Origin of the sequence: Nocardioides conyzicola (assembly GCF_039543825.1) — a bacterium.
In the GTDB taxonomy this organism is placed as follows: domain Bacteria; phylum Actinomycetota; class Actinomycetes; order Propionibacteriales; family Nocardioidaceae; genus Nocardioides; species Nocardioides conyzicola.
In genome coordinates, this window is record NZ_BAABKM010000002.1 from 170,290 (window position 1) to 225,558 (window position 55,269).

The window sequence follows — 55,269 nt, forward strand, 5'->3', positions numbered from 1 at the left end:
GAACTCGTCCTGCTCCTCGCGGGTCAGCTTCACGCCCTCGGCGTTGATCTGCTCGGTCAGCCCGCCCATCGCCTGCTGGGTGGCCTGGTCGTAGAGAGCGTCGTACGCCATCGAGTCGACCAGGGCGACGTCGCCGAACTTGAAGCCCTCCCGCGACTTCGGCAGGAGGTGCGGGGCGTTGGTCATCGACTCCATGCCGCCGGCGACGACGATCTCGCACTCACCGGCGCGAATCAGCTGGTCGGCCATCGCGATCGAGTTGAGGCCCGACAGGCAGACCTTGTTGATGGTGATCGAGGGCATCGTCCACGGCAGCCCACCGGCGATGCCGGCGGCACGGGCGGGGTTCTGGCCCGCCCCGGCGAGGATGACCTGGCCCATGATCAGGTAGTCGACCTGCTCCGGCTGCACGCCGGCCTTCTCCAGGGCGCCCCGGATGGCGACGCCACCGAGCTCGGCCGCCGAGAGGCTCTTCAGGCCGCCGAGGAGGCGGCCGATCGGGGTGCGCGCACCCGCGACGATGACGGACGGACCGGACATGACAAGCCTCCAGGGTTCGTGGGTGGAACGCTGCCGACCTTACCCACGGGTCACCGGGGCGGCGAGGGTGGAAAACGTCACACGTGCTCGCCGCGGGGCCCTCGACGTACGACCATGACGACCATGAGCTCTGCCCACGGTCTCGATGCCGCCGCCCACCTGTTCACCGCGATCGACCACGTCGGCATCGCCGTGCCCGACCTCGACGCGGCGATCGCCTTCTACGAGCAGACGTACGGCATGCGGCTGGCCCACCAGGAGGTCAACGAGGAGCAGGGCGTGCGCGAGGCGATGATGGCCGTCGGCGACTCCGGCTCGTGCATCCAGCTGCTCGCGCCACTCAACGAGCAGTCGACGATCGCCAAGTTCCTCGACAGCAAGGGACCGGGCATCCAGCAGATGGCCTACCGCGTCACCGACGTCGAGGCGGTGAGCGCGATCCTGCGCGAGCGCGGCCTGCGGCTGCTGTACGAAGAGCCGCGGCGAGGCACGTCCGACTCCCGCATCAACTTCATCCACCCCAAGGACGCCGGGGGCGTGCTCGTGGAGCTCGTCGAGCCTGCCGCGGCCGCCCACTGACGGCGCCGACGTGAGGCAAGGGTCACAGGGGGTGTGCACACCTGTTACCGGTGGGTAATGTCCCGCCCAACCCAGACCGACACCTGAGCTACCCAGGAGCCGACGTGCAGCACATCCTCGACGCGATCATGGCGGGCGACGCGACCGCCGCTGACTTCGCCGCTCTCGAGCTTCCCGAGTCCTACCGCGCCGTGACGGTGCACAAGGACGAGGCCGAGATGTTCGACGGCCTCGACGCCAAGGACAAGGACCCCCGCAAGTCCCTGCACGTCGAGGACGTGGCGCTGCCCGAGCTCGGCCCGGGCGAGGCGTACGTCGCGGTGATGGCCTCGGCGATCAACTACAACACCGTGTGGACCTCGATCTTCGAGCCGGTCTCGACGTTCGGCTTCCTCGAGCGCTACGGGCGGCTCTCGCCGCTCGGCAAGCGGCACGACCTGCCCTACCACGTGGTCGGCTCCGACCTGTCCGGCGTCGTGCTCGCGACCGGCGCCGGCGTCACCAAGTGGGCGCCCGGCACCGAGGTCGTCGCGCACTGCCTCTCGGTCGAGCTGGAGTCGCCCGACGGGCACAACGACACGATGCTCGACCCCGAGCAGCGGATCTGGGGCTTCGAGACCAACTTCGGCGGCCTGGCCCACATCGCGCTGGTCAAGGCCAACCAGCTGATGCCCAAGCCCGCCCACCTCACCTGGGAGGAGGCCGCCTCCCCCGGGCTGGTCAACTGCACGGCGTACCGCCAGCTGGTCTCCAAGAACGGCGGCGACATGAAGCAGGGCGACAACGTCCTGATCTGGGGTGCCTCGGGCGGCCTGGGCGGCTTCGCGACGCAGTACGCCCTCAACGGCGGCGCCAACCCGGTCTGCGTGGTCTCCAACGAGGAGAAGGCCCAGATCGCCCGCTCCATGGGCGCCGAGATGATCATCAACCGCTCCGAGGCCGGGCTGAAGTTCTGGAAGGACGAGCACACCCAGGACCCCAAGGAGTGGCGCCGGTTCGGCGGGATGATCCGCGACCTCACCGGCGGCGAGGACATCGACATCGTCTTCGAGCACCCCGGCCGCGAGACCTTCGGCGCCAGCGTCTACGTGACCCGCAAGGGCGGCACGATCACCACCTGCGCGTCCACGAGCGGCTACATGCACGAGTACGACAACCGCTACCTGTGGATGAACCTCAAGAAGATCATCTCCTCGCACTTCGCCAACTACCGCGAGTCCTGGGAGGCCAACCGCCTCATCGCCAAGGGCAAGATCCACCCGACGCTCTCGCGGACCTACTCCCTCGACGAGGTCGGCCAGGCCGCCCTCGACGTGCACCACAACAAGCACCAGGGCAAGGTCGGCGTGCTCTGCCTCGCCCCCGAGGAGGGCCTCGGCGTCCGCGACCACGAGATGCGCGCCGAGCACCTGACGGCGATCAACCGCTTCCGGGGGGTCTGACCTCGGCCGAACGGCCATATCCCACCCCGGTCCGAGAAAATGTCTCGGGCCGGGGTGGGTTGTTTCCCATCGATCCGCAACACTGGGTCGCAAGGTGGGGGCCCGCACACCCCCAGCACGCACCGACAGCAAGGAGCAGCGCCGCGATGAGCGACCAGGGACTGTCCATCTTCGACGACAACGAGCCGGAAGAGGACGAGACCCACGCCGCCAACGACGCCACTCAGGTGATGCCCGCCGTGCCGCCGCGCCCGGCCGAGGCGGCACCGAGCGCACCGCCCGCACCCCCCGCCCCCGCACCCGCGGCGGCCCCCGCACCCGTGATCCCGCCCCGCGCGGCCCCCGCCGCCCAGGCGGCTGCTCCGGGCTCCCTCCCGGTCGTCCGTCGCGGCGGCTACGACCGCGACGCCGTGGACGCGAAGATCCGCCAGCTCGCCAGCGAGAAGTCCGGCCTGAGCAAGAGCCTGACCGAGTCCGAGAGCCGGGCGCTCGAGCTCGAGAAGCAGGTCGCCGCCCTGCAGGCCGACCTGGCCGAGCACCAGACCCCGTCGTACGCCGGGCTCGGTGGTCGCGCCTCCGCGATGCTGCGACTCGCCGAGGAGGAGGCGGGCGAGGTCCGCGAGACCGCCACCCGCGACGCCGCCGAGATCCGCGCCCAGGCGACCCGGGACGCCAAGGCGATCCGGGCCGACGCCTCCCGCGAGGCCGAGGACATGCGGCTGGTCCAGCTCAAGGAGCTCGACGAGAACCGCAGCCGCCTGATGGCCGACGCCGAGCAGGAGCGCTCGCTGGCCCGCAGCGAGGCGGCCGACCTGGTCGCCGCCGCCAAGCGCGAGGCCGACCAGCTCCGGCTCGCCGGCGAGCAGGAGACCAACGAGCTCCGCACCACCGCGAAGCGCGAGGCCGAGCAGCTCCGGGCCAGCGCCGACCGCGAGGTCCAGGAGGCGCGGCGCACCCTGGCCGTCGAGAAGGAGCGGCTCGCCCGCGAGGCGACCGACCACCACGCCAGCGCGACCGCCGAGACCCAGCGCCTCGTCCAGGAGGCCGAGGAGCGCGCCGCCGCCGCCGAGGACCGCGCCCGCGCCGCCACGGCCCAGGCGACCGAGCACCGGGGCCAGGCCGCGACCGAGGCCGAGGCCCTGCTGAGCCGGGCGCGCCGCGAGGCCGAGCAGGTCGTCACCAGCGCCCGCACCCAGGCCGAGTCGATCCACGCCTCGGGCGCCGCGGAGGCCGAGCGCGAGCTCGCCGCGATCCGCGCCGAGGTCGACCGGATGGCCAAGCGCCGCGACGCGATCACGGCCCAGCTGGCGTCGCTGCGCGACGTCGTCGCCGGTTTCGGCGAGGACGAGTAGTGGCCGACGCCCCGGAGTCCGCAGCACCCGAGACGAAGCAGGACACCGAGCAGGACCAGGGCTCCGAGGGCATCCACGAGGACGACGACTACCTCGGCGAGCCCGGGCCGCCGCTCGACCACCATGCGCCCTTCTTCGTCGGATTCGTCGGCGGACTGGGCGTCCTGGTCGCGTTCTGGTTCGCGACCCAGATCCAGGCCATCGGGTCCACCCTGATGCTGATCGTGGTGTCGCTCTTCCTGGCGGCGGGCCTCGATCCCGCGGTCCGCTTCTTCGAGCGGCGCGGCATGCGCCGGTCGTACGCCGTGCTCACGGTGATCGTCGTCGTGCTCGCGGCACTGGCGCTCTTCCTGGTCGCGATCGTGCCCGTGATCGCCGACCAGGTCCGCTCCCTCACCGACAACGTCCCGACCTGGCTCGACCAGCTGCAGCGCAACCGGCAGGTCCAACGGCTCGACGACGAGTACGACATCATCGCGAAGATCCAGGACTACGTCACCGCCGGCGACTTCGCCGGAGCACTCTTCGGTGGCGCGGTCGGCGTCGGGCTCGCCGTCCTCGGAGCGCTCTTCAACGGCTTCATCGTCGTCGTGCTGACGCTCTACTTCCTCGCCTCGCTGCGGACCACGACGTCCGCGCTCTACCGCCTGGCGCCGGCCTCACGCCGCGACCGGGTCTCCCGGCTCGGCGACCGCATCGTCCGCAGCGTCGGCGGCTACGTCTCCGGCGCGTTCATCGTCGCGATGTGCGCCGGCGTCTCGTCGCTGATCTTCCTCTTCGTCGTCGGCCTCGGGCAGTACGCCGTCGCGCTGGCCTTCGTGGTCGCGCTGCTCGACGTGATCCCGATGATCGGCGCCACGATCGGCGCCGTCATCGTCACCGCGATCGCGTTCGCCGAGGACTGGAAGATCGGGATCGCCTGCGCGATCTTCTACATCGTCTACCAGCAGGTCGAGAACTACGTGATCTACCCCCGCGTGATGTCGAAGTCCGTCGACGTCCCCGGCGCGGTCACCGTGATCGCCGCCCTGACCGGTGCCGCGCTCTTCGGCGTCGTCGGCGCCCTGCTCGCGATCCCCACCGCCGCCTCGATCCTGATGCTGACCCGCGAGGTCTGGGTCAGACGCCAGGACACGCGTTAGCCACGCTCAGCCGAGCATGCCGATGTAGGTGCGCAGGATGCTGCGCAGCGCCGGCGCGTGCCACGCGGCCCTCAGCTCCGGCGTGAGGACCGCGTCGCTGCCGTCGTCGGCGTACACGAGGTCGCACGGCACGTCGACCGTCCACCCCTGCGAGACCGGCTCGGTGCCCGCCGGGTCGTCGAACGTCCCCGTCAGCACCACCAGCTCGCCGTGGTCGGCACACCCACCGGACACCCCGACGTCCTCGCTCGCGGTGAGTGCCCGACGCCAGTCGGCGTAGGCGCCCGCGCCGAGGTCGGCGGCGTAGACGAGGTCGAGCGGACCGCCCCGGTCCGGCGCGGCGTACGCACAGAGGTCGAAGGTACGGACCTCCCCCACGCCCTCCACGAGCGTCCCGCGCGGGTCCGGGCCACCGGACGGCACCGTCGGTGGGCACAGGTCCTGCCGTGCCACCGACGACAGGATCCGCTCGCGCAGCGCCGCGTCGACGGCACCGACGGTGACCGTGGTCCCGGCCGCCTCGACGGTCTCCTGGGTGTAGCCGTTGCCCACGTCGGCGGTCCCGGGCGGCAGGTCGGCGCCGAGCCAGACGTACGGCGCCTGCGGGTCGAGCGACCGGACACCGCCCATGCAGGCGTCCGACAGCATGATCGGGCGCCCGACGTACGGCGCGGTCGACACCGGGTTGACCAGGTTCTTCCCGCGCGTGGTGCGCATCGCGCCGGGGCCGCCGCAGAGGTACGTCGTGAGGTCGCCCCTCATGACGGTCGTCGGCGCCGTCCCCCAGCCCCAGTCGGCCGGGACCTGGACGGAGACGTCGTGCCAGTACTCGACGCGCCACCCGGCCGGCACCACCGGGGCCGACGACGGCGGACCGGCCACCGGCGGCTCCTCCGAGCCCGGCGCATCGCCTCGGTCGACGACCACGGCCGTGGCCGCGACCGCGGCGACGGCCGCGGCGGCTCCGGCTGCGACCCAGCGGCCGCGGTGCCGGCGTGCGGCCGCACGGGCGCGGGCGGCCACCGGCACGCTCGTGTCCACCTCGGCCGCGTGGGCGTCGAGACTCGCCCGCACCCGGCCCTCCAGCTCGTCGTCCTCAGTCATCGCCGTCCTCCTGCAGCTCGGCCCGCATCGCCGCGAGCGCCCGGTGGACGTGGGAGCGCACGGTCGCCTGGGTGACGCCGAGGATCGCGGCGATCTCGGCGTACTCGAGGTCCTCGTAGTAGCGCAGCACCACCGCGGCCCGCTGCTGCGGCGGCAAGGTGCCGCAGACCCGCCAGACCGCGTCGCCGGTGGCGACCCGGTCGGCCACGTCGGAGACCGACGTGTCGCGCACCTCCGCGACCGACAGCTCGCGCCGGCCACCCCGGCGCCAGGCCGAGATGTGCGCGTTGACGACCATCCGGCGCACGTAGGCGTCGGGATCGGTCGTCCGCCGGACCCGCGACCACCGCTCGCACGCGCGGGTGAGCGCCGCCTGCACGGCGTCCTCGGCGGCGTGCTGCGAGCCGGTGACCAGGTAGGCGAACCGGAGCAGCGCGGCCACCCGGGTCTCGACCCAGTCGTCGAAGGAGAGGTCGCCCACGGCGACATGCTCCTCCGCCACGCCCACGTCCATGCCAGACACACGCCTGGGACGGCCCGGTTGTTGCAGTGGTTCCTAGGGCAGCTCGACGGGTGTCTCGGCCGTCCTCGCCTCGCCGAGCTTCACGCAGACGACACCGGCGAGGATCAGCAGGCCGCCGACCAGCTGGATCGCGCGCGGGAGCTCGTCGAGGAGCACCCAGGCGAACAGCACGCCGGCGACCACCTCGAGGAGCGCGACGAAGGACGCCAGGCGCGAGCCCAGCCGGCGGCCGGCGGCGATGCCGCTGGTGTAGGCGACGGCCGCGGTGACGACTCCGAGGACGACCAGGGGCACCCACCAGGCGACCGTCGTCCCTGCGTAGGTCACGGCGTCGTCGCTGGCCCGCATCGGCAGCAACCGGACGAGGCCGAGCACGCCGAGGACCAACGCACCCACGACGAGCCCGGCGGCGGCCAGCACGAGCGGGGGCAGCCCGTTGTCCTCGTCGGCGGAGATGACGAAGTACGTCGCGGCGCCGACCATCGCCGCCAGCGCCCACAGCACGCCGGGCACACTCAGCTCGGCTCCCGAGACCAGGTCCAGCACGAGCACCAGCCCCAGCGCCGCCAGCCCGGCACCGGCGATCGTCACGGGGCTGGGCCGCTGACCGTGACGGAGCCAGAGCCAGACGACGACCGCGGCCGGGGCGGTGTACTCGATCAGCAGCGCCGGACCGACCTGCATGTGGGAGACGGCGGAGAAGTAGCAGAACTGGGCGCCGGCGACGGCGAGCGCGCCGTACACGAGGACCAGGACCGCGTTGCGGCGCAGCAGGCTCCACCGGCCGCGCAGGGAGACCCACCCGAACGGGGTCACGACCAGCGCAGCCAGGCCGACCCGGATGAGCACGATCGCGCCGGCGCTCCAGCCCGCGTCGAGCAGCTCACGGGCCAGCGCGCCGGACGCGCCGAAGGTGGTCGCCGACAGGACGGCGAACGCGAGCCCGCTCACCAGCCGCGAGCCACTCGCGACCGGAGTCACCTCGTCATGTGCCATCGTCGTCATGACTCATGACACTAGGCGGCGGGCGTGTAACCTGTCAACGTGGTATTCGCTCATGACACCGAGGTGTCGCTCCAGGCTGCCGCCCTCCTCGCCAACTCCGGCCTGGAGCCGGACACGATGAGCACGGTCGCCGAGCTGGACGCGTTCTACGCCGAGTTCGGCTACACCGGCCGCCGCGACGGCGACCGCGCCGAGCTGGACCGGGTCCGGGCCGTCCGGCCGGCGCTCTACGAGCTGCTCACCGCCGACCGCGACGCCGCGGTCGAGCTGGTCAACGCGATGCTCGCCGAGGCCGCCGCCGTCCCCCGCTTGGTGCGCCACGACGTGTGGGACTGGCACCTGCACGCCGTCGAGCCGGAGCGCGACCTCCCCGTCCGGATCGTCGTGGAGACCGCGATGGCGATGATCGACGTGATCCGGTCCGACGAGATGTCCCGACTCGGCGTCTGCGCGGACGAGACCTGCCGCGGGGTCGTCCTCGACCTGTCCCGCAACCGCTCCCGGCGCTTCTGCTCGACGGCCTGCGGCAACCGCAACGCCGTCGCGGCCTACCGGGCCCGGCAGGCCAAGGACTGACCGACCGGGCTCACTGGTCCAGGAAGCGGCGGAGCACCTCGGTGAAGACCGCCGGCTGCTCCGAGTGCACCCAGTGCCCGGCGCCCTTGATGGTGACGCGCCGGTTGCGCGGGAAGTAGCGGTCCATGGCTGCGACGAACTCGTCGCGCACGTAGCCGGAGTCCTGACCGGCGACCCACAGCGTCTTGCCGTCGTACGGCGCGGCGCCGGCCAGCTCCGCCTCGGGCCAGCCGCCCAGCTCGTCGATGTCGCGACCGAGCACGGCGAGGTTGGGCTGCCAGGCCCAGGTGTCCCCGTCGCGGCGGAGGTTCTGCAGAAGGAAGCTGCGGATCGTCGCGTCGGGCACGGCCTCGACCAGGGCGGCGTCGGCGTCCGAGCGACGCTCCAGCGAGCCCAGGTCGACCGCCTGCATCGCCTCGATGTAGCCGGAGAACTCGCTGCGCGACCGGTACGCCGCGGGCGAGACGTCGACCACGCACAGCCGCTCGACCAGCTCGGGGTGGCGCAGCGCCAGCACCATCGCGGCCTTGCCGCCCATCGAGTGACCGACCAGGGCCACCGGGTCGTCGGCACTGAAGAGCTCGGCCACCTGGTCGGCGACGTCGACGTAGTCGAAGTGGTCGCGCCACGGCGACCGGCCGTGGTGGGGCATGTCGACGAGCAGCACCCGGTGGTCGGTCGCGACCGCCTTGGCGATCGTCGTCCAGTTCTTCCCCTGCCCGAAGAGGCCGTGGCAGAAGGCCACCAGCGGCCCGCTCTCCCCCAGCGAGGTCGTGTGCAGGGCCATGCGGCGAGGTTAGTTCAGCACCAGCGGCGTACGCCGCGCGGGCTCAGGTCGCGGTCGCGGAGCACCACGGCCAGGCGGTCGCCGAAGTGCCCACAGGTCCAGCGGAAGTCGGCGCGCCGGTACTCGATCGCCAGCACGCGGTCGCCGAAGTAGCGCGTGTAGCTCGCGCACTCGCGGTAGCGACCGCACTCCTCGGCGACCGCGAAGTCGTAGCCGACCGACGCGCCGTCGAAGCCGGCCAGGTTCTTCTGCCCGGCGGCCAGGCCGGCGCGGTGGGCGGTCCGCACGAGCAGCCCGGCGTACGCCACCGCCTGCCGTCGGGTGAGCAGGCCGTTGCTGCGCGTGTAGGAGTCGAGGTTGTCGAGCTCGACGGCGTCGTACCCGGCCCGGGCGCAACCCCGGGTCCAGCGCCCGACAATCGTCGCGAGGCGGTGCCGCTTCGCCGACGTGCGTACGTCGAGCAGCTGCTCGCCCCACGCCTCGTCGACCACCGGGCGGCCGTGGTCGCGCAGCACCAGGCCGGGGTGCCGGCGCCATACCGCGCGCTCCCCCGGCTGGGTCTGGAACCCGTTGACGTAGCAGACGTTGTAGCGCCCCGGCACCGGGCGCGCCTCGCGGTCCCGCACCACGATGCCCACGTGCTCGGGCACCGAGCGGTTGCCGCCGAGCTGGTAGTCGACGTCCGTCCCGACCGGCGGCGGCGTCACCGCGACCGCCGGTGGGGCCACCACGCAGCTCGCCGCCAGGACCACCAGGACCAGGAGCCGACGCATGCCCCGACTCTAGGTCAGGCCGACGCCGGCTCCGGCTCGTCGGCGGTCAGCGGCTGGGCGATGCTCTCCAGCGACCTGCCCTCCGCCTTCACGCCGAGGAACGCCTGGATCACGCCGCCCGCGATCATCAGCGCCGCGCCGACGAAGTAGCCGATCGCGATCTTGGTGATGTCGCCGCTGGCCGACGCGTGGTCGATGAGCCAGCCGAAGAAGAGCGGTCCACTGATGCCGCCGGCCGCCGTACCGATCGCGTAGAAGAAGGCGATGCAGAGCGCGCGCGTCTCCATCGGGAAGACCTCGCTGGCGGTGAGGTACGCCGCGCTGGCGCCAGCCGACGCGAAGAAGAAGATGATCGCGCCCATCAGGGTCAGGGTCACCGCGGTGACGCTGCCGAGGAAGAGGCCGGTCCCGGCGAGCAGGACGCCGGACAGGATGTAGGTGCCGGAGATCATCCGGACGCGGCCGATCGTGTCGAAGAGCCGGCCGAGCAGGAGGGCGCCGGCGAAGTTGCTGAGCGCGAAGATCGCGAGGTACCAGCCGGTCTGCTTCACCCCGAGGAACGTGGTGAGGGTGTCGCCGTACGTGAAGAAGAAGGCGTTGTAGAGGAACGCCTGGCCGACGAAGAGCGAGAAGCAGACGATCGTGCGCTTGGGGTAGAGCGTGAAGACCGTGCGCGCGATCTCGATGATCCCGATCGTCTTGCGCTGGCGGATGGTGATGGTCTCGTCGACCGGGTCCAGGCTCCGGCCGCTCTCCTCCTCGACCGTGCGCTCGATCTCCTTCACGATCCGCTCGCCCTCGTCCTCGCGGCCGTGGATGAAGAGCCAGCGCGGGCTCTCCGGCACGTGCCGTCGGACGATCAGGATGCCGACCGCCAGGATCGCGCCGAGGCCGAAGGCCAGGCGCCAGCCCCACGCGGCGTCGACGACCGTCGGGTCGAGCAGCGGGATCGTCAGCAGCGAGCCGGCCGCCGCGCCGATCCAGAAGGAGCCGTTGATCGCGACGTCCACCCGGCCGCGGTACTTCGCCGGGATCAGCTCGTCGATCGCGGAGTTGATGGCGGCGTACTCGCCGCCGATGCCGGTGCCGGTCAGGAAGCGTGCGCAGAAGTACCACAGCGGCGTCATCGAGAACGCCGTGAGCACCGTGGCCGCGATGTAGACGCCCAGCGTGATGAGGAAGAGCTTTTTGCGGCCGAAGCGGTCGGTGAGCTGCCCGAAGAACAGCGCGCCGAAGCAGGCGCCCGCGACGTACACGGCACCGGCGAGACCGATGTCGAAGCTGCTCAGCCCGAGGCCGGTGTCGGTCGGCTTCAGCGCCTCCGACATCGAGCCGACGATGGTGACCTCGAGGCCGTCGAGGATCCAGACGGTGCCGAGGCCGATGACGACCATCCAGTGCCAGCGGGCCCACGGCAACCGGTCGAGCCGGCCGGGGATGTTCGTCGTGATGCGACCTGTCTCTGCTCCCATGCGGGTCCCCGTACCCATGCCAGGATCGGCGTATGTCTGATGTCACACGCCTCGAGACCCAGCGGCTGATCGCCGCCCCCGCCGCCGACATCTTCGCCCTGCTCTGCGACCCGCAGGGGCACGTCGCGGTCGACTCCTCGGGCATGCTCCAGGACGCCAGCGGCGACCCCGTGACCGCGGCCGGCGACAGCTTCGTCGTCCACATGGATCGCGAGTCGCTCAACGACTTCCCCGAGATGGGCAAGTACGACGTCACCGTCACCATCCGCGACTTCGAGGCCGACCGCCTGATCTCGTGGACCATCCTCGGCCGCATCCGCCCGCAGATCGGCCACGTCTACGGCTACCGGCTCGAGCCCGCCGACGAGGGCACACTCGTCACGTCCTTCTACGACTGGTCCGACATACACGAGGACTGGAAGGCCGCCGGCATCTTCCCGGTGATCTCCGAGAACGCCCTGCGCGCCAGCCTCGGCATCCTCGACCGCACCGTCCGCCGGGGCTACCCGCGGCCCTGAGCCGTCAGCTCGGGCGCCGGAGGTCGGCGACGTCCGGGAGCTGCTGGAAGCCGGCCGACACGTACGCCGCGACACCCCCGACGTTGCTGCTCGGGGTGCACACCGTCGCGCTCGATGACCCCATCTCGCGCAGGGCAGCGGCAGCGGCCCGGGTGATCGCGGTGCCGTACCCGTGGCCGCGGTGCTCCCGGTGCACGCCGAGCGGCTCGATCAGGCCCGCCCGCCCCTCCCCAGCGGACCACACCGTCACCGTGGCGACGGCGACGCCGTCCGGGCCGTAGCCGACGAGGCACCGGGCCTGGCGGTACGGCGAGGCCGCGGCCATGGTCTGCCAGCGCTCCAGCGTGAAGGCCGAGCCGGGGAACATCGCCCGGTGCACCTCGACCCGGTCGCGGACGTTGTGGTCGTCGACGACCTCGACCCGGAGCCCGACGTCCTCCACCGGCGCGGTGAGGTCGCGCCGCAGCGGGGTCCACCGCTCGTCGTCCACCCAGCCGCTGCCGGTCAGGAGCTCGCGCAGGGCGGCACCGCGACGGGTCTCGACGATCCCGATGCCGGCCAGGTCGGCCAGCAGCCGGCGGGCGAACGCCTCGTCCCCGTCGACGCTCGGGGCCACGGCCAGCCGGATCAGCCCGGCGTCGTCGACCATCCCCACCGCGACGATCTCCTCGTCGCGACGCCACACCCGGAGGGCGTCGGCGAGCTCCTGTGTGCCGAGGCTCCAGTTCCAACCGAGGTCGCCCGGATGGAGCTGGACGGACCCCTCGTCGTCCTGCCAGGGCCCCATCGCCAGGACGACCTCGTCCAGCGAGTCGACGGTCCCTCTCTTCATGGTGATCGGCACCCGGTGATCCAACCCCAGGTCCTGAGGGCACCGCACCTGGTTTGCGGCGGCCTCGGTCGTCAGCGCGTTGGATCGACGATCGTCATCCCGGCGACCGTCGCCTGGTCGAAGCCCGGCAGCAGCTCCGCGGCCTCCTCGAGGCCGATGGTCCGCTCGACGAGCCGTTGCGGTCGCAGCGTCCCGGCCTCGATCAGCGCCAGCATCCCGGGATAGTCGGCCGCGGCCATCCCATGACTGCCGAGGACGTCGAGCTCCCACCCGATGACCCGCGACATCGGCACCCGCGGGTGCCCGTCGACCGGCGGCAGCAGCCCCACCTGCACGAGCCGGCCCCGTCGTCGCAGGCTCAGGATCGCGTCGGCGCAGGTCTGCTCGCTGCCCACGGCGTCGAGCGCGACGTGGCTGCCGCCGTCGACGAGGTCCCCGACCGCGGCCGGCACGTCGATCCCGTCGGCCAGGAGGGTGTGCTCCGCCCCGAGCTCGGCGGCCACGTCGAGCGCGGCCTGGTTGCGGTCCACCGCCACGACGCGGGCGCCGAGCGCCCGGGCGATCATCACCGCGCTGAGACCGACCCCGCCGGCACCGATCACGGTCACCCACTCGCCCTCGGTGACCCGGGCCCGGCCCACGAGTGCGCGGTACGCCGTGGCGAAGCGGCAGCCGAGGCCTGCCGCGGTCGCGAGGTCGACCTGGTCGGGGACCGCCACCAGGTTGGTGTCCGCAGCGTGCAGGGCGACGTACTCGGCGAACGATCCCCAGTGGGTGAAGCCCGGCTGCTGCTGGTCGGGGCAGACCTGGGCGTTCCCGCTCAGGCACCACTCACAACGACCGCAGCCACAGACGAACGGAACCGTGACCCGGTCCCCCACCTGCCACCGCGTCACGCCCGTGCCCACCTCGACGACGTGCCCGGCGAGCTCGTGACCCGGGACGTGCGGGAACAGGATGTCGTCGTCGTGGCCGGCCCAGCCATGCCAGTCGCTGCGGCACATCCCTGTGGCCACGACGCGTACGACGACACCCCCAGCCGGTGCCGAGGGCTCCGGGACGTCGCGGACCTCGGGTCGGACCCGGACGCCGTCGATCACCACTGCGCGCATCGGCACGTCAGCGCTGGCTGTAGTCCCGGAACCCGCGCTTGGTCTTGCGGCCCAGGTAGCCCGCGGTGACCAGGTGCTCGAGCAGCGGGGCTGGCGCGAAGCCCGGCTCGCGGAACTCCAGGTAGAGCTCGCGCTGGATCGCCAGCGACACGTCGTTGCCGACCACGTCGAGCAGCTCGAAGGGACCCATCGGGAGCGCACAGCCCTGCTTCATGGCCGTGTCGATGTCGTCGGCGGTGGCGTAGTGCGCCTCGAGCATCCGGACCGCGTCGTTGAGGTAGGGGAAGAGCAGCGCGTTGACGATGAAGCCGGCGCGGTCGTTGCACGAGACCCCGACCTTGCCGATCTTCGCGACCAGCGCGCGGGTCGTCTCGGTGACGGCGTCGTCGGTCGAGACGGTCGAGACCACCTCGACCAGCTTCATGATCGGGGCGGGGTTGAAGAAGTGCATGCCGATCACGTCCTGCGGGCGCGAGGTCGCCTGCGCACAGGCGATGATCGGCAGGCTCGACGTGGTGGTCGCGAGGATCGCGCCAGGCTTGCAGATGTCGTCGAGGTTCTCGAAGAGCGTCGTCTTGATCGCGAGGTCCTCGGCGATCGCCTCCACGACGATGTCGACGGATCGGAGGTCCTCGAGCGACGTGGACCCGGTCAGCCGACCGAGCACCTCCGCCTTGGCCTCCTCGGTCGAGCGGCCGCGCTGGATCTGCTTGTCGAAGCTCTTGGTGATCGCGGCGACGACGCCGTCCACCTTGTCGGCCGAGCGGCCGACGTACAGCACGTCGTATCCGCTCTTGGCGAAGACCTCGACGATGCCGGTCGCCATGGTGCCGGTGCCGACGACGCCGACCTGCTGGATGTCGTGGCGCAGCTCCGGCTTCTCGTCGGCGGACGGCGTCCGGTCGTCGGCGACGACGGTCGGGCTGTCGGGCGCCTCGTAGGTGTAGAAGCCGCGGCCGGTCTTGCGGCCCAGCCAGCCGGCGGTGACCATCTGCTTGAGGATCGGCGACGGCGCGTGCAGGCGGTCGCGGCCCTGGCGGTACATCGTCTCGAGGATCTCGTACGCCGTGTCCAGGCCGATCAGGTCCAGCAGCGCCAGCGGACCCATCGGGTAGCCGCAGCCGAAGCGCATGGCCGCGTCGATGTCCTCGCGGGTGGCGTAGCGGCCCTCGTACATCGAGACCGCGTGGTTGAGGTAGCCGAAGAGCAGGGTGTTGGCGATGAAGCCGGCCTTGTCACCGCAGACGACCGGGGTCTTGCCGAGGTCGGCCATCAGCGTCTTGACGTCCTCGAGCACCTGGTCCTCGGTGACGACGGTGCGCACGATCTCCACCAGCTGCTGCACCGGGGCCGGGTTGAAGAAGTGCACGCCGATGACCCGTCCGGGCGAGGAGTTGGCGGTCGAGATCTCGGTGACCGAGAGGCTCGAGGTGTTGGTGGCGAGGATCGTGTCCGGCCCGACGATCGCGTCGAGCTGCCGGAAGAGCGCCTTCTTGGTCTCCAGCGACTCGACGACGGCCTCGACGACCAGGTCGGCCGCGGCCAGGTCGTCCATCGACGTGCTGAACGTGATCCGCCCCAGCAGCTCGGCCTGCTCGGCCTCGGTCATCTTCTCGCGCTTCACGGCGCGGGTCGTCGAGTGCTCGAGGTACTGGCGGCCGCGGTCCAGCGCATCGGTGTCCTTCTCCACGCCGACGACGGCGTACCCGGTGCGGGCGAAGACCTCGGCGATGCCGGCACCCATGGTGCCGAGGCCGATGACGCCGATCGTGGTGAAGGTGCGGGACTCTGGAGCCGTGGCGGCAGGAGAGGTCATGCGGCGCATCGTGGCACGCCACCAGCGGGCTGGCTATGGCGTAGTTCACTCACCAGTAACTTAACGATCCAATCGCTGCACGAGCTTGAGCAGGTGACCCGCGGGGTCGCGGACCCACGCGAACCGGAGCCGTCCGTCGGGCGAGTCGACCGGGCCGTCCGCCTCGGTCCCTCCGGCCGCCCGCGCCGCGCCGTACGCCGCCTCGACGTCGTCGCACCAGAACACCAGCTCGGTCGAGCGCCGGTCGGGTGCCACGTCGAGGCCGTAGTCGTTGCCCGCCGCCGCCGACGCGAGCCCGATGGTGAACCCCGGTCCGACGACCTCGACCATGACCGGCGCGCCGGTGGCCGGCGTACGGAAGCGTTCGGCGCAGCCGAGCCGGCGGTAGAACGCGGCACAGTCCTCGACGTCGTCGCAGTACAGGTTGACCTGGGCGCCTGTGAACATGTCGCCACTGTAGATTCGTCGCCCGTGAGACTCGTCGTAGCAACGTGCCAGGTCGACTACGCGGGACGGCTGACCGCCCACCTCCCGTTGGCCACCCGGGTCCTGATGATCAAGGCCGACGGCTCGGTGCTCGTGCACTCCGACGGCGGGTCCTACAAGCCGCTCAACTGGATGTCGCCGCCGTGCACCCTGCGCGAGGGCGTCACCGAGGACGGCCAGGTCGAGTGGACCGTCACCAACCCCAAGACCGACGACACGCTGCGGATCCTGCTCACCGAGATCTTCAGCGACTCGAGCCACGTCCTCGGCATCGACCCCGGCCTGCAGAAGGACGGCGTCGAGAAGCATCTCCAGGAGCTGCTCGCCGAGCACCCGGCGACCCTCTCCCCCGGCCTGACGCTGGTCCGCCGTGAGTTCCCGACCGCGATCGGCCCGGTCGACCTGATGTGCCGCGACGAGGCCGGCGCCTCCGTCGCCGTCGAGATCAAGCGTCGCGGCGACATCGACGGCGTCGAGCAGCTCACCCGCTACCTCGAGCTGCTCAACCGCGACCCGCTGCTCACCGGCAACGGCGCCGTCCGCGGCATCTTCGCCGCCCAGGAGATCAAGCCGCAGGCCCGCGTGCTCGCCACCGACCGCGGTATCGCCTGCGCGGTCGTCGACTACGACGCCCTCCGGGGCCTGGACGACCCGAGCCACCGCCTCTTCTGACCCAGTCAGGCACAGTCAGATGGCCTATACCGCCTGACTCCTGCGGCGCGCACAGTAAAGACATGCGCACCTCCCTCACATCGGACGCCTGTCGTCCGATGCTTACGTCGGTCACTGCCGACGTCCTCGGAGGGCATTCGTGAGCAACCGCCCGGTCCGCCGCACCGCCGCACGCGTGGCGGGAGCCGTCGTGCTGCTCGCGGCTTCCGTCGCCACCTCGGGCTCGGCGGCGGGCGTCGACCCGCCGGCCACGACCGCCCGGGTGGGCTCCCCGACGTGGTCGTCGGGCAACGGCGTCCTGACCCTGGACTGGGGCGACCTCGACAAGACCCCGCAAGCGAGCCGGGGCGACGTCGTCGTGATGCAGTCCTGGGAGTTCCCCCGCATCCCGGCGCTGCGCCGGCAGCACCCCGGCGTCACGATCCTGATGTACAAGGACGTCTCAGCGGTGGTGAAGGAGGCCGAGTCCACCACCGGCCGCTTCCCCGCCGGCATGGGCTACGGCTGGGTGGCCAGGCATCACCCGTCGTGGCTGCTGCACGACAGCGTCGGCGCGATCATCGAGTGGTCGGACTGGCGCGGCCTCTACCCGATCAACATCGCCAACAGCGCCTACCAGCGGACCTGGTCGAGGAACGTCCTCGCCGAGCTGCGGGAGCACCAGTGGGACGGGGTGATGATGGACGACGTCCTGACGATCCTCAGCCACGACACCGTCGGCGGCCGGGTCTCGACGCGGATCCCCGACGACGAGGCCCAGTACGCCGCCACCGCGTCGTTCCTGTCGCGCGTGGCGCCCCAGGTCCGCCGCGCCGGCTACCTGGCCGTCCCCAACCTCTCGGTCGAGTGGGACAACTGGAGGACGACGCTGGCGGACTGGACGCCGTACGTCTCCGGCTGGGTGAACGAGCACTTCACCAACTGGCCCGGCAGCTCGGACCGCTTCGTCGGGGCGGACTGGCGGTGGAAGTTCCACGCCGCCCGCTGGCTGGCCGCCCGCGACATCCCCCTCATCGCGGTCAGCTACGGCTCCGCCACCGATCGGGTCGGCCAGACCTACCACCGAGCCACCTGGCTGCTGTCGTGGAACGGGCGCACCGGCGCGAGCGTCTACGTGCCCGACGAGCCCTCGTCCAGCCACTGGCTGCCGGCCGCCACCCGGAGCATCGGGCGACCCGTCGGCCCAGCGGTGCGGGCGGCCGACGGCACCTGGACCCGCCGGTTCAGCCACGGGATCGTCGCGGTGAACCCGACCGCGTCGGCCCGACCGGTCGCGCTCCGCGGCACCTACACGCGCGCAGAGCGCCGCGTGCGCGCCGTACGGCTGGCTCCGACGACCGCCGTGATCCTGGATAACCGGTAGCCCGCACCGGGCGCACCGGCCACGATGACCGGGTGCCTCACAACTACTTCGACACCGACGTCGCTGCGACGTACGACGAGGGCTCGCCCGAGATGTTCGCACCGGAGGTGCTGGGGCCGACGGTCGACCTGCTCGCCGAGCTCGCCGACGGCAGGCCGGCGCTCGAGCTGGCCGTCGGGACCGGCCGGGTGGCGCTTCCGCTGAGCGAGCGCGTGCCCGTCCACGGCATCGAGCTGTCCGCGGCGATGGTCGCGCAGCTGCGGGCCAAGCCGGGCGCCGACCGGGTCGAGGTGACGATCGGCGACATGACCAGCACCCGGGTCGAGGGTCGGTTCGGACTGGCCTACCTGGTGTTCAACACGATCGGCAACGTGACCACGCAGGACGACCAGGTGCGCTGCTTCGAGACCGCCGCCGCCCACCTCGAGCCGGGCGGGCTGTTCGTGGTGGAGAACGGCATCCCGGTCCTGCGCCGGCTGCCGGACGGCGAGCGGTTCAGCGTCTTCCACCACACCGACGAGCACGTCGGGGTCGACGAGTACGACACGGCCACCCAGCTGATGTGGTCGCACCACTACTCCTCCGACGACGGAGGCGCGACGTACCGCCGCACCAGCGTGCCGTTCCGCTACGTGTGGCCGGCCGAGCTCGACCTGATGGCCCGGATCGCCGGGATGCGGCTGCGCGAGCGCTGGGCCGACTGGGACCGATCACCGTTCACCTCGACGTCCCCCAAGCACGTGTCGGTCTGGGAGAAGATCAGCGGGTGAGGATCTTCCACATCGCGACCCTGGCCGACTGGACCGACGCCCAGGCGTCCGGCGCCTACACGACGTCCACCGTCGGCGTCACCCTCGAGGAGGAGGGCTTCCTCCACGCCAGCCGCGCCGACCAGTGGGAGGGGGTGCGCGCCCGCTACTACGCCGACATCGACGAGCCGCTGGTGCTGCTCGAGATCGACACCGACCTGCTCGACGTGCCCGTCGTCGAGGAGCTGCCAGCGCCGGGAGCGACCGAGACCTTCCCGCACGTGTACGGCGCGCTCGACCCGGCCGCCGTCGTGACGGTCACGCGCCTGTAGCGTCCGCCCGCTCGTGCGGCAGCGCGACCCGCACCACGGTGCCGACGCCGAGCTCGCTCTGCAGGTCGATCCAGCCGCCGTGGGCCTCGACGATCGCCCGCGCGATCGGCAGGCCGAGGCCGGCGCCCTGCACCTGCTCGGCGACCGCGCGCGGCGAGCGGTAGAGCCGCTCGAAGAGGCGCTCCTTCTCCTCGGGCGTCACCCCGATGCCTGTGTCCCGGACCTCGATCACCCCCATCGCCCCGTGGTCGGCGATGCCGACGTCGACCCGGCCGCCGGCGCGGGTGAACTTCACGGCGTTCGAGACCACGTTCTCGAGCACCTGGACCACGCGGCCGTAGTCGCCCACCACCGGCGGCGCCTCGCCGCCGACGAAGGTGAGGGCCACCCCCCGCTCCCGGGCACGCAGCCGCTGGTCCTCGACGACGCGGTCGCACACCTGACGCAGGTCGATCGACTCCCGGACCATCCGCAGCCGGTCGTCCTCGAGGAAGGCCATGGTGAGCAGGTCGTTGACCAGCTGCAGCTCCCGGGACGCGTTGCGCTCGATGACCGCGAGCAGCTTGCGCGCCCGCCGGCTCAGGTCCAGCTCGTCGAGGTCGGACATCAGCTCGGCGTACCCGATGATCGACGTCAGCGGGGTCCGGAGCTCGTGCGAGACCGTGGCGATCACGTCGTCGCGCAGTCGCTGGGACTCGGCCTCGATCCGCATGCGCTCGCTGACGTCGCGCAGCGCCACCGAGACCAGCACCCCCTCGTCGGTCTGGAGCGGGGACATCGACACCTCGACCGGCACGCTGCGACCGTCCTGGTGGCGGACGTCGGCGCCGGCGTTGGCCTGCATCGGGCGCGGCTCGGGGGCCTGGAGGTACTCGGCGAACCACGACCCGTCGGAGTCCCGGCGCTCCTCGGTCGCGAGCAGCGTGATCGACTGCCCGACCAGGTCGCGCGGCTGGTAGCCGAAGACCTCGGTGACCTGGTTGTTCACCAGGACGATCGTGCTGGACGAGTCGATGATGACCATCGGGTCCGGTGCCGCGTCGAGGAGAGCGCGGAAGCGCTCCTCGTCCTTGATCCGGGCGGTAATGTCCCGCACCGTCGCGGACACGAACTTGTGGCCGTCGACGTCGATCGGGGCCAGCGAGATCTCGGCGGGAAACTCCGTGCCGTCGTGGCGCACGGCGGCCAGCCGGAGCAGCCCCATCGGGCGGGGGTTCGCGGAGGCCCCGTAGCCCTTGCGCCGCTTCGGGTGGCTGCCGCGGACCCCCAGCGGCACCAGCACGTCGACCGACTCGCCCACCAGAGCGTCCGGCTCGCAGCCGAAGACGGTGCGGCACTGGGCGTTGGCCAGCACGATGAGGCCCGCGTCGTCCACGATGACCACGGCATCCGGCGCGGCCTCGAAGACTCCGCGGAAAAGCTCTCCCGCGTGCAGTTCCACGCGCTGACACTAGCGGGTAGATGACGCTTCAACGTTCAACGAGCGACACGACCTCGTCGGCGACGCCCCAGCTGAGCGTCACCCCGGCACCGCCGTGGCCGTAGCAGTGGACCACGTCGCCGACGCGCTCGAGCCGGACCGCGGGCCGCACCGGCCGCAGCCCGACCTTGTGCTGCAGCACCCGCGCACGGCGCAGCTCCGGCACCAGCCGCGCCGCGCGGGCGAGGATCCGGGTCGCCGTCTCCGGCGACGGCGTCCGGCTCCAGTCGCCCTCGATGTCGGTGCCGCCCACGACGACGTCGCGCTCGCGCGGCACGACGTACGTCGGCCCGAGCGAGTCCAGCCACCAGCGCTCCAGCCCGAACTGCTCCACGACCACGACCTGTCCCCGCACCGGCACGACGGTCCGGTCGGCGCCGAGGAGCCGAGCCCCGAGCCCCGAGCAGTTCACGACGAGGCCGGCGGTCGGGAGCCCCGACAGGTTGAGCCGGGTGATCGTCCCCCCGAGCTGCTCGACCCGGCCGGCGAGCCAGCCCAGGTAGACGCTCATGTCGACGACGGGCGTGGTGAACGACCAGCCGGCCGCCCAGCCGTCCGGCACGTCGTCCGTGTTCGCCAGGGTCGGTACGGCGGAGCGCCACCACGGGTCCGGCTGACGCGTGGCCAGCACCTCGGTGCCGGGCAGCAGCCGCACGCCACCCTCGGGGTCCGTGTCGGCCAGCGCGTCGAAGACGGCGTACGACGTCCGCGCCCATGCCGTCACGCGCTCCTGCGGGAGGGCCCGGTAGGGGTACCAGATCGCGGCCGCGACGGCGGAGGTCGTCTCCCGCGGCAGGTCCCGGGCGACGACGTCCACGCGGACGCCGGCCTCGAGCAGGCGGACCGCGCAGGTCAGGCCGATGACGCCGGCCCCGACCACGATCACCCGCTCGGCGGCACCCATGGGTGAAGTGTGGCCCACGGCGCGGTGCGGACAACGTCACATTCCGTCGCCCCGCGCTATTGACGTAGGTTCAACAGCGTGAGGCTGACCATTCTCGGAGTCCTGACCGCACTGTCCGCCACGCTGCTCGTCCCCGCCGTGGGATCACCGGCGACCGCCGCTCGCCCGCAGGTCGTGTCCCGATCCGTCGTCTTCGACGTCGAGAACACCAACGCGACCGCGGCGGTCTGCCTGCCCGACAACCGGTCCTACCGGCTGCGCGGACGGCTCGTCGGACCTCGTCGGGCGATCGAGGGCCGCAGCGGGGCGATCCGGGTCAACGTGCTGGTCCACGACGCGGGCACCGGCGGCTGGTTCTGGCGCCTGCCCGGGCACCCCGGCTACGACTACGCCCGCCGCCTGGCCCAGCACGGCGAGACCTCGCTGGTCCTCGACCGGCTCGGGTACGGCGCCAACGCCAGCGACGCGAGCAGCTGCCTGGGGGCGCAGGCCGACATGCTCCACCAGGTCGTCCAGCACCTGCGGTCGGGGCGCTACGACTTCGTCGACCGACACCTCGGTGGCACGCCGCCCGCGGCCCGCGTCGTCACCCACGGGCACGGCGTCGGCGCCGCGATCGCCCAGGTCGAGGCGGCCACCTTCGACGACGTCGCCGGCCTGGTCCTCATGTCCTGGACCGACCGGCCCGGGACCGGCGTCGCCCGGGACGCGCTCGGGGACCAGACGGCGGCCTGCCTGACCGGCGTCGCCTCGGCCCCGGCTGCCTCCGCGGCGGCCTTCCGCCACCAGCTCTTCGCCGCGGCGCCGGCCCGCGTCCAGCGGAGGGCGGCCGCACTCCGCGCCGCGGTGCCCTGCGGGGAGGTCACCAGCCGCGCCCCGATGGTGCTGGCCTCGGGCCTCGGCGCCGGGCAGGTGGACGCACCGGTGCTGCTGCTCTACGGCAGCAAGGACGCGCTCACCCGGCCGGCCGCGCGCAGCACCCAGGCCTCGGCGTACCCCACGAAGGTCACGACCCGCACCTTCGCCGGTGCCGGCAACGCGCTCCCGCTGGAGCGGCCGGCCCAGGTGGGCGCGACCGTGCGGCGCTGGCTGCGGTAGGTCAGGCCCCGGCCTGGCGGGGGGCGGTCGGGTCCACGCCCTCGCCGCCCTGCTCACGGGCGACGTACTCCTCGATGTCCTCGACGTCGTCGAGGTTGCGCTTCACCACGGCCAGCAGGTCACTCATCGTGGCGACCTCCTCGACCTGCTCCTTGATGAACCACTGCATGAACTGCTCGGAGGCGAAGTCGAACTCCTCGCGCGCGATCCGCAGCAACCCGTTGATCTGGTCGGTGACCCGCTTCTCCTGCTCCAGCGCGAGCTCGACCGGGCCGACGACGTCGGCGAAGTCGTTGACCGGCGCGTCGACGGCTGGGATCGTCACGGCGCTGTCGGTGTCGAGGAGGTACTGGATCATCATCGCGGCGTGCGCGCGCTCCTCGAGCGCCTGGCCGTAGAAGAACGCCGCCATCTGCGGCATCGTCAGCGCGTCGAAGTAGACGGCGCAGGCGAGGTACTGGTTGTGAGCGGCGAGCTCGTTGCCCACCTGGACGTTGAGCTGGTCGACGAAGCGGGGTGCAGCCACGGGAGGACTCTATCGGTCGAGGGCGGGTGGCGGCGCTCAGGCAGCCTTGGCGAGCTTCTTCTTGGTGACCTTCTTGCCGTCGACGGTCACGAGCTTGCGCTTCTTGACCGTGTACCCCTCGGGCAGGGTGCCTTCCTTCAGCATCCGCAGCGGACAGCGTCCGCACTTGGACTTCGACACGCAGCACTCCGTCTTCGGGAGCTTGCGGACCTTGGACTTCTTCGGCACGACGGGAACGGTAGCACGAAGATAAGGGCAGGCTTACCTCAACGTGATGCGTCTCTATTCAATGTGTGTATAGTGCAGCCGCATGAGCGCCGCACTCCCCCTCCTGGCCCTGCTCGAGCAGGAGCCCGCCCACGGCTACACCCTCAAGCAGCGGTACGACGACCGCTTCGCCCGCTCCCGTCCGCTCGCGTTCGGCCAGGTGTACGCCGCCCTCTCCCGCTTCGAGAGGAAGGGCTGGGCCGAGGTCACCGAGGTCGAGGTCGTCGACGGCCCGGAGCGCAAGCGCTACCGGATCACCCCGGACGGCGTCGAGCAGGTGACCGCCTGGGTCTACGCGCCCCAACAACCACCGGAGTTCGCGATGAGCAACCTCTACACCCGGGTGAGCGTGGCCCTCACCTCCGGGCGGTCCGCCGACGACGTGCTCGACCAGCAGCGCGTCCAGCACCTGGCCCGGATGCGCGAGCTCACCTCCCAGCGCAAGCACGCCGACGTGGCCGAGCAGCTCGCCATCACCTACGAGCTGGCCCACCTCGACGCCGACCTGCGGTGGATCGAGGAGGCCGGGACCCGGCTGGAGGAGCTCCGATGAGGCTCGGACCGGCCGTCCTGGAGGCCCGCTCCCTCACGGTGAGCTACGGCGAGACGAGGGCCGTCGACGCGGTCGACCTGGCCCTCCGGCCCGGGTCGCGCACCGCGATCATGGGGCCCTCGGGGTCCGGCAAGTCGACGCTGGTCCACGCGCTGGCCGGGGTCGTCCGACCGGACGCGGGCGAGGTCTGGTTCGAGGACGAGCGACTCGACCAGCTGAGCGAGGCCGAGCGGAGCCGGCGGCGACTGTCCCGGATGGGCATGGTCTTCCAGTTCGGCGACCTCGTGCCCGAGCTGACCGTGGTCGAGAACGTGATGCTGCCGCTGCAGGTGCTCGGCGAGAAGGCGCGACCGGCCCGGGCCCGGGCCCTCGAGATGCTCGACGCCCTGGGCGTGGCCGACCTCGCGGACCGGCGTACGGGCACCGTGTCCGGAGGCCAGGTCCAGCGCGCCGCGGTCGCGCGATCACTCGTGCACGGACCCTCGGTGGTGCTGGCCGACGAGCCCACGGGGGCGCTCGACAGCCTCACCGCCGAGCAGGTCCTGGACACGATGGTCGCGGTCACCTCCGCGGCGGGGGCGGCGCTGGTCGTGGTGACGCACGACCACGTCGTCGCCTCGCACCTCGACGACCTGGTCGTGGTCCGCGACGGCCGGGTCGCCGAGGCAGCGGTCGCGTGACCTCGCTCCTGCTCGGGCTGCGGCTGTCGGTCACGCCGGCGGCGCGGCTGCGGACGGCCCTGCTCGCGCTCGCCGCCGCGACCGGCTCGACGATCCTGCTCGTCACGTTCGCCGCCGGCCACCACCAGCTGGTCACGGCCACGTCGTACCAGGCCGAGATGCCGCGGCTCGTGCTGGTGATCGTCACCGTGGTCGCGCTGCCCTGCACCGTGCTCGTGGCGACGGTCGCCCGGCTCTCGGCGTCGGTGCGCGACCGGCGGCTGGCCAACCTGCGGCTGATCGGGCTCAGCCCCAACCAGACTCGCCTGGTCGGCACCGGCGAGGCCGGTGGGGCCGCGGTCGTCGGCACCCTCCTCGGCTGGGGCCTCTTCTGGCTGGTCCGGCCGCTGCTGCTCGGGCACTCCCCCGCCGGCGCGGCCTGGGGCGACTTCTTCGCGCCCACGGTCCGCGACCAGGTGCTGGTCGTCGTCGGGGTCCCCGCGGTCGCGATCCTGGCGAGCGTGCTCCCGGCCCGGTCCTCGGTCGGCGACGCGCTGGCCCGCAGCCGGCGCGCCGACCGGCGTCCGCCCGGCTGGTGGCGCCTGCTGCCCCTCGCCGTCGGTGGCGCGCTGTGCCTCGTCGTCGTCGCGTCCGGCCCCCACGACGACGACATCTCCGACGGCCTGACCGCCGCGCTCTTCGGGGGGATCGTGCTGACCGCCGTCGGCATGCTGCTGGTGCTGCCGGTGCTGGTGCGCCTGCTGACACGACTGACGTCCGGCCGCGCCCTGGGCCCGGCCCAGCGCATCGCCGTACGACGCCTCGAGGCGCAGCCGGCCGGCGTCGCCCGGATCATCGGGGCGCTGCTGATCGGGCTGTTCCTCGCCACCGGCGCCCGCTTCGTGCTGGTCGCCTTCGAGAGCACCGACGAGTACGCCCAGGCCGCGCGCAACCACGACGTCGAGCAGCGGGTCGAGGTCGTCACCAACGAACGGCACGTCGACACCGTCCTCGCCGGGCTGATGCGGACCGACGGGGTGAGCGGCGCTGTCGACCTGCCGATGCTCCACAACAACCGGCTGGGCATGGAGGCGGTGGTCGCCACCTGCGCCCAGCTCGCCGCCGCCGCTCCGGAGATCACGGGCTGTCGCGACGGCGAGCCGATGTGGCTGCACGACCACTCCGGGATAGACGAGACCGGCACGGTCGCCTGGCGCACCGGCGACGTGCACGGGCGCCGCGTGGCCACGACCGACCTCGCGCTCGTGTCGACCAGCGTCGAGCAGCCGTCGTACGACGCACTGTCGCCGGTGTACGCCGACGTCATCATCCCGCCGACGATGGTCGCCCCGCTCCCGCCGGACGCCTGGCACAGCGTGCTGGTGGTCGGCCCACCCGGCCCGGACCTGGCCAGCCGGCTGGCGGACCTCGGCTACGCCCCCAGCTACTTCGGGACCGAGGACTACGAGTTCGTCGCGACCATGCGCTCGGTGATCTGGATCGTCGCGGGGGTCGTGCTGGGCGTCGGCCTGCTCGCACTCACCGTGTCCGCGATCGACCGGGCCGTGCAGCGCCGCAAGGAGGTCGTCGCCCTGCAGCTGGTGGGTCTCGGTCGTGGCGTGATCCGGCGGGCGCAGGCCCTGGAGACCGCCGTACCGGTCACCGTCGGCGCCGTCCTCGCGGTGGGTCTCGGGTCGCTGGCCGGCGCGACGTACCTGAGCGTCGACGACTCGACCACCATCCCCTGGGCGCAGAGCCTGGTGCTGGCTGCGGTCGCCGTCGTCGGAGGCCTCGGGGTCGCGGCGGTCACCATGGTCGCCGCCGCTCCACGGCTGCGCGCCGAGGAGATCCGTGCGGAGTGACCGCGGCGGACGGACCCCTGTGTTTGTGGGCCCGACCGTCGGGCATCACCCTCACGTGACCACCACTCCGACGCCGGCACCCGTCCCGACCACCGCACCGTCCTCGGCGTCGAGCGCGGTTGCCGGTGTCCTCTTCGGTCTCGCCGTCGTCCTGGGCGTCGTGGCCGTCGTCTACCTGGCGCTGGTGCTGAGCGACGTGCCCAACTCCACCGTCGTCTGCGGCAACTCCGACAGCAGCATGGGCGAGTGCCTGCTCGCCAGCCAGATCAGCCGCACCGAGAGGATCGAGGCCTGGTCGATGGGCCTGAGCCTGATGGCCGGAGCGGCCGCCTCCGTGGCCGCGGGCGTCGTGTCGCTGGTGGTCCTGCGCCGCCGCTGAACGGGCTCAGTCGAGCCCGTTGGCCTCGCGGATCACGTCGACGATCCCGCCCATGATCTCGGTGAGCCCGTAGTCCTTGGGCGTGTAGACGGCGGCGACGCCGAGCTCCCGCAGCCGCCGGCCGTCGGAGTCCGGGATGATCCCGCCGACGATCACGGGGACGTCGCCGACCCCGGCTGCGCGCAGCCCGTCGAGGACGTCGGGCACCAGCTGCATGTGCGAGCCGGACAGGATCGAGAGGCCGATGCAGTGCACGTCCTCGGCGACCGCCGCCGAGACGATCTGCTCGGGCGTCAGCCGGATGCCCTGGTAGATCACCTCGAACCCCGCGTCCCGGGCACGTACGGCGACCTGCTCGGCGCCGTTGGAGTGACCGTCCAGACCGGGCTTGCCCACCAGCAGCCGCAGCCGGCCACCGAGCTCGTCGCCGGTCTCCTGCACGCGGCGGCGTACGGCGGTCAGCTCCTCGCCCGCGGACCCGCCCATCGACAGCGACCCAACGGCGCCGGCGACACCGGTCGGCCCGCGGTACTCGCCGAAGACCTCGCGCAGCGCTCCGGCCCACTCGCCGGTCGTCGCCCCGGCGCGCGCGGCGGCCAGGGTCGGGCCCATGAGGTTGGTGTCGGTCTTGGCGGCCGCGGCGAGCGCGGCGAGCGCCTCGGCGACCGCGGCGTCGCCGCGCTGGGCCTTCCACGCCTCGACGCTGGCGAGCGCGGTCTTCTCGGCCTCGGGGTCGGCGGCCATGATCGCGCCGTCCAGGTCGGCGGTCAGCGGCGACGGCGCGGTGGTCTCGTACTTGTTGACGCCCACGATCACCTCCTCGCCGGACTCGATCCGCGAGCGACGTACGGCGTGCGAGGAGACGAGCTCCTGCTTCATGTACTCGACCGCCGCGATCGCCCCGCCCATCGCCTGGACCCGGTCGATCTCGGCCCGAGCGCCCTCGACGAGCTCGGCGACCTTGGCCTCGATGACGTGGGAGCCCTCGAAGATGTCGTCGTACTCGAGCAGGTCGGACTCGAAGGCCAGCACCTGCTGGAGCCGCAGGGACCACTGCTGGTCCCAGGGCCGGGGCAGGCCGAGGGCCTCGTTCCAGGCCGGGAGCTGCACGGCGCGGGCGCGGGCGTCCTTGGACAGCGTGACGCCGAGCATCTCGAGGACGATGCGCTGGACGTTGTTCTCCGGCTGGGCCTCGGTGAGGCCGAGCGAGTTGACCTGGACGCCGTACCGGAACCGGCGCATCTTCGGGTCCTGGACGCCGTACCTCTCCCGAGTGATCTCGTCCCAGAGCCGGACGAAGGCGCGCATCTTGCACGTCTCCTCGATGAACCTGACCCCGGCGTTGACGAAGAAGGAGATCCGCCCGACGACCTTCTCGAAGTCGTCGGCGGAGACCTGGCCGGAGTCCTTGACGGCATCGAGCACGGCGATCGCGGTGCTCAGCGCGAAGGCGAGCTCCTGCGTCGGGGTCGCGCCGGCCTCCTGCAGGTGGTAGCTGCAGATGTTGATCGGGTTCCACTTCGGGATCTGGTGGACCGTGTAGGAGATGACGTCGGCGATCAGCCGCATCGAGTGCTCGGGCGGGAACGCGTAGGTCCCGCGGGAGAGGTACTCCTTAATGATGTCGTTCTGAGTGGTGCCGGCCAGCAGGGCGGCGACCTCCTCCGGCGAGCGGTCCGGGTTCTGCTCCTCCGCCACCACCTGGTACATCGCCAGCAGCCACATGGCGGTGGCGTTGATGGTCATCGAGGTGTTCATCTCGGCGAGCGGGATGTCCTCGAAGAGGCGGCGCATCTCACCGAGGTGCGGGACGGGTACGCCGACCTTGCCGACCTCGCCGCGCGCGAGCGGCGAGTCCGGGTCGTAGCCGGTCTGGGTCGGCAGGTCGAAGGCGACCGAGAGGCCGGTCTGGCCCTTGGCGAGGTTGGTCCGGTACAGCTCGTTGGACGCCGCGGCCGTCGAGTGCCCGGAGTAGGTGCGCATCAGCCACGGCCGGTCTTTGGCGTGGCTCGCTGCGGGGTGGGACTGGGCGTCGCTCATGGACCGAGAGTAGGACGACGGCTACCGATTGGTAACCGCTCGCGCGTGTGGCTTATCCGACATGCCCGCCTGGTCAGGCGGACGCGGCGACGCGCTCCACCTCGACCACGCGGATCAGCCGGGTGAGGTGCAGCATCCGGCGTACGGACGGACCGCAGCCGCGCAGCGTGAGGTGGTGCCCGGCGCGGGCCGCCTGCCGGGTGGCGACCGCGAGCACCTTGAGTGCGGTCATGTCGATGGTGGTCACCTCGGTGAGGTCGATGACGACGTCCTCGTCGTGGCCCTGCAGGTGCTCGTAGATGGCGTTGCGGACCTCCCACGTGCTGCGCACGTCGAAGTCACCGCTGAGGAGGATGGTCGGACCGTCGGTCAGGATCTCCATCGGTGTGCCCCGTTCTCGGGACCCCCGTCCCGATCAGCCAGTGCTTGGCCTGTCACTCACTATGACGCGCACAACACCCATTTGGTTGCCTCTCATCCCGAACTTTCCCGTCGTGTCGCGTCCGTTGCTGCCGCGGCGGCCGTGCCCACGGCGATCAGGGCCATGCCGGCGACCCCCTCGGGAGCGAAGATGTGGCCGACGTGGACGAGCCAGGCGCCCGGCAGGAGGACCAGCGCCACCGCCCCGACGGCGCCGTTGCGACGGACCTGGTCGACGACGACCAGGGCGCAGGTGAGGAGCAGCGCCCAGGACCCGATCTCGCCGAGCGGCGTGCCGATCCGGAAGAGCAGGCGCACCGGCTCGGGCCGCGGGACGCCGGGGCCGAGCTCGTGCGTGACGTAGCCAGCGGCGACCCCGCTGATCACGTCGAGCGCCGTGTAGAACGTCGCGTAGACGTACGCCGCCAGCCGGACCGCCCACGCCAGCGGATCGGTGCGGGTCCGGACGAGCGCGGCGAGCGCGACTCCGACCAGGGGGAACGCCAGCAGCCCCGGAAGGTGCAGCGTGAACCAGCGGTACGACGTGTCGTAGGACAGGTGGTGCGGGTGGAAGAGGCCGGCCACCGCCAGCGCGAGGGCGGGCAGGGCGAGCAGGAGCGGTTGTGCGAAACGTCGCATGCCCGTCGAGGCTACGTCGTGCCGCCCGCCGCTACCGTGGGCCCCATGGTCAACCTCACCCGGATCTACACGCGCACCGGCGACGCCGGGGAGACCCGTCTCGGCGACATGAGCGTCACCACGAAGACCGACCCCCGGCTCGCGGCGTACGCCGACGTCGACGAGGCCAACGCCCACCTCGGGCTCGCGCTCGCCCAGGGGGCGCTCGAGCCGGACGTCGTCACGCTGCTGACCCGGGTGCAGAACGACCTCTTCGACGTCGGCGCCGACTTCTGCACGCCCGTGGTGGCCGAGCCGGAGTACCCGCCGCTGCGCATCGAGCAGGAGTACGTTGACCGGCTCGAGGCGTGGTGCGACCAGTACAACGAGGACCTGCCCAAGCTGCGGTCCTTCATCCTCAACGGCGGCACCGAGGGCGCCGCCCTGCTCCACGTCGCGCGCACCGTCGTACGCCGGGCGGAGCGGTCGGCCTGGGCGGCGTACGAGGTCCACGGTGGGTCGATGAACGTGCTGGCGATCATGTACCTCAACCGGCTCTCCGACCTGCTCTTCATCCTCGCCCGGCACGCCAACCGCGAGGCCGGCGACGTGCTGTGGGTGCCGGGGGGCGAGCGGGACTAGGCAGCGACCTCTTCGACCGCCGGCTTCGGCGGTCGGGCCGCGAACACCGTGAGGGCGGCGGGGATCATCAGCCCGGCGATCACGAGCAGCGTCTCCAGCGTGCCGATGTGGTCGGCGAGCAGGCCGAGCAGCGGCGGGCCGGCCAGGAAGGCGGTGTAGCCGATGGTGGAGACCACGCTGACCCGGCGCGCGGCCCGCAGCGGGTCGTCGGCCGCGGCGCTCATGCCGACGGGGAAGCCGAGCGACGCGCCCAGGCCCCAGACCACGATGCCCAGCCCGACCAGGACCACGTTGCCGCCGAAGACGACGAGCACGATCCCGACGAAGGCGGCCGCGGCGGAGCCCCACAGCACCGGCGCCCGGCCGTAGCGGTCCAGGAAGACGGGGCCGGTCAGCCGCCCGACGAACATCGAGCTGACGAAGACGGTGAAGCCGGCGACGCCGACCCAGTGGCGGACGTCGTACCCGTCGATGAGCGCCAGCGAGAGCCAGTCGTTGGCGGCGCCCTCGGAGAGCGCGAACGCCAGCACCATCACGCCGATGGCGAGGGTGCGCGGCTCGCGCCAGGGCGAGCCGGCGACGGCCTGCCGGTCCTCGTGGGTGATCGTCGGAGGCAGGTACGCCGCCGCGGAGCGCCAGGCGAGCAGCGCGGCGAGGACGGCGAACCCCGGGACGTGGAGCACCAGCGGCGCGTGCAGCGCCGCCATCGGGATGCCGATCGCCGCACCGGTGAAGGAGCCGATGCTCCAGCCGGCGTGGAAGCGCGGCATCATCGTGCGCCCGAAGCGGCGCTCGACCTCGGCCGCCTCGACGTTCATCGAGACGTCCCAGACCGCGATGCCGACGCCGTCGACGAAGAAGCCGACCACCGTGAGCGCGACCAGGTCGGTCGCGACACCGGTCATCGCGACCAGCAGCCCGGACGCGACCAGGATCGCGCCGAGCCGGGTCACGGAGGTGGCGCCGATCCGGTCGATCAGCCGTCCGCTCAGCGGCAGCGCGATGACCGAGCCGACGGAGATCGCGAGCAGCAGCAGGCCGAGCGAGCCGTTGTCGAGCTCCAGCCCGCTGCGGATGTCAGGCAGCCGCGAGACCATCGTGGCGAAGCAGAACCCGTTGAGCGCGAAGCTGAAGGCGACCGCGTTGCGGGTGCGGAGGAGGGACGACACCGGACCAGAATTCCGGATCGGACGGGCATCTCCAAACCCTCTTCTTGACCGGTCCAGAACGTGGACAGGGAGCCGTCAGAAGTCGTGCGTACGGCGCACCTCGCGCAGCCAGTCGGCGAAGAGCGGGATGCCCCACTCGTCGGCCAGCGCGAGGGCGTCGTCGGCGTGCCGGCCGGCCAGCTCGCGCTCCCCCACGGCGGCCGCGGCGAGCGCCAGGTACGCGTCGATCGGCCCCAGCGCGAGGTCCGACCCGGCGCAGCACGACGTCCCGGCGTACGGCGCGAGGAGGTCGTAGGCGCCGGCGGCCACGTCGCGCTCGCCGAGGTAGAGCGCGAGCTCCGCGCCGTGGCACCACGACAGCAGCGAGATGTCGTTGACCCGGTCGAGGGGCGCCCCGTGGTCGGCGAAGTAGGCACGCGCGCGGTCGTGCTCGCCCGCCCGCCACAGGTAGACGGCGAGGCTCGCCGAGAACGGGAACGGCGTCTGGTCGAACTGCTCCAGCACCGGGACCATCTCCAGCGAACGCCCCTGCCAGAGCCGCATCGACAGCAGCGAGCTCAGCACCGACTCGTCGGCGTTGGTGTGCGAGATCTGGCCGGCGAGCTGACGGGTGTGCTCGACCAGCCGGTCGCACTCGTCGAACCTCCCGGCCATCGCGTGCCACGGGACGACGATCCCGTTGAGGACCGTCTCGCCGAAGACGATCCGCAGCCGCTCCGCCTCGGCGCGGGCGAGGTCGACCGCGTCGAACAGCTCCGTGGTCCGCCCCAGCTCGCTGAGCACCGCGGCGCGCAGGCACGCCGAGACCACGAAGCTGCGCTCGCGTCCGGTCGCGCGGGCGAGCTCGAGCGACTCGCCGACGAGCGCGAGCCGCTCGGTGGCGGTCTGCGGCAGCCACAGGGACACGAAGACGGTCTGGCAGGCGTCCAGCAGCAGGTCCGGGTCGTCGAGCCGTCGGGCCATGGCCAGGCCCTCATCGCACAGGGCGCGCCTCTCCTCGTACGTCGCGGCGTCCTGGATCTCGTTGGCGAGCGCGAGCATCGACCGGCAGCGCAGCTCGCTGTCGGCCGCCGGCAGGCGGTCCAGGCTGCCGCGCAGCGCACCGACGACGGTCTCGTTGGTCGCCCCCGGCGGTCCCGACCGCCACAGCACGCCCGTGGTCGTCGCGATCGCGGCCCGGGCGACCGCCTCCGGGTCGCGCAGCTGCTTGCCGACCGCGATCGCCTCCTCGACCGCGCCGACGAGCTCGGGCAGCCGCGCCGCCCAGCGGTACTCCTCGATCAGCGCCATCAGCACGGCGTACCGCTCGGCCGGACCGGTGGCCGCGTCGCCGTCGAGCGACGTCAGGGCGTCGCGCAGCAGCTCGGCCGCCTGGTCGTAGGCGTAGTAGCGGCGAGCCAGGCGAGCCGCCTCCACGCAGGCGCGCCAAGCGCGGTCGGCGTACGACGGACCCGCCTCGCGCCAGTGCCGCGCCACCTCCGTCTCGCGGCCGGGGGCGCCCTGGAGCGCCTCGGCCGCCCGGGCGTGGGCCCGCGCGCGACGGCTGACCCTCATCCCCGCGCGCAGGGTGTCGCGGACCAGCGCGTGGGAGAAGAAGTAGTGGTCGATGCCGTCCTCGCGGACCAGGCCGGCGGCCTGGGCGGGCTCGACCACGTCGAGCAGGTCGTCCTCGTCGATGCCGGTCACCGCCGCGAGGGTCGGGGTGTCGAAGCTGCGGCCCAGCACGGCCGCCGCCCGCAGCGCGCCGACGGTCTGCTCGGGCAGTCGGAGCAGGCGGCGGTTGAGCACGTCGGCGACGGCGGTCGGGACGCCGTCGTCCGGGACGCCGGGCGCGGCCCGCTCCCCTGCCAGCCGGGCGAACTCCACGAGGAAGAAGGGGTTGCCGTCCGTGCGGGTGACCAGCTCGTCGGCCTGCCGGTCGCTGAGCTCTCGCCGGGTGACGCCCTCGAAGACGGCCGCCGCCTCGGTGGCGGGGAGGCCGGTCAGCTCGATGCGCAGCGCGTGCATCCGGGCGAGACCCTCCGCGAGGTCGGCGAGCGCACCGGTGGGCTCGGGGTGCGGCCGCCAGGTGCCGAGCACCAGCAGACGGGCGGCGTCCACCGACTCCACCAGCCGCCGCAGCACCCGCAGCGTCGAGGTGTCGGCCCAGTGCAGGTCGTCGAGGACCACCAGCAGCGGCTCCGCCTGCGCCGCGTCCCGGATGCCGGCGACGATGCGCTCCCACGCCCGGAACTGGGCACCGTCGTCGGCCGGACCGACGTCGGCCGCGTCGTCGGCGAGCACGCTCATGCCGATCCCCTCCAGCACCGTCTTCCACGGCCAGAGCGGTGGCGCCCCGTCGTCCTGGGAGCACCGGCCGACCAGGGCCCGGACCCCGCGGCGCCGGGCCTCGGCGACGAGCTCCGCGGCCAGACGGGACTTGCCGATGCCGGGGTCGCCCGTGAGCACGGCGTACGACGGGAGGCCCGACTGCGCCCGGTCGACCAGGGCCACCAGCGCGGCCAGGTCGGCGTCGCGACCGACCATCGGCCAGGGTGCGACCGGCTCCTCGACGACCGGCGCGGTCGGCTCGGTGGCGGGGACCGGGGGCGTCGGCACGGGAGCGGCGTCCTCGACCGGGGCGACCCACTCGAGGTCGCGGTCCTGCCGGAGGACGGCGGTCTGCAGGCCGCGCAGCTCGGCCGACGGCTCGAGCCCCAGCTCCTCGTCCAGGATGGTGCGGACCCGGGCGAGCACCTCGAGCGCCTGCGCCTGGCGACCGCTCCGGGTCAGGGCGACCGCCCACAGAGCCCACAGGCGCTCGCGCAGCGGGTGGGCGGCGGTCAGGGCCTCCAGCTCGGCCGCGATGGTCGCGTGCCGGCCGAGGGCCAGCTCGACGACGGCCCGGTCCTCGAGCGCCACCAGGCGCAGCTCGTCGAGACGGGCCCGCTCGGCCACGGCCGCGTCGGCGTCACCGAGCTCGGTGTACGGGACCCCGCGCCACGTGCCGAGCGCCCCGTCCAGCCGGTCGGTGAGGTCGCGGAGCGTCGCGGCCGGGAGGGGCGTCGGACCCCAGGGCGGGTGCGGCTGCAGGGCGCGGTGCACCTCGGCGACCTCCCGCTCGAACCGGGTGGCATCGATCGCCTCGTCGGGCACGCGCAGCGCGTAGCCGGGCGCCACGGTGACCAGGACGGTCGCGGGTGCCCGACGCTGCCGGTCCGGCTCCAACACCCGGCGCAGCTGGGAGACGTAGGCCTGCAGCGTGGCGGTCACCCCGGGGGGCGCCTGGTCCTCCCAGAGCAGGTCCACGATGCTGTCGACCGAGACCGGCCACCCGCGCGAGAGCGCGAGCGCGGCGACGAGGGCGCGCTGCTTCGGCGTCCCGAGGTCGACGGGGGCGCCGGCGAGGGACACCTCGACGGGGCCGAGCACGGACACCTCCACGGCGGCAGCGTATTGCGCGGCCACCGGCCGGCGCTCCCAGTCGGCTCAAAGTCGACTCCAAGTCACCGGCGCCATGGTCGTCCCACCGATCGAAGCACCCACACAGGAGTCATCACCATGACCGTCGAGCTCAACGCCGACCAGCGCACCGCCACCCCCCAGCCCGCCGCCCACGCTCTCCGTGGCCTGATCGGCGGCCGGGTCCACCTGCCCGGTGACGCCGGGTACGACGCCGCCCGTCTGCCCTGGAACGTCGCCGTCGACCAGCGCCCCGCCGCCGTCGCCGTACCGCGGTCCGCGGCGGAGGTCGCCACCGTCGTCCGGATCGCCGGCGAGGCCGGCCTCCGGGTCGCGCCGCAGAGCACCGGCCACAACGCCGGCCCGCTCGCGGCCCAGGGCCTCGACGACGTCGTCATCATCCGCACCTCCGAGATGAGCACCGCGATCGCCGACCCGGTCCGCGGCATCGTCCGGGTCGAGGGCGGCGCCATCTGGGAGCCCGCGGTGGACGCCGCGGCCGCCCACGGCCAGGCCGTCCTGCACGGCTCCTCCCCCGACGTCGGGATCGCCGGCTACAGCCTCGGCGGTGGCATCGGGTGGTACGCCCGCCAGCACGGCCTCGCCTGCAACAGCATCACCGCGGTGGAGATCGTGCTCGCCGACGGCGAGCTGGTGCGCGCCGACGCCCACACCAACGCCGAGCTCTTCTGGGCCGTGCGCGGTGGCGGCGGCAGCTTCGGCGTCGTGACCGCCATCGAGCTCAAGATGTACGACATCGCGACGGCGTACGCCGGCATGCTGATGTGGCGGCTCGCCGACATCGAGCCGGTCCTGCGCGAGTGGGCCGCCTGGGCGCCGACCGCGCCCGACGAGGTCACCACGTCGTTCCGCGCGATGCGGCTGCCCCCGATGCCCGAGCTGCCGGACTTCCTCCGCGGCCAGGAGCTGGTCGTCATCGACGGTGCCGTCCTCGGCTCCGACGAGCGCGGCGAGGAGCTGCTCGCCGGCCTGCGCGCCCTGAACCCGTTCATGGACACGTTCGCTCGGGTGCCGGCGAAGTCGCTGGTCCGCCTGCACATGGACCCCGAGGGCGGCGCACCCTTCGCGTCCGACTCGGCGATGCTCGGGGCGTTCCCGGACGCCGCCGTCGACGCCTTCCTGGCCGAGGCCGGCCCGGACGCCCAGACCTCGCTGCTGATGGCCGAGCTCCGCCAGCTCGGCGGCGCCCTCGGGCGCTCGGCCGAGGGCAGCGGCGTGCTGTCCCGCCTCGACGCGGAGTTCGTCAGCTTCGCCGGTGGCATCGCGGCCACCCCGGAGATGGGCGCCCAGGCGCACGCCGACGCGGTCCGCTTCACCGAGGCGCTGGCGCCGTTCGCCAACGGCCGGGAGTACCTCAACTTCGCCGAGAACCCCGTGGACACCCGCGCGGCGTACGGCGCCGACGTGTGGACCCAGCTGACCGGCATCCGCAGCGCCGTCGACCCGCACGGCGTCTTCGCCGCCAACCACCCGGTGCCGCGCCTCTTCGAGAACGGAGCCCCCACCAGCTGACCCAAGCCGAGTCGGCGCCAGATTGCACTCGAGTCGGCGTCAGATTGCAGCAAACGCTGCAATCTGGCGCCGACTCGGCGTTATTGACGGGGGCCGCGGGTCCAGTCGGTGCCGGGCGGGCCGGACTCGAGCCAGGACTGGAAGCCCATCAGCGAGGCGGGCGACATGGCCAGCTCGATCAGGCCGTCCGGGGTGGAGCAGGACAGCACCACGTGCTCGGGGTAGAGGGACATCTGCTCCGAGCCCTCGGGCGCCCGGCTGTCGAGGTAGGTGACCTCGGAGCGTTGCAGGACCCGCTTGGGTCCGGGCCACAGCGAGAAGTAGCGGAACCACTGCAGGGACTCACCGGAGTAGCGACCGAGCCCGAGAAGCCAACCGCGCCCGGCATGTTCCTGCCGGACGCGGTAGCTGAGCTCGAACGTGCCGCCGTTGCGGGACAGCAGGCGCCGGCGGACGATCAGGCCGATGCCGTAGAACAGGACCAGGACGAGCAGCGCACCAGCGGCGTCGAGAAGCCACTGCCACACCGGCATCCATGACCTCCTGATCGCTCCGTCACCGTGGAATGCTCACCCTAGCGGCACCCCGTGACGGACCGAACGCGGGTCAGGAAGCCTTCTCGGCCGCCCGGATCCGGACCTCGGCGCGCTTCGCGCGCTCCTCGCCCTCGTCACCCTCGGACTGGGCCGACTCCAGCTCGGCCCGCGCCGCCGCCACATCGATCTCGTGGGACAGCGCGGCGAACTGGCTCAGGATCGAGACCCGGTTGTTGGCGACCGAGAGGAACCCGCCGTCGACGGCGGCGTACATCCGCTCACCGTCGACGGGGACGATCTCGACGACCCCGTCGACCAGCAGGGAGAGCACCGGCATGTGGTTGCGCAGCACACCGATGTCACCCTCCGCGGTCTTGGCGACGACCATCGTGGCCTGACCGGACCACACGGTCCGGTCGGCCGCGACGAGCTCGACCTGCAGCTGGTCGTTGTCCGCCATCAGAGGTTCTTCTGGATCTCGGCCCACTTCTTCTCGACGTCGTCCAGACCGCCGCACATGAAGAAGGCCTGCTCGGCGACGTGGTCGTAGTCGCCGTCCGCGATCTTGTTGAACGCCTCGATGGTGTCGCCGATCGGCACCGTCGAGCCCTCGAGGCCGGTGAACTGCTTGGCCACGTAGGTGTTCTGCGACAGGAACCGCTGGATCCGGCGAGCCCGAGACACGATGATCCGGTCCTCTTCGGAGAGCTCGTCGACACCGAGGATCGCGATGATGTCCTGGAGCTCCTTGTTGCGCTGCAGGATCTGCTTGACGCGGATCGCGCAGTCGTAGTGAGCCTGCCCGATGTACTGGGCGTCCAGGATCCGCGAGGTCGACGTCAGCGGGTCGACCGCCGGGTAGATGCCCTGCGACGCGATGTCGCGGGACAGCTCGGTGGTCGCGTCGAGGTGCGCGAACGTCGCCGCCGGTGCCGGGTCGGTGTAGTCGTCGGCCGGCACGTAGATCGCCTGCAGCGAGGTGATCGAGTGACCACGCGTCGAGGTGATCCGCTCCTGGAGCGTGCCCATCTCGTCGGCGAGGTTGGGCTGGTAGCCCACGGCGGACGGCATCCGGCCGAGCAGGGTGGACACCTCGGAGCCGGCCTGGGTGAACCGGAAGATGTTGTCGATGAAGAGCAGCACGTCCTGGTTCTGCACGTCGCGGAAGTACTCCGCCATCGTGAGCGCCGACAGCGCGACCCGCAGGCGGGTGCCCGGCGGCTCGTCCATCTGGCCGAAGACGAGGGCGGTCTGGCCGATGACGCCGGCCTCCTCCATCTCGACGATGAGGTCGTTGCCCTCACGGGTGCGCTCGCCGACGCCGGCGAACACCGACACACCACCGTGGTCGCGCGCGACCCGGGCGATCATCTCCTGGATCAGCACGGTCTTGCCGACACCGGCACCACCGAACAGGCCGATCTTGCCGCCGAGGACGTACGGCGCGAGCAGGTCGATGACCTTGATGCCGGTCTCGAACATCTGCGTCTTGGACTCGAGCTGGTCGAACGCCGGCGCCTTGCGGTGGATGCCCCAGCGCTCGGTGGTCTCGAGGCTCTGGCCCTCCTCGAGGTTGAGGCACTCGCCCAGGGTGTTGAACACCTTGCCCAGGGTGTCGTTGCCGACGGGGACCGTGATCGGGCCGCCGGTGTCGGTCACCTGCGCACCGCGGACCAGGCCGTCGGTGGGCTGCAGCGAGATGGCGCGGACCATGCCGTCGCCGATGTGCTGGGCGACCTCGAGCGACAGGGTCTTGGTCTCGCCGCCCAGGGTCAGCTCGGTCTCGAGCTTGTTGTACATCTCGGGCATCGAGTCCGCGGGGAACTCGATGTCGACGACCGGGCCGATGACCCGGGCGATACGGCCGACTCCAGCCGAGCCGGTCTCCGTGGTCTCTTCAACAGTGGCAGTCATGTCTCTCACTCACTCCCGGCGTTGGCGTCGGCCAGCGCGTTGACGCCACCGACGATCTCGCTGATTTCCTGGGTAATACCGGCCTGACGGGCCTGGTTGGCGATCCGTGTGTACTTCTTGATGAGCTCGTCCGCGTTGTCCGTGGCCGACTTCATCGCCTTCTGACGGGCGGCGAGCTCGGAGGCCGCGGCCTGCAGCAGCGCGAAGAAGATGCGGCTCTGGACGTACTGCGGAAGCAGCCCGTCGAGCACCGCCTCCGGCGACGGCTCGAACTCGTAGAGCGGGAGCACCTCGGCGGAGCCGGGCTTCTCCTCGCCCTCGACGACCTCGAGGGGCAGCAGTCGTACGTCGGTCGGCTCCTGCACCAGCATCGACTTGAATCGGGTGAAGACGACATGCACCTCGTCGACACCGCCGTCCTCGTCGAGGAAGGCGTCGATCAGGGTCTGCCCGATCTCGTGCGCGACCTCGAAGCTCGGCTGGTCGGAGAACCCGTTCCACGACCGCTTCACGGGCCGACCACGGAACTTGTAGTAGGCCTCGCCCTTGCGCCCGGCGATGTAGGTGTCGATCTCCTTGCCCTCGCCCCGGAGCTTCTCGGCGAGCCGCTCCGCCTCCTTGAGCACGCTCGAGGAGTAGGCACCGGCCAGGCCGCGGTCGCTCGTCACGATGAGCACCGCAGCCCGCTTGGCCTCCTCGGGCTCCCGCGTCAGCGGGTGGTCGACGTTGGAGTACGTCGCCACGGCCGAGACCGCCCTGGTCAGCTCGCGGGCGTACGGCGCTGCCGACTGCGCCCGCTGCTGCGCCTTGATGATCCGGGACGCGGCGATGAGCTCCATGGCGCGGGTGATCTTCTTCATCGACTCCGTCGACTTGATCCGCGCCCGGTACTCGCGCACCGATAGAGCCATGGGTCAGCCCCGCTTCTGCTTGACGATCTGCTCCTGCTCGACGTCCTGGTCCTCGAGCGCCTCGGCCTTGGGCTCGTTGCCGACCTTGATCGACCCGCCGTCCGAGGTCTCGAACTGGTCGAGGAAGGAGTCGTAGGCACCCTCGAGGTCCGAGGCAGTGCTGTCCTCGAACTTCTGGGTCTCCCGGATGGCCGAGAGGATGCCGTCGTGCGAGCGGCGCAGGAAGTCGAGGAACTCGCGCTCGAAGCGCAGCACGTCGTCGGCCGGCACGCGGTCGAGGCGACCGGTGGTGCCGATCCACAGCGAGACCGTCATCTCCTCGAGCGGGTACGGCGAGTACGCCGGCTGCTTGAGGAGCGCCATCAGGCGCTGACCGCGGTCGAGCTGCTGACGCGACGCGGCGTCCAGGTCGGACGCGAACATCGCGAACGCCTCCATCGCGCGGAACTGCGCGAGGTCGACCTTCAGCGAGCCGGTCACGGCCTTGAGCGCCTTCGTCATGGCCGCACCACCGACGCGCGACACCGAGATGCCGACGTCGATCGCGGGCCGCTGGTTGGCCGCGAACAGGTCGGACTGCAGGAAGATCTGGCCGTCCGTGATCGAGATGACGTTGGTCGGGATGAACGCCGACACGTCGTTGGCCTTGGTCTCGATGATCGGCAGGCCGGTCATCGAGCCCGCGCCCAGCTCGTCGGACAGCTTCGCGCACCGCTCGAGCAGCCGGCTGTGCAGGTAGAAGACGTCACCCGGGTAGGCCTCGCGGCCCGGCGGACGACGCAGCAGCAGCGACACGGCGCGGTAGGCCTCGGCCTGCTTGCTCAGGTCGTCGAACACGATGAGGACGTGCTTGCCCTCGTACATCCACTGCTGGCCGATGGCCGAGCCGGTGTAGGGGGCGAGGTACTTGAAGCCCGCGCTGTCCGACGCCGGCGAGGCGACGATCGTGGTGTACTCCAGCGCGCCGGCCTCCTCGAGGGCGCCACGCACGGAGGCGATGGTCGAGCCCTTCTGGCCGATGGCGACGTAGATGCAGCGGACCTGCTTGTTCTCGTCGCCCGACTCCCAGTTCTGCTTCTGGTTGATGATCGTGTCGATCGCGATCGTCGTCTTGCCGGTCGCGCGGTCACCGATGATCAGCTGGCGCTGGCCGCGGCCGATCGGGGTCATCGAGTCGATCGCCTTGATGCCGGTGGCGAGCGGCTCGTGCACCGACTTGCGCTGCATGACCGTCGGGGCCTGGAGCTCCAGCGGGCGGCGTACGTCGGACTCGATGTCGCCGAGGCCGTCGATCGGGGTGCCGAGCGGGTCCACGACGCGACCGAGGAAGTTGTCGCCGACCGGGACCGAGAGGATCTCGCCCGTACGGCGGACCGTCTGGCCCTCCTCGATCTTGTCGAAGTCACCGAGGATGACGACGCCGATCTCGCGGGTGTCGAGGTTCAGGGCCAGGCCCAGCGTGCCGTCCTCGAACTCCAGCAGCTCGTTGGCCATCGCCGAGGGCAGACCGGTGACACGAGCGATGCCGTCGCCGGCGGTCGCGACCGTGCCGACCTCTTCCTTGCTCGCTGCCTCGGGCTGGTAGTCGGCGACGTACTTCTGCAGCGCGTCGCGGATTTCCTCCGGACGGATCGAAAGCTCCGTCATCTTCGTCCCTACTCTCTTGGTTCTCTACTGAAGTCTTCGGGTGTGGGCGGTGGTCGGACCGGTCGGGACCGGTCAGCCGACCAGCTTGCGCCGGGCGTCGTCGAGCCGGCTCGACACGGTGCCGTCGATGACGTCGTCACCGATCTCGACCCGCATCCCACCGAGCACGCCGGGTTCGACGATCTCGTTGAGGTGGACCTGCTTGCCGTACTGCCGCGACAGCGCCGCGGCCAGTCGTTCCCGCTCGCCGTCACCGAGCGGCTGCACGACGCGGACCGTGGCCACGGCCTCGCCGCTCGCGTCGGCCGCCACCTCGCGGTACGCCGCGAGCGCACCGGTGAGCGTCCGGTAGGTGCCGCCGAGCCCCTGCTTGGCCAGGGCCACCGTCGCCGGGAGCGCCTTGCCGCCGAGGAGCGCGTCGAGCAGCGCCGCCTTGTCCTCCGTCGAGCGGGCCGGGTCGGCCAGCGCGTCACGCAGGTCGTGGTTGGCGCCGAGCGTCTGACCGAGCAGGAAGAGCTCGTCGACGAGCCGGTTGGCGTCCGACCCGACCGACGCGACCGCGGCGAGCTCGCTGAGCCGCTCGGTCGCGGCCGCCAGGTCGCGGGTCGCCGTCCAGCGCCGCCCCGCCGCGCTGGAGACCAGCGCGAGCGTCGCGTCGTCGAACTTGCCGGCGAACACGTCCTTGACGAGACCCTGCTTGGCCGCAGCAGGCAGCGAGGCGTCGGTCGCGAACCGGCGCAGTGCCGGCTCGGCCCGCAGCAGCGACGCGACGTTGTAAAGCTCGCGGGCCACGCGCTCGGCGTCGGCACCACCGCTCAACGTCTCGTCCAGCTCGGCGCTGAGCTCCCGGAGGGACTCGGCCGATGCTCCACGCAGATCCATCAGCTGGCGCCTTCCAGCTCCGTGAGGAACCGGTCGACCACGCGGCTCTGACGAGCCTCGTCGTCGAGGGACTCCCCGACGATGCGGCCGGCCAGGGTGGTCGCGAGCGTGCCGACCTCGCCCCGCAGCGACGCGGCGGCGGCCTTGCGGTCGGCCTCGATCTGCACGTGGGCGTGCTCGACGATCCGCGCTGCCTCGGCCTGGGCCTGCTCACGCATCTCGGCGATGATCGCGGCACCCTGCTCGCGTGCCTCCTCGCGGATGCGCGCCGCTTCGTGGCGCGCGTCGGCGATCTGCGACTTGAACTCCTCCTCGGCCGCGCTGGCCTCGGACTTGGCCTCGTCCAGCTCGGCGAACTGCTCCCGGATCGCGTCCTGGCGGGCCGTCATCGCGCGGTTGATCGGCGGGATGATGTAGCGCGCCAGGAGGAACAGCAGCACCAGGAAGGCGAGGAGCTCGACCAAGAACGTGGCGTTGGGCACCAGGAAGTTGTCCGCCATGGGGGTGACCGCAGGGCTTGCCATCGATTAGTTCCTTTGCTTCTGACAGGTGAGGGAGGGCGTCAAGCCCTTCCTCACGCGCCGAGGACGAAGACGAACAGCGCCATGAAGGCGAGGTTGATGAAGAACATCGCCTCGACCAGGCCGACCGTCAGGAAGAAGATCGTCTGCAGGCGGCCCTGGGCCTCGGGCTGGCGAGCGACGCCCTCGATGTAGGACGAACCCGCGAGGCCGTCACCGATACCGGCTCCGATGGCGCCACCGGCAAGGGCGATGCCACCGCCGACGAAGGCGCCGGCCAGCTTGATTGCCTGGGCGGTTGTCGTTGCGTCTGCCATGTCTCTCCTTGGTTACGCACCGGGGTCCGGTGCCTCTTTCTTAAACTCTGGTCACGCCCGACCGGGATGGTCAGGACGCTGGAACGGGGGCGGCCTTCTCGGCCGCTGCTGCGTCGGCAGCCTTCTTCTTGCGCTGCTCGTCCTCGTGCTCTTCGTGGGACTCGTGCTCCTCGTGGCCGGCTCCGGCCATCGCGAAGTAGAGCACCGTCAGGAGCGCGAAGATGAACGCCTGGATGACACCGATGATGGCGTCGAAGGCCTTCCACAACAGGTTGGGGGCCCACATCGCGTAGAGCGGGATGAGGCCGATCAGCGCCAGCATGATGCCGCCGGCGAAGATGTTGCCGAAGAGTCGGAGGGCCAGCGTGATCGGCTTGATCAGCTCCTCGAGGACGTTCAGCGGCAGCAGCACCGGGAACGGCTCGGCGAAGTGCTTGAAGTAGCCCTTGACGCCCTTCTGCTGGATGCCGTAGGCCCAGACGCTGACCATCGTGACCGCGGCGAGCGCGTAGGTCAGGTTGGTGTCGGCGGTCGGGGCCGGCAGCAGGTGCACGTCGTGACCGTTGATGGTCAGCTCGGTCGGCACCAGCTCGAGCCAGTTGCAGAAGAGGATGAAGAAGAAGAGCGAGATCGCCAGCGGTGCGACGTACGGGTGCACCCGGCCGAGGTTGTCGTTGACCTGCTTGTTGACCTCGCCGACGACGAGCTCCCACAGGATCTGCGGCTTGGACGGCACGTGGTCGGGGGTGTCCTTGGTGAGGGCACGGGTGCCCCACCAGCCGAGCAGGAGGACCAGGACGCCGGCGACGATCGTGGAGATGATCGTGTCGATGTTGAAGGTCATCCCGGCCCACGTCCGCTGGACGTGGTGGCCGATCTCGATGTCAGAGGCGAACGGCAGGAGGCCGGTCATGGGTTCTTCAGCTCCTTCAGCAGCGGGATCGTGGTCATCACCAGAGCGATGAGCCGGAAGATGGCCAGGCCGAGCAGCAGCCCGATGCCGTCAGGCCAGAAGATCACAGCAACGCCCACCGCGACCACCGTGAGCACCGTCAGGCGCACGACCGTGGACACGATCATCTGGTTGCGGGTGGGCTGCTCGCCGGACGAGATGGTCCGGAGCAGCCAGTACTCGGTCGACAGGTGGTTGACCAGCCCGAGGAAGACGCCGCCGGCGATGCAGCCCGCGAGGCCCCACTCGCCCGCCGCGCCCGCCAGCCAGAAGCTGGCGACCATCAGGCCGAGGGCGACCAGCTCGATCTTGCGCTGGTCCTTCACCACCCGCCAGATCGACGGCTTACTGGGGGGCTGGACGTCACTCATGGAGCTGCTCATCTCGGTCAAGGTCACTGGCACTCACCCCCGGAGGGCGGCACGCACCCGGACGACGAAGGCGACGGCACCGAGGAGGACGCCGAGACCGATGCCGACGAGGACACCGACGGGCGCGCTGCCCGCTGCGTTGTCGACGAGGAGACCGAGGACCATGCCGACGACGACGCAGCCGGCGAGGAGACCGCCGAGACCGATGAGGTCGCGACCGCGCAGCCCGGCATCGGACCCTGCGTCGGAACGCTCATCGACCATCCACCCACGTCCCATTCCTCGGCCGGTTCAACGGCACTGTCGTCCGCGGGCGTGAAGACACCCGGACGGTGAGGGGCTGGAGCCCTCGTGACACCCGGCGACTGCGCGAAACTACCACAGCCAGACAGGCCGAACTCGGGGGTCGTCACCGGGGTTCGGATCGTCGCGGTCGTCATCATCGGCGGCCGTTCTCTCGTGGCTGGTGCGGGCGGTGCCTGGGGGCGCTTGTGAAAACTAGCACAAGCGCTCCGGGCGGTCGAAACCAGCCCGGCCCTGGACTTGAGTACCAGTCTGTCAGGCGCCCAGGTCGAACGGTCGGCCGGGGTCCCTGCCGACCGCGCCCGGTCAGAGCGAGGCGCTGTCGCGGAAGACGGACGGGCGGCCGAGTGGGCGAATACCCGATATCTCGACCAGGATCTTTGACATCAATGGAGGGGGGCCGTGGCCCCCCTCCATTGACTGTACGTTCGCCTCATCTCGTAATTGGAAGCTATCGTCGACGATGCTGCGAATCGCCAAAACGAGGCTAGTGGCGAATCGGCTACGTGATGTCGTTTGCGTTGTAGTCAACCTGCACGCACTTGTCCGGGACTCCAGACGTATTGCAGATCTTGAGCCGTACTCCATTGAGCTCACGGGCGTACGCACGTTCCCCCGTGAATGCTGGCGCGCTATTGCCGTTGCCGCACGCGTGCTGCGAGTGGTATTCCGGGTCCGTGTGGTTCGCCAGGTCTGGCTGGATCTCGATGTAGACACAGTCGCCGTCCGGTGAAGTGTCCGTGATGGTCAGGTTCCACTTGACCACGCCGTTCTGGGCAGAGAACGTCCCGTGCACCGTTCCGCCGTTGGCGGTTTCGTCGGCCCGCTCAGCTCGAGCTGCCGGCGACGTGGCGACAACGAGTGCGACTGCGCCGGCGATAGCACCAAGCCTGCGTGCCAAATATACCGTTTTCAATTGATTCTCCCCGTAGTTTCCCGAGCCCCCGAGATGAGAACTCAGCGCTCAGCAGACACGGATTCAAACTTAGTGTCAAGCGTTTGAGCGTCCATTCATTTCCGGTGGCTCTGGCCCTACGGCTCGTCCGACGGGATCGCTACACGATGGTGCAGTTTGGGCAGGAGGAAGGTCAGGGCGACTGTCACGGTCGCCATCGAGCCCAGGGCGACCCAGGTCCAGGTCTTCTGGCTGTACAGGCTCACCAGGACCGTGCCGAAGGCCACCAGGGCCGCCCAGAGGTACATGATCAGCACGGCGCGCCGCTGGGAGTGGCCGATCTCGAGCAGCCGGTGGTGCAGGTGCTGCTTGTCCGGCGCGAACGGCGACCGACCGGCCCGGGTGCGGCGCACGATCGCGAGGACCAGGTCGAGCATCGGCACGATCAGGATCGAGACCGGCAGCAGCAGCGGGAGCAGGGTCGGCACGAAGCTGGCCGCGGTGCTGGCGGGGTTGTCCGTGATCTGGGTGGGACTGAACTGCCCGGTCAGCGTGACCGTGCTCGCCGACAGCACGAGCCCGATCAGCATCGACCCGCTGTCGCCCATGAAGAGCCGCGCCTGGTGGAAGTTGTGCGGCAGGAACCCCGCGCAGGCGCCCGCCAGGGCCGCGCTGAGCAGGGCTCCGGTGGTCGCGAGCGTCAGGTCGTTGATGTTCGAGAGCTGGTAGCAGTAGAGGAAGAACGCGACGGCGCCGATCCCGACGATGCCGGCCGCCAGCCCGTCGAGCCCGTCGACGAAGTTGACCGCGTTGACGGTCGCCACGACCACGACGCCGGTCAGCAGGGCGCCCTGGGCGTTGTCGATCGTGATCTGCACCCCGCCCGTGCCGGGGAAGAAGATGTACTGGATCCCGAACGCGATCAGGAAGCCCGCCGCGAGCACCTGGCCGCCGAGCTTGGTCAGCGCGTCCAGCTCGAACAGGTCGTCGAGCACCCCGACCGCGCAGATCAGCGCCCCGGCGATCAGCACCACGCCCGCGTCGCGGAAGACGAAGGTGTCGCTGCGCGAGAGGAAGGGCAGCTGACGGGCGACGGCGTACGCCGCGACCAGGCCGCCCAGCATCGCGATGCCGCCCAGGTAGGGGATCGGCACGGCGTGCACGTCGCGGTCGCGGACCTTGGCGACCGCACCGGTCCGGAGGGCGATCTCGCGGGCGACGACCGTCAGGAGGTACGTCGTCGCCGCGGCGACGAGGAAGACGAGGAGGTACTCCCGCAAGGGCTCAGTCCCCGTCGGTCAAGGTGGCGCCCAGTGGCTCGAGCACCTCGTTGAGGCGCTCCAGCGACAGGGCGCCGTACCGGAGCACGCGTCCCTGGTCGCCCGTGACGTCGACGATGGTCGAGGCCTCGCCGCCCGGGCTGGTGCCGGCGTCGACCACCACGGCCACGTCCTCGTCGAGCATCTCGATCGCCTGGTCGGCGTCGGTCGCGGCCGGCATCCCGGTCTTGTTGGCCGAGCTCACCGCCAGCGGGCCGGTCCGCTCGAGGATCGCGAGGGCGATCTCGTGGTCGGGCATCCGGATGGCGACCGTCGCGCGGTTGTTGCCGAGGTCCCACTGCAGCGAGCTCTGCTGGTGGCAGACCAGTGTCAGGGGCCCGGGCCAGAACTCCTCGACGAGCGCCCGGGCGTAGCCGGGCACCCGCACGGCCAGCGCGTCGAGCGTGGTCGCCGAGCTGATCAGCACGGGGGGCGGCATGTCGCGGCCACGGCCCTTGGCCGCCAGCAGCGCGCGCACGGCGTCCGGGTCGAAGGCGTCGGCGCCGATGCCGTACACCGTGTCGGTGGGCAGCACGATCAGGTCGCCCTGCTGCACCGCCAGCGCGGCCGCGTCGACCGCTTCCTCGCGCTCGTCGTCGGTCCCGGTCGGGTAACGCTCGCTCATCACAGGCTCATCGTGCCAGCCGCGCGGTCGTGAAGCGCGCCCGACCTGCCAGGTCGAGGTGGTCTCGGACGTCGGCCCACCGGCCGGTCGCCAGGAAGACGGCCGGCGCGGACTCGCCCTGCGCGTCGGCGTGCTCGAACCCGACCACTCCCCCGGGTCGCAGCAGCAGGGCCGCCCGTCGCTCGAGCACGCGGATGGCGTCCAGCCCGTCCGCTCCCGAGAACAGCGCGAGGTGCGGGTCGTGGTCGCGGGCCTCGGGGGCGACCGACTCCCAGGCATCGAGGGGGATGTACGGCGGGTTGCAGGTCAGCACGTCGACCGTGCCGGCGAGGTCGTCGAAGGACGTGGCCATGTCGCCGTGGCGGAGGTCGACGTCGGTGTCGGCGAGGTTGCGCTCGGCCCAGGTGTGCGCGGCCTCGTCGAGCTCGACGGCGTGCACGACGGCACCGGGGACCTCGTCGGCGAGCGCCTTGGCCACCGCCCCGGAGCCGGTGCACAGGTCGACCATCACGGGCCGCTCCACGGCTGCCGCCTGCTCGATCGCCCAGCCCGCCAGCAGCTCGGTCTCCGGGCGCGGCACGAAGACGCCCGGTCCGACCGCGAGCTCGACGTGGCGGAAGTACGCCGTGCCGGTCAGGTGCTGCAGCGGCTCGCGGGCCGCGCGGCGGGCGACGAGGACGTCGTACGCCGCGAGCGCGTCGGTGCCCACCTCGTCGACGAGGGGCAGCCGCGCGCGGGTGGTGCCGAGGACGTGGGCGAGCAGCTCGGCGGCGTCGTGCTCGGGGCTCGCGACGCCGGCCTCCGCCAGCCGCGCGGTGGCACCGCGGAGCACGTCGCGCCGCAGGCTCACTGCTCCAGCGCCTCGAGGCGGGCGGCCAGGTCGGCCTCGATGCAGGAGTCGAGGACCGGCTGGAGGTCGCCGTCGAGGACCTGGTCGAGGTTGTAGGCCTTGTAGCCGGTGCGGTGGTCGGAGATCCGGTTCTCCGGGTAGTTGTAGGTGCGGATGCGCTCCGACCGGTCGACGGTGCGCACCTGGCTGCGCCGGGCCTCGCCGGCCTCGGCGTCCGCCTTCTCCTGGGCGGCGGCCAGGATCCGGGCCCGCAGGATCCGCATCGCCTGCTCGCGGTTCTGCAGCTGGCTCTTCTCGTTCTGGCAGCTGGCCACGATGCCGGTCGGGACGTGCGTGATCCGGACGGCGGAGTCGGTCGTGTTGACGCTCTGGCCGCCCGGCCCGCTGCTGCGGTAGACGTCGATGCGCAGGTCGTTGTCGTCGATCTGGACGTCGATCTGCTCGGCCTCGGGGAAGACCAGGACCCCGGCGGCGCTGGTGTGCACCCGGCCCTGCGACTCCGTGACCGGCACCCGCTGGACGCGGTGGACGCCGCCCTCGAACTTCAGCTGGGCGTACGGCGCCTCGCCGACCTCGGGCGTGGCCTTGGCCTTCACGGCGGCGGTGACCGACTTGTAACCGCCGAGGTCGGACTCGGCGGCGTCGAGGATCTCGACCTTCCAGCCACGACCCTCGGCGTACCGGGTGTACATGCGGAGCAGGTCGCCGGCGAACAACGCCGACTCCTCGCCGCCCTCCCCCGACTTCACCTCGAGGATCACGTCCTTGTCGTCGGTCTCGTCCCGCGGGACGAGCAGCCGGCGCAGCCGCTCCTCGGCGGCGTGGAGCCGGGGCACCAACGCCTCGACCTCCTCGGCGAACGCCGCGTCCTCGGCCGCCAGCTCGCGGGCGGCGCCGAGGTCGTCACCGATCGCCTGCCAGTCGCGCCAGGCGCCGATGATCGACGACAGCGCGGCGTACCGCTGGTTGAGCTGCTTGGCGAGCCGGGCGTCGGCATGCGTCTCGGGCGCGCCGAGCCGCGTCTCGATCTCCTCGTGCTCGGCGAGCATGCCTTCGACGGCCTCGAACATCGGCTCTCCTCGTGGACGGTCCGGGAAAATGACGAACGCCGGTCCCCGCACGTGGCGGGGACCGGCGCTCGGAAGCAGCTACTTGCTGTCGGCTGCAGCGGCCTTCTTGGCGTAGCGGGCCTCGAAGCGGGCGACGCGGCCGCCGGTGTCGAGGATCTTCTGCTTGCCGGTGTAGAACGGGTGGCACTGCGAGCACACGTCGGACTTGATGACGCCGGACGCGACGGTGCTGCGCGTCGTGAACGTCGATCCGCAGGTGCAGGTCACCTCGGTCACGTTGTACTCGGGGTGGATGTCCTTCTTCATGGGGTGTCCTCTCGGTGCGCCGGGTCGCCCACTCCCTACGAGGAGGCGTGAACCGGAGCCGACAGACAAGTCTGCCATGGGTCCAAACGCTTGGGTAATCGACAACATTCCCCGGGTCCGGGGCTACGGGGCGGGCTCCGGCTGGGGCTCGTTGACGACCATGGACAGCACCGCCGGCGGGGTGACGACCGTCAGCTGCGGGGGCGCGGCCTGCACCGGCAGCCGCACGGTCACCGTGGTGCCGACGCCCTCCTCGGAGTCGATCACGACGGCGCCGGCGTGGCGGTCGACGATCGTCTGCATGATGCGGACGCCGAGGCCGGTGCCGGCGATCTCGTTGGTCACGGCGTTGGACGCCCGGAAGAACCGGGTGCCGAGACGGTCCAGCTCGCCGGACGGGATGCCGATGCCGCGGTCGGTCACCGCGATCTCGACCTGACCGCGGCTGGTGGTGATGACGACGTCGACGATGCCGTCGTCGTGGCTGAACTTCACCGCGTTCGAGACGATGTTGAGGAACGCCCGGTGCAGCATCGCGCGGTCGGCCAGCACCGAGACGTCCACCTGCGGCGACTTCACGCCGATCCGGATGCTGCGACGCGCGGCGGTGATCTTCACGTCCATCACGACGTCGCGGATCAGCGCCGGGAGGTCGACCGGCTCCATCTGGTGGTTGCTGCCCTCGGCGGCCTGGAGGGTGAGCAGGTCGTCGATGAGCATCTTGAGCCGGGCGACGTTGCGTCGGGTTGCGTCGAGCATCCGCTCGTGCCGGGGCTGCATCTGCTCCTCGAACTCCTCCGCGACCAGCTCGAGGTAGCCACTGATCGTCGTCAGCGGGGTCCGCAGCTCGTGGGAGACGTTCGCGACGAAGTCGTCCTTGGCGGTGTCGAGGGTGCGCAGCTCGCGCTGGATCCAGATCTCCACGGCGCGCGCCCTGGTCTGGGCGTCGGCCAGGTCGTTGAGCGCCTGTGCGACCGACTGGACCTCCTTGGGACCGGCGGGCGCGGCGCGCACCTCGTAGTCGCCGCGGGCCATCCGCTGGACGACCTTCTCCAGGGCCAGCAGCGGGGTCGACAGCTCGGCGAGCAGCCGGCGCCGCGACCGGGTCATCACGGCCACGGTGACGATCGCGACGAGCAGGACGGCGAGCACGGTGCCGCGCAGCCGCATCGACACCCCGGCGCTGGCCGCACGGACCCGGCTGTCGAACGCCTGGGTGCTGGCCAGGTGGGCGGTGCGCACGGCGTCGAACGCGGCGTTGCCGGCGCGGACCTCCTTGCCGGTCGCGGCGGTGCCACCCGCGGCGGCCATCCGCGGCTCGGCGTACCCGTCGATCCAGGCCTGCGCGGACTCCTCCTGGGCCTGGACGGCGGCCTCGAGGGAACGGTCGCCGTCGGCGTACGAGCGCACCTCCTGCTCGTGCGCACTGAGCCGGAGCGTCGCCTGGCGGTAGTCGTCGGCCGCCGCCGGCAGGCCCACCCCGGACCACGACTCGGTGGCCGCCGACATGTCGGTCAGGTCCTGGTAGACGGCCTGGTTGGCCGCGGCTGCGGGCGAGAGGTCGTCGGTGAGCTGGGTGACGCTGACCGCGGACACCACGACGCCGATCACGGCGACGGCGGCTGCCAGCGCACCGAGCAGCCCGACCCGTGTCAACACGGACGAGACGACGCGCGCCACCGGACGACCGGACATTGCTCGAGAACACCCCCCAGTGCTCCATGGGGCGCGCAAGCACCCCTCCCCGGAGATCAGGCTACCGGCGGCGGGAGGCGCATCCACCGCATCGGCGGACCTTGCGGCTACCTAGCGGTTACGTCGCAGTGCGGCTGAGCAGCGCCTGCACGCGCGAGGCGAGCTCGCGGGGGCTGAACGGCTTGGTGATGTAGTCGTCGGCGCCGGAGTCGAAGCCGGTCTCGACGTCCGACTCCTGTGCCCGTGCCGTCAACAGGATCACCGGCAGGTCGGCGAGCGCGGGGTCGGCGCGGATCGCCCGGATCGCGTCCAGCCCGGACACTCCCGGCATCATGACGTCGAGCACCGCGAGATCGGGTCGCTGGGCCTGGCAGGCCTCGATGGCCGCCGCCCCGTCCGCCACCGCGACCACGTCGTGCCCGAGGGTCGAGAGCTTGAACTCGACGAGCTCGCGGATGTCGACGTCGTCGTCCGCGACCAGGATCCGAGCCACGCGGGTCCCCTTCCATTGATGTGCGCTGGCAGCCTAGCCCGAGCAGGCACCATCTGAGTGCGACGGGCCACTCCGTCTCGGCGTGGCCCGTCGCAGACGGCGTCACACGGGAGCTGGTCTACTCATCCCGACTGGACACGGTCGGGGTCGTCTTCTGGACCTGCATGAGGAACTCGATGTTGGTGTGCGACTTCCTGAGCCGTTCCAGGAGCAGCTCGAGGGCCTGCTGACCGTCCAGGGAGGAGAGCACGCGCCGCAGCTTCCAGACGATGGCCAGCTCCTCCTCGCTCATCAGGAGCTCCTCCCGGCGGGTGCCGGACTGGATCGCGTCGATCGCCGGGAAGAGGCGCTTGTCCGCGAAGTCGCGGCGCAGCCGGATCTCCATGTTGCCGGTGCCCTTGAACTCCTCGAAGATCACCTCGTCCATCCTCGAGCCGCTCTCGACCAGCGCCGTCGCCAGGATCGTGAGCGAGCCGCCGTTCTCGATGTTGCGCGCGGCGCCGAAGAACTTCTTCGGCGGGTAGAGCGCGGCCGAGTCGACGCCGCCGGACAGGATCCGGCCGCTGGGCGGTGCCGACAGGTTGTAGGCCCGCCCCAGGCGGGTGATGCCGTCGAGCAGCACGACGACGTCGTGGCCGAGCTCGACGAGGCGCTTGGCCCGCTCGATCGCCAGCTCGGCGACCGTCGTGTGGTCGGCCGGCGGCCGGTCGAACGTCGAGGAGATGACCTCGCCCTTGACCGAGCGCTCGAAGTCCGTGACCTCCTCGGGCCGCTCGTCGACCAGCACCACCATCAGGTGGCACTCCGGGTTGTTGGTCGTGATCGAGTTCGCGATCGACTGGAGGACCATCGTCTTGCCGGCCTTGGCCGGGGACACGATCAGGCCGCGCTGGCCCTTGCCGATCGGCGCGGCGATGTCGATGACCCGACCGATCAGGTTGTCCGCGCCGGTCTCGAGGCGCAGCCGCTCGGACGGGTAGAGCGGGGTCAGCTTGGAGAACTCCACCCGGTTCTTCGCGACCTCCGGGTCGGCGCCGTTCACGGCGTCGATGCGGACCATCGGGTTGAACTTCTCCTTGCGCTCGCCCTCACGGGGCTGGCGCACCTGGCCGACGATCGCGTCGCCGCGGCGCAGGCCGAACTTGCGCACCATCGACAGCGAGACGTAGACGTCGTCGGCGCTGGCGAGGTAGCCACTGGTGCGGACGAACGCGTAGTTGTCGAGCACGTCCAGGATGCCGGCGGCCGGCACCAGCACGTCGTCCTCGAGGATCGTGGTGTCGGGCTCGTTGCGCTGCCCACCCGTGCCGGTGCCCGCGCCCACCGGGCGAGCGGTGCGGTCCCGGTCGCGACCCCGGCGCCGGCGGTTGCGGCGGCTGCCGTCGACGTCGCCCTCGGGGTCGTCGCCCTGCTGGTCGCCCTGGCCCTGCTGGGGCTGGTGCTGCTGCCGGTCCTGCTGGCCGTCCTGCTGGCCGCGGTCCTGCTGCCGGTCCTGCTGGCCCCGGTCCTGCTTGGGCTCCTGCTGGTGACGGCCCTGTTGGTTGCGGTCCTGTTGGTTCCGGTCCTGCTTGGGCTGATTGTCCTGCTGCCCGCGGTCCTGCTTGGGCTGGTTGTCCTGCTTGGGCTGGTTGTCCTGCTGCCCGCGGTCCTGCTTGGGCTGGTTGTCCTGGCGCCCGCGGTCCTGCTTCGGCTGGTCCTGCTGGGGCTGGTCCTGCTGCGGCTGCTGGCGCTCGCGCGCCTGCTGCCGGCGCTCGGAGCGGTCCTGCTGGGTGACCTTGGTCGGGGCCGGCCCCTGGTCGCGCTCGGGCGCCGCCTTCTCGGGCGCCTGCTTCGCCGGCGCCTTGTCGGGAGCCGCGGCCGGCGCGTCCGAACGGGAGCCGCCGGACTGCTGCGCCTTGATCGCGTCGACGAGCTGGGCCTTCTTCATCGAGCCTGCGCCCGAGACGCCCAGGCCCGCCGCCATCGACTTCAGGTCGGCGAGGAGCATGGAGTTGAGGCCGCCGCCGCGCTTCTTGGCGGGCTTGTCCGCGCCCGCGTCAGAGCTGTTCGAGCCGGTGGAGCCTTCGATGGTTTCCGTCACGTGAGGTCCTTCCCACGTTCAGTGCCGATCCGGCCTCGGGCCGGCGGCGTACTGGTCAGTGCTTCCCCGCCCGCCGTGGCGCTCGGGTTCGAGGCCGTCGGGCTGCTGGGCGGCATGAGGCCGCCACATCACGAGGAAGAGGGTGCACGATGCCGGCTTCACGGCCGACGGTGCCACGCCGAAGAACTCGGCGCGGTCTCAAGATACACCCGTCAGGAGAGCTGCGCGCCCGCGGTCCCGACTTCGAGCCGGTGGCCGGCCCAGCCGTCGGGGCACCGGCCGACCAGGGCGTCCGCGCCGGACGCGTCGGTGAAGGCCAGCACCGTCGGACCGGCGCCGGAGACGACGGCGGGTACGCCGTCCGCGCGGAGCCGGTCGACCAGGTCGAGCGACTCGGGCATGGCGGGGCGCCGGTACTGCTGGTGCAGGTAGTCGCGGGTCGCCCGCAGCAGGTGCTCGGGCTGGCCCGCCAGCGCGGTGACGAGCAGGGCGGTCCGTCCGGCGTCGGCGGCGGCGTCGGCGTGGGGCACCTCGGCGGGGAGCAGCCCGCGGGCGACCTCGGTCGAGACGCCGGTCGGCGGCACGAAGACGACGGCCTCGACGCGCGGGTCGACGGGTGAGCCGACCGCGTAGAAGTCGCCGTCCTCGTCGCGACCGGAGATCGTGAACCCGCCGTAGAAGGCGGGAGCGACGTTGTCGGGGTGGCCCTCGATCCGCGCGGCCAGCTGGAAGAGCTCGGCGTCGTCCGCCAGCAGCGCTCCCCCGGCGACCAGCCCCCGCGCCAGCGCCACACCCGCGACGATCGCCGCCGACGAC

General features: G+C 71.6%; 58 protein-coding genes (2 of these 58 cut by a window edge). 17 read left to right on the forward strand and 41 right to left on the reverse strand.

The genetic code is table 11. The features are described 5' to 3' along the window. On the reverse strand, window positions 1-540 hold the start of the coding sequence (locus ABEA34_RS03770) for an acetyl-CoA C-acetyltransferase (protein ID WP_345519425.1). Its footprint begins 654 nt before the window's first position; only the first 540 of its 1,194 coding nucleotides appear in the window; its start codon is at window positions 538-540; the stop codon falls past the left edge of the window. A gap of 123 nt (window positions 541-663) precedes the next feature. Between ABEA34_RS03770 and mce the strand changes: the two genes are divergently transcribed. The 4 genes from mce (at window position 664) to ABEA34_RS03790 (ending at window position 5,055) form a co-directional block, all read left to right on the forward strand. Further along, on the forward strand, window positions 664-1,119 hold the full coding sequence (mce, locus tag ABEA34_RS03775; RefSeq protein WP_345519427.1) for a methylmalonyl-CoA epimerase: 456 nt from the start codon (window positions 664-666) through the stop codon (window positions 1,117-1,119). 104 nt (window positions 1,120-1,223) lie between these two features. Further along, window positions 1,224-2,561: a crotonyl-CoA carboxylase/reductase gene (ccrA, locus tag ABEA34_RS03780; RefSeq protein WP_345519429.1), complete on the forward strand. Its 1,338-nt coding sequence runs from the start codon at window positions 1,224-1,226 to the stop codon at window positions 2,559-2,561. A 146-nt stretch (window positions 2,562-2,707) separates the two neighbouring features. Beyond that, a complete protein-coding gene (locus ABEA34_RS03785; RefSeq protein ID WP_345519431.1) occupies window positions 2,708-3,913 on the forward strand; it encodes a coiled-coil domain-containing protein in 1,206 nt (401 codons plus the stop codon). Next, window positions 3,913-5,055 (forward strand): AI-2E family transporter, encoded by a 1,143-nt coding sequence (locus tag ABEA34_RS03790; RefSeq protein ID WP_345519433.1) that lies wholly within the window; start codon window positions 3,913-3,915, stop codon window positions 5,053-5,055. Before ABEA34_RS03785 ends, ABEA34_RS03790 begins: the two co-directional genes overlap by 1 nt. Before the next feature lie 6 nt (window positions 5,056-5,061). On the opposite strand, the gene ABEA34_RS03795 is transcribed toward ABEA34_RS03790, so the two are convergent. From ABEA34_RS03795 to ABEA34_RS03805, 3 genes are all read right to left on the reverse strand, one after another. Further along, window positions 5,062-6,159 (reverse strand): hypothetical protein, encoded by a 1,098-nt coding sequence (locus tag ABEA34_RS03795; RefSeq protein ID WP_345519435.1) that lies wholly within the window; start codon window positions 6,157-6,159, stop codon window positions 5,062-5,064. Continuing rightward, the gene (locus ABEA34_RS03800) at window positions 6,152-6,640 is read right to left on the reverse strand and encodes a SigE family RNA polymerase sigma factor (RefSeq protein ID WP_345519437.1); all 489 of its coding nucleotides are present in this window, start codon (window positions 6,638-6,640) and stop codon (window positions 6,152-6,154) included. Before ABEA34_RS03800 ends, ABEA34_RS03795 begins: the two co-directional genes overlap by 8 nt. A gap of 75 nt (window positions 6,641-6,715) precedes the next feature. Next, complete coding sequence (locus ABEA34_RS03805; RefSeq protein ID WP_345519439.1) at window positions 6,716-7,687, reverse strand: EamA family transporter; 972 nt, start codon at window positions 7,685-7,687, stop codon at window positions 6,716-6,718. Window positions 7,688-7,726: 39 nt separating this feature from the next. Between ABEA34_RS03805 and ABEA34_RS03810 the strand changes: the two genes are divergently transcribed. After that, entirely contained in the window at window positions 7,727-8,263 is a 537-nt protein-coding gene (locus ABEA34_RS03810) for a CGNR zinc finger domain-containing protein (RefSeq protein ID WP_345519441.1), read from the forward strand. 10 nt (window positions 8,264-8,273) lie between these two features. Here the strand turns inward: ABEA34_RS03810 and ABEA34_RS03815 are convergent, their stop codons facing one another. Genes ABEA34_RS03815 through ABEA34_RS03825 form a run of 3 tightly spaced genes read right to left on the reverse strand, consistent with a single transcriptional unit; the run spans window position 8,274 to window position 11,295 of the window. After that, complete coding sequence (locus ABEA34_RS03815; RefSeq protein ID WP_345519443.1) at window positions 8,274-9,050, reverse strand: alpha/beta fold hydrolase; 777 nt, start codon at window positions 9,048-9,050, stop codon at window positions 8,274-8,276. A 14-nt stretch (window positions 9,051-9,064) separates the two neighbouring features. After that, window positions 9,065-9,823 (reverse strand): endo alpha-1,4 polygalactosaminidase, encoded by a 759-nt coding sequence (locus ABEA34_RS03820; protein WP_345519445.1) that lies wholly within the window; start codon window positions 9,821-9,823, stop codon window positions 9,065-9,067. A 14-nt stretch (window positions 9,824-9,837) separates the two neighbouring features. Beyond that, window positions 9,838-11,295: an MFS transporter gene (locus ABEA34_RS03825; RefSeq protein ID WP_345519447.1), complete on the reverse strand. Its 1,458-nt coding sequence runs from the start codon at window positions 11,293-11,295 to the stop codon at window positions 9,838-9,840. Window positions 11,296-11,327: 32 nt separating this feature from the next. Here ABEA34_RS03825 and ABEA34_RS03830 point away from each other — a divergent pair, with 32 nt between their 5' ends. Next, window positions 11,328-11,813: an SRPBCC family protein gene (locus ABEA34_RS03830; RefSeq protein WP_345519449.1), complete on the forward strand. Its 486-nt coding sequence runs from the start codon at window positions 11,328-11,330 to the stop codon at window positions 11,811-11,813. A 4-nt stretch (window positions 11,814-11,817) separates the two neighbouring features. On the opposite strand, the gene ABEA34_RS03835 is transcribed toward ABEA34_RS03830, so the two are convergent. The 4 genes from ABEA34_RS03835 to ABEA34_RS03850 form a co-directional block, all read right to left on the reverse strand. Beyond that, on the reverse strand, window positions 11,818-12,645 hold the full coding sequence (locus ABEA34_RS03835) for a GNAT family N-acetyltransferase (RefSeq protein ID WP_345519451.1): 828 nt from the start codon (window positions 12,643-12,645) through the stop codon (window positions 11,818-11,820). A gap of 71 nt (window positions 12,646-12,716) precedes the next feature. Continuing rightward, window positions 12,717-13,757 (reverse strand): zinc-dependent alcohol dehydrogenase family protein, encoded by a 1,041-nt coding sequence (locus tag ABEA34_RS03840; RefSeq protein ID WP_345522755.1) that lies wholly within the window; start codon window positions 13,755-13,757, stop codon window positions 12,717-12,719. 7 nt (window positions 13,758-13,764) lie between these two features. Then, window positions 13,765-15,573 carry a 3-hydroxyacyl-CoA dehydrogenase family protein gene (locus tag ABEA34_RS03845; protein WP_345519453.1) on the reverse strand — a complete coding sequence of 603 codons (1,809 nt, stop codon included), beginning with the start codon at window positions 15,571-15,573 and terminating at the stop codon, window positions 13,765-13,767. Between the two features lie 60 nt (window positions 15,574-15,633). Further along, window positions 15,634-16,020 (reverse strand): VOC family protein, encoded by a 387-nt coding sequence (locus tag ABEA34_RS03850; RefSeq protein WP_345519455.1) that lies wholly within the window; start codon window positions 16,018-16,020, stop codon window positions 15,634-15,636. Between the two features lie 24 nt (window positions 16,021-16,044). On the opposite strand from ABEA34_RS03850, the gene nucS reads away from it, so the two are divergent. From nucS to ABEA34_RS03870, 4 genes are all read left to right on the forward strand, one after another. Then, window positions 16,045-16,731 carry an endonuclease NucS gene (gene nucS / locus ABEA34_RS03855; RefSeq protein WP_345519457.1) on the forward strand — a complete coding sequence of 229 codons (687 nt, stop codon included), beginning with the start codon at window positions 16,045-16,047 and terminating at the stop codon, window positions 16,729-16,731. Between the two features lie 139 nt (window positions 16,732-16,870). Beyond that, complete coding sequence (locus tag ABEA34_RS03860) at window positions 16,871-18,094, forward strand: putative glycoside hydrolase (RefSeq protein ID WP_345519459.1); 1,224 nt, start codon at window positions 16,871-16,873, stop codon at window positions 18,092-18,094. A 32-nt stretch (window positions 18,095-18,126) separates the two neighbouring features. Beyond that, window positions 18,127-18,864: a class I SAM-dependent DNA methyltransferase gene (locus tag ABEA34_RS03865; protein WP_345519461.1), complete on the forward strand. Its 738-nt coding sequence runs from the start codon at window positions 18,127-18,129 to the stop codon at window positions 18,862-18,864. Further along, window positions 18,861-19,175: a DUF952 domain-containing protein gene (locus ABEA34_RS03870; protein ID WP_345519463.1), complete on the forward strand. Its 315-nt coding sequence runs from the start codon at window positions 18,861-18,863 to the stop codon at window positions 19,173-19,175. The genes ABEA34_RS03865 and ABEA34_RS03870 overlap by 4 nt, the downstream gene beginning before the upstream one ends. Here the strand turns inward: ABEA34_RS03870 and ABEA34_RS03875 are convergent. Beyond that, window positions 19,162-20,616 carry a PAS domain S-box protein gene (locus tag ABEA34_RS03875; RefSeq protein ID WP_345519465.1) on the reverse strand — a complete coding sequence of 485 codons (1,455 nt, stop codon included), beginning with the start codon at window positions 20,614-20,616 and terminating at the stop codon, window positions 19,162-19,164. The genes ABEA34_RS03870 and ABEA34_RS03875 overlap by 14 nt on opposite strands. A gap of 28 nt (window positions 20,617-20,644) precedes the next feature. Continuing rightward, window positions 20,645-21,559: an FAD-dependent oxidoreductase gene (locus tag ABEA34_RS03880; protein ID WP_345519467.1), complete on the reverse strand. Its 915-nt coding sequence runs from the start codon at window positions 21,557-21,559 to the stop codon at window positions 20,645-20,647. 78 nt (window positions 21,560-21,637) lie between these two features. Between ABEA34_RS03880 and ABEA34_RS03885 the strand changes: the two genes are divergently transcribed. After that, entirely contained in the window at window positions 21,638-22,657 is a 1,020-nt protein-coding gene (locus ABEA34_RS03885; RefSeq protein ID WP_345519469.1) for an alpha/beta fold hydrolase, read from the forward strand. Window position 22,658: 1 nt separating this feature from the next. Here the strand turns inward: ABEA34_RS03885 and ABEA34_RS03890 are convergent, their stop codons facing one another. After that, on the reverse strand, window positions 22,659-23,183 hold the full coding sequence (locus ABEA34_RS03890; RefSeq protein ID WP_345519471.1) for a ferritin: 525 nt from the start codon (window positions 23,181-23,183) through the stop codon (window positions 22,659-22,661). A gap of 36 nt (window positions 23,184-23,219) precedes the next feature. Next, entirely contained in the window at window positions 23,220-23,411 is a 192-nt protein-coding gene (locus ABEA34_RS03895) for a hypothetical protein (protein WP_345519473.1), read from the reverse strand. An 82-nt stretch (window positions 23,412-23,493) separates the two neighbouring features. Between ABEA34_RS03895 and ABEA34_RS03900 the strand changes: the two genes are divergently transcribed. The 4 genes from ABEA34_RS03900 to ABEA34_RS03915 are packed head-to-tail and all read left to right on the forward strand — an operon-like array spanning window position 23,494 to window position 26,903. Continuing rightward, on the forward strand, window positions 23,494-24,003 hold the full coding sequence (locus ABEA34_RS03900; RefSeq protein WP_345519475.1) for a PadR family transcriptional regulator: 510 nt from the start codon (window positions 23,494-23,496) through the stop codon (window positions 24,001-24,003). Further along, window positions 24,000-24,683: an ABC transporter ATP-binding protein gene (locus ABEA34_RS03905; RefSeq protein ID WP_345519477.1), complete on the forward strand. Its 684-nt coding sequence runs from the start codon at window positions 24,000-24,002 to the stop codon at window positions 24,681-24,683. The genes ABEA34_RS03900 and ABEA34_RS03905 overlap by 4 nt, the downstream gene beginning before the upstream one ends. After that, complete coding sequence (locus tag ABEA34_RS03910; RefSeq protein WP_345519479.1) at window positions 24,680-26,524, forward strand: FtsX-like permease family protein; 1,845 nt, start codon at window positions 24,680-24,682, stop codon at window positions 26,522-26,524. Before ABEA34_RS03905 ends, ABEA34_RS03910 begins: the two co-directional genes overlap by 4 nt. Before the next feature lie 55 nt (window positions 26,525-26,579). After that, window positions 26,580-26,903, forward strand: a complete 324-nt coding sequence (locus tag ABEA34_RS03915; protein WP_345519481.1) for a hypothetical protein — start codon at window positions 26,580-26,582, stop codon at window positions 26,901-26,903. A gap of 6 nt (window positions 26,904-26,909) precedes the next feature. Here the strand turns inward: ABEA34_RS03915 and ABEA34_RS03920 are convergent, their stop codons facing one another. The 3 genes from ABEA34_RS03920 to ABEA34_RS03930 all read right to left on the reverse strand — a co-directional run bounded on the left by ABEA34_RS03920 (window position 26,910) and on the right by ABEA34_RS03930 (window position 30,002). Then, window positions 26,910-28,943 (reverse strand): protein meaA, encoded by a 2,034-nt coding sequence (locus ABEA34_RS03920; RefSeq protein ID WP_345519483.1) that lies wholly within the window; start codon window positions 28,941-28,943, stop codon window positions 26,910-26,912. Between the two features lie 73 nt (window positions 28,944-29,016). Further along, window positions 29,017-29,325, reverse strand: coding sequence for an STAS domain-containing protein (locus ABEA34_RS03925; protein ID WP_345519485.1), 309 nt, complete (start codon window positions 29,323-29,325; stop codon window positions 29,017-29,019). A gap of 92 nt (window positions 29,326-29,417) precedes the next feature. Next, on the reverse strand, window positions 29,418-30,002 hold the full coding sequence (locus tag ABEA34_RS03930; RefSeq protein ID WP_345519487.1) for a hypothetical protein: 585 nt from the start codon (window positions 30,000-30,002) through the stop codon (window positions 29,418-29,420). Between the two features lie 45 nt (window positions 30,003-30,047). Here ABEA34_RS03930 and ABEA34_RS03935 point away from each other — a divergent pair, with 45 nt between their 5' ends. After that, the gene (locus ABEA34_RS03935) at window positions 30,048-30,623 is read left to right on the forward strand and encodes a cob(I)yrinic acid a,c-diamide adenosyltransferase (RefSeq protein ID WP_345519489.1); all 576 of its coding nucleotides are present in this window, start codon (window positions 30,048-30,050) and stop codon (window positions 30,621-30,623) included. Here ABEA34_RS03935 and ABEA34_RS03940 read toward each other — a convergent pair. Both ABEA34_RS03940 and ABEA34_RS03945 read right to left on the reverse strand, forming a co-directional pair. Then, window positions 30,620-31,792 (reverse strand): MFS transporter, encoded by a 1,173-nt coding sequence (locus ABEA34_RS03940; RefSeq protein WP_345519491.1) that lies wholly within the window; start codon window positions 31,790-31,792, stop codon window positions 30,620-30,622. The genes ABEA34_RS03935 and ABEA34_RS03940 overlap by 4 nt on opposite strands. A 75-nt stretch (window positions 31,793-31,867) precedes the next feature. Then, window positions 31,868-35,215 (reverse strand): ATP-binding protein, encoded by a 3,348-nt coding sequence (locus ABEA34_RS03945; RefSeq protein WP_345519493.1) that lies wholly within the window; start codon window positions 35,213-35,215, stop codon window positions 31,868-31,870. A 117-nt stretch (window positions 35,216-35,332) separates the two neighbouring features. Between ABEA34_RS03945 and ABEA34_RS03950 the strand changes: the two genes are divergently transcribed. Next, on the forward strand, window positions 35,333-36,766 hold the full coding sequence (locus tag ABEA34_RS03950; RefSeq protein ID WP_345519495.1) for an FAD-binding oxidoreductase: 1,434 nt from the start codon (window positions 35,333-35,335) through the stop codon (window positions 36,764-36,766). Window positions 36,767-36,846: 80 nt separating this feature from the next. On the opposite strand, the gene ABEA34_RS03955 is transcribed toward ABEA34_RS03950, so the two are convergent. The 21 genes from ABEA34_RS03955 to thrB form a co-directional block, all read right to left on the reverse strand. Beyond that, window positions 36,847-37,299 carry a DUF2550 domain-containing protein gene (locus tag ABEA34_RS03955; RefSeq protein ID WP_345519497.1) on the reverse strand — a complete coding sequence of 151 codons (453 nt, stop codon included), beginning with the start codon at window positions 37,297-37,299 and terminating at the stop codon, window positions 36,847-36,849. 73 nt (window positions 37,300-37,372) lie between these two features. Next, on the reverse strand, window positions 37,373-37,762 hold the full coding sequence (locus ABEA34_RS03960) for a F0F1 ATP synthase subunit epsilon (RefSeq protein ID WP_345519498.1): 390 nt from the start codon (window positions 37,760-37,762) through the stop codon (window positions 37,373-37,375). After that, window positions 37,762-39,216 (reverse strand): F0F1 ATP synthase subunit beta, encoded by a 1,455-nt coding sequence (gene atpD / locus ABEA34_RS03965; RefSeq protein WP_345519500.1) that lies wholly within the window; start codon window positions 39,214-39,216, stop codon window positions 37,762-37,764. The genes ABEA34_RS03960 and atpD overlap by 1 nt, the downstream gene beginning before the upstream one ends. Before the next feature lie 5 nt (window positions 39,217-39,221). Next, window positions 39,222-40,127, reverse strand: coding sequence for a F0F1 ATP synthase subunit gamma (locus tag ABEA34_RS03970; protein WP_345519502.1), 906 nt, complete (start codon window positions 40,125-40,127; stop codon window positions 39,222-39,224). Window positions 40,128-40,130: 3 nt separating this feature from the next. Further along, window positions 40,131-41,774 carry a F0F1 ATP synthase subunit alpha gene (gene atpA, locus ABEA34_RS03975; RefSeq protein WP_345519504.1) on the reverse strand — a complete coding sequence of 548 codons (1,644 nt, stop codon included), beginning with the start codon at window positions 41,772-41,774 and terminating at the stop codon, window positions 40,131-40,133. 72 nt (window positions 41,775-41,846) lie between these two features. Then, on the reverse strand, window positions 41,847-42,656 hold the full coding sequence (locus ABEA34_RS03980; RefSeq protein ID WP_345519506.1) for a F0F1 ATP synthase subunit delta: 810 nt from the start codon (window positions 42,654-42,656) through the stop codon (window positions 41,847-41,849). Then, entirely contained in the window at window positions 42,656-43,180 is a 525-nt protein-coding gene (locus ABEA34_RS03985) for a F0F1 ATP synthase subunit B (protein WP_345519508.1), read from the reverse strand. The genes ABEA34_RS03980 and ABEA34_RS03985 overlap by 1 nt, the downstream gene beginning before the upstream one ends. Window positions 43,181-43,230: 50 nt before the next feature. Beyond that, complete coding sequence (locus ABEA34_RS03990) at window positions 43,231-43,494, reverse strand: F0F1 ATP synthase subunit C (RefSeq protein WP_345519510.1); 264 nt, start codon at window positions 43,492-43,494, stop codon at window positions 43,231-43,233. Window positions 43,495-43,564: 70 nt separating this feature from the next. Then, on the reverse strand, window positions 43,565-44,407 hold the full coding sequence (gene atpB / locus ABEA34_RS03995) for a F0F1 ATP synthase subunit A (protein ID WP_345519512.1): 843 nt from the start codon (window positions 44,405-44,407) through the stop codon (window positions 43,565-43,567). Then, window positions 44,404-44,817, reverse strand: a complete 414-nt coding sequence (locus tag ABEA34_RS04000) for an ATP synthase subunit I (RefSeq protein WP_345519514.1) — start codon at window positions 44,815-44,817, stop codon at window positions 44,404-44,406. Before ABEA34_RS04000 ends, atpB begins: the two co-directional genes overlap by 4 nt. A gap of 33 nt (window positions 44,818-44,850) precedes the next feature. Continuing rightward, complete coding sequence (locus ABEA34_RS04005) at window positions 44,851-45,081, reverse strand: hypothetical protein (protein ID WP_345519515.1); 231 nt, start codon at window positions 45,079-45,081, stop codon at window positions 44,851-44,853. 541 nt (window positions 45,082-45,622) lie between these two features. Beyond that, complete coding sequence (locus ABEA34_RS04010; RefSeq protein ID WP_345519516.1) at window positions 45,623-46,021, reverse strand: hypothetical protein; 399 nt, start codon at window positions 46,019-46,021, stop codon at window positions 45,623-45,625. A 131-nt stretch (window positions 46,022-46,152) separates the two neighbouring features. Continuing rightward, window positions 46,153-47,295 (reverse strand): MraY family glycosyltransferase, encoded by a 1,143-nt coding sequence (locus ABEA34_RS04015; protein ID WP_345519517.1) that lies wholly within the window; start codon window positions 47,293-47,295, stop codon window positions 46,153-46,155. Between the two features lie 4 nt (window positions 47,296-47,299). Continuing rightward, window positions 47,300-47,959 (reverse strand): L-threonylcarbamoyladenylate synthase, encoded by a 660-nt coding sequence (locus tag ABEA34_RS04020; protein WP_345519518.1) that lies wholly within the window; start codon window positions 47,957-47,959, stop codon window positions 47,300-47,302. A 7-nt stretch (window positions 47,960-47,966) separates the two neighbouring features. Next, window positions 47,967-48,809 (reverse strand): peptide chain release factor N(5)-glutamine methyltransferase, encoded by an 843-nt coding sequence (gene prmC / locus ABEA34_RS04025; RefSeq protein ID WP_345519519.1) that lies wholly within the window; start codon window positions 48,807-48,809, stop codon window positions 47,967-47,969. Next, on the reverse strand, window positions 48,806-49,879 hold the full coding sequence (prfA, locus tag ABEA34_RS04030; RefSeq protein WP_345519520.1) for a peptide chain release factor 1: 1,074 nt from the start codon (window positions 49,877-49,879) through the stop codon (window positions 48,806-48,808). Before prfA ends, prmC begins: the two co-directional genes overlap by 4 nt. 78 nt (window positions 49,880-49,957) lie before the next feature. Then, on the reverse strand, window positions 49,958-50,185 hold the full coding sequence (rpmE, locus tag ABEA34_RS04035; RefSeq protein ID WP_345519521.1) for a 50S ribosomal protein L31: 228 nt from the start codon (window positions 50,183-50,185) through the stop codon (window positions 49,958-49,960). Between the two features lie 123 nt (window positions 50,186-50,308). Further along, on the reverse strand, window positions 50,309-51,880 hold the full coding sequence (locus ABEA34_RS04040; RefSeq protein WP_345519522.1) for a sensor histidine kinase: 1,572 nt from the start codon (window positions 51,878-51,880) through the stop codon (window positions 50,309-50,311). Between the two features lie 118 nt (window positions 51,881-51,998). Next, a complete protein-coding gene (locus tag ABEA34_RS04045) occupies window positions 51,999-52,373 on the reverse strand; it encodes a response regulator transcription factor (RefSeq protein ID WP_345519523.1) in 375 nt (124 codons plus the stop codon). Between the two features lie 118 nt (window positions 52,374-52,491). Then, window positions 52,492-54,453, reverse strand: a complete 1,962-nt coding sequence (rho, locus tag ABEA34_RS04050; RefSeq protein ID WP_425576854.1) for a transcription termination factor Rho — start codon at window positions 54,451-54,453, stop codon at window positions 52,492-52,494. 212 nt (window positions 54,454-54,665) lie between these two features. Continuing rightward, window positions 54,666-55,269: the 3' portion of a homoserine kinase gene (gene thrB, locus ABEA34_RS04055; RefSeq protein ID WP_345519524.1), read on the reverse strand. Its footprint extends 299 nt past the window's final position; only the last 604 of its 903 coding nucleotides appear in the window; its start codon lies off the right edge, out of view — the gene reads right to left on this strand; the stop codon is at window positions 54,666-54,668.

Bases quoted from the DNA above. Each gene is read 5' to 3' on its own strand.
- ABEA34_RS04005 (WP_345519515.1), bottom strand. From the start codon at position 45,081: ATGGTCGATGAGCGTTCCGACGCAGGGTCCGATGCCGGGCTGCGCGGT.
- ABEA34_RS03840 (WP_345522755.1), bottom strand. From the start codon at position 13,757: ATGCGCGCAGTGGTGATCGACGGCGTCCGGGTCCGACCCGAGGTCCGC.
- ABEA34_RS04000 (WP_345519514.1), bottom strand. From the start codon at position 44,817: ATGAGTGACGTCCAGCCCCCCAGTAAGCCGTCGATCTGGCGGGTGGTG.
- ABEA34_RS03795 (WP_345519435.1), bottom strand. From the start codon at position 6,159: ATGACTGAGGACGACGAGCTGGAGGGCCGGGTGCGGGCGAGTCTCGAC.
- ABEA34_RS03925 (WP_345519485.1), bottom strand. From the start codon at position 29,325: ATGGAGATCCTGACCGACGGTCCGACCATCCTCCTCAGCGGTGACTTC.
- ABEA34_RS03970 (WP_345519502.1), bottom strand. From the start codon at position 40,127: ATGGCTCTATCGGTGCGCGAGTACCGGGCGCGGATCAAGTCGACGGAG.
- ABEA34_RS03980 (WP_345519506.1), bottom strand. From the start codon at position 42,656: ATGGATCTGCGTGGAGCATCGGCCGAGTCCCTCCGGGAGCTCAGCGCC.
- ABEA34_RS03820 (WP_345519445.1), bottom strand. From the start codon at position 9,823: ATGCGTCGGCTCCTGGTCCTGGTGGTCCTGGCGGCGAGCTGCGTGGTG.
- rpmE (WP_345519521.1), bottom strand. From the start codon at position 50,185: ATGAAGAAGGACATCCACCCCGAGTACAACGTGACCGAGGTGACCTGC.
- ABEA34_RS03825 (WP_345519447.1), bottom strand. From the start codon at position 11,295: ATGGGAGCAGAGACAGGTCGCATCACGACGAACATCCCCGGCCGGCTC.
- ABEA34_RS03830 (WP_345519449.1), top strand. From the start codon at position 11,328: ATGTCTGATGTCACACGCCTCGAGACCCAGCGGCTGATCGCCGCCCCC.
- ABEA34_RS04040 (WP_345519522.1), bottom strand. From the start codon at position 51,880: ATGTCCGGTCGTCCGGTGGCGCGCGTCGTCTCGTCCGTGTTGACACGG.
- ABEA34_RS03960 (WP_345519498.1), bottom strand. From the start codon at position 37,762: ATGGCGGACAACGACCAGCTGCAGGTCGAGCTCGTCGCGGCCGACCGG.
- ABEA34_RS03955 (WP_345519497.1), bottom strand. From the start codon at position 37,299: ATGCCGGTGTGGCAGTGGCTTCTCGACGCCGCTGGTGCGCTGCTCGTC.
- ABEA34_RS03985 (WP_345519508.1), bottom strand. From the start codon at position 43,180: ATGGCAAGCCCTGCGGTCACCCCCATGGCGGACAACTTCCTGGTGCCC.
- ABEA34_RS03835 (WP_345519451.1), bottom strand. From the start codon at position 12,645: ATGAAGAGAGGGACCGTCGACTCGCTGGACGAGGTCGTCCTGGCGATG.
- atpA (WP_345519504.1), bottom strand. From the start codon at position 41,774: ATGACGGAGCTTTCGATCCGTCCGGAGGAAATCCGCGACGCGCTGCAG.
- ABEA34_RS03905 (WP_345519477.1), top strand. From the start codon at position 24,000: ATGAGGCTCGGACCGGCCGTCCTGGAGGCCCGCTCCCTCACGGTGAGC.
- ABEA34_RS03850 (WP_345519455.1), bottom strand. From the start codon at position 16,020: ATGTTCACAGGCGCCCAGGTCAACCTGTACTGCGACGACGTCGAGGAC.
- ABEA34_RS03880 (WP_345519467.1), bottom strand. From the start codon at position 21,559: ATGGGTGCCGCCGAGCGGGTGATCGTGGTCGGGGCCGGCGTCATCGGC.
- ABEA34_RS03930 (WP_345519487.1), bottom strand. From the start codon at position 30,002: ATGCGACGTTTCGCACAACCGCTCCTGCTCGCCCTGCCCGCCCTCGCG.
- ABEA34_RS03990 (WP_345519510.1), bottom strand. From the start codon at position 43,494: ATGGCAGACGCAACGACAACCGCCCAGGCAATCAAGCTGGCCGGCGCC.
- ABEA34_RS03845 (WP_345519453.1), bottom strand. From the start codon at position 15,573: ATGACCTCTCCTGCCGCCACGGCTCCAGAGTCCCGCACCTTCACCACG.
- ABEA34_RS03805 (WP_345519439.1), bottom strand. From the start codon at position 7,687: ATGACGACGATGGCACATGACGAGGTGACTCCGGTCGCGAGTGGCTCG.
- ABEA34_RS03920 (WP_345519483.1), bottom strand. From the start codon at position 28,943: ATGAGCGACGCCCAGTCCCACCCCGCAGCGAGCCACGCCAAAGACCGG.
- ABEA34_RS03950 (WP_345519495.1), top strand. From the start codon at position 35,333: ATGACCGTCGAGCTCAACGCCGACCAGCGCACCGCCACCCCCCAGCCC.
- prfA (WP_345519520.1), bottom strand. From the start codon at position 49,879: ATGTTCGAGGCCGTCGAAGGCATGCTCGCCGAGCACGAGGAGATCGAG.
- ABEA34_RS03815 (WP_345519443.1), bottom strand. From the start codon at position 9,050: ATGGCCCTGCACACGACCTCGCTGGGGGAGAGCGGGCCGCTGGTGGCC.
- ABEA34_RS04020 (WP_345519518.1), bottom strand. From the start codon at position 47,959: ATGAGCGAGCGTTACCCGACCGGGACCGACGACGAGCGCGAGGAAGCG.
- atpB (WP_345519512.1), bottom strand. From the start codon at position 44,407: ATGACCGGCCTCCTGCCGTTCGCCTCTGACATCGAGATCGGCCACCAC.
- mce (WP_345519427.1), top strand. From the start codon at position 664: ATGAGCTCTGCCCACGGTCTCGATGCCGCCGCCCACCTGTTCACCGCG.
- ABEA34_RS03900 (WP_345519475.1), top strand. From the start codon at position 23,494: ATGAGCGCCGCACTCCCCCTCCTGGCCCTGCTCGAGCAGGAGCCCGCC.
- atpD (WP_345519500.1), bottom strand. From the start codon at position 39,216: ATGACTGCCACTGTTGAAGAGACCACGGAGACCGGCTCGGCTGGAGTC.
- ABEA34_RS03935 (WP_345519489.1), top strand. From the start codon at position 30,048: ATGGTCAACCTCACCCGGATCTACACGCGCACCGGCGACGCCGGGGAG.
- ABEA34_RS03785 (WP_345519431.1), top strand. From the start codon at position 2,708: ATGAGCGACCAGGGACTGTCCATCTTCGACGACAACGAGCCGGAAGAG.